This is a genomic window from Martelella mediterranea DSM 17316, assembly GCF_002043005.1.
GTDB classification, from domain to species: domain Bacteria; phylum Pseudomonadota; class Alphaproteobacteria; order Rhizobiales; family Rhizobiaceae; genus Martelella; species Martelella mediterranea.
In genome coordinates, this window is record NZ_CP020330.1 from 1,557,099 (window position 1) to 1,610,130 (window position 53,032).

Here is a 53,032-nt window from a genome sequence, read left to right on the forward strand (position 1 = left end):
CGTGTTTTCGTTGCTCATCAGTGCTCGCCTCCCGCTGCCTGAATGGCGCCCTGAAGCGAACGCGAGACCTTTTCGCAGGCGAGCCTGTATTCCTCCGATGTGCGATAGCTCTCATCGCGCTCCTGGCTGGTGTCGAGCGGGAAATCGTCGAACACCTGTCCGGGGCGCGCGCGCATCACCACGATGCGGTTGGAAAGATAGGCGGATTCGAATACGGAATGGGTCACGAAGATCACGGTGATGCCGGTCGCGTGCCAGAGCCGCAGCACATCGTCGTTGAGCTTCTGCCGGGTGATCTCGTCCAGCGCCGCGAACGGTTCGTCCATCAAAAGCAGTTTCGGCTTGGTCACCAGCGCACGGGCAATCGAGACCCGCATCTTCATGCCGCCGGAAAGTTCGCGCGGATAGGCGTTCGGGAAATCCTGAAGCCCGACGGTGGCGAGCGCCGCCATGATCTCGTCGCGCACGCCCGCCTTCGATTTGCCGCGCAGCTTCAGCGGCAGGAAGACGTTGTCGAACACGGTCGCCCACGGCATCAGCGTCGGTTCCTGAAACACGAAGCTGATATCGCCTTCCGGCTTGCCCTTGGCGGAGATGCGCGAGGTCGGCCAGTCGATCGTCCCTCGCGTGACGTCGCCGAGCGAGGCCATGATCCTCAGCGCCGTCGACTTGCCGCAGCCCGAAGGTCCGAGCAGGCTCACGAACTGGCCCTGACAGACGGTGAGACTCATATCCTTGAGCGCGATCGTGCCGTTGGAGAAGATCTTGGTGACATGCTCAAGCTTCACCAGCGGCTTTTGTGTGAGTGCCTCGGCGGGCGCCATGCGGTTTTCCTGTATGCGTAAACGGGCCGCGCCCCGCGCGGAGGCGGGGCGAGAGATGCGATCGGATTACTTCATCAGGTCCTTGCCGACGCCCTTGCAGACGAACTGGGTCGTATAGGCCTTGGTGTAGTCGAGGTCGGCTTCATAGAGCCCGATATCGACCATGTCGTCGAAGAAGGTCTTGAAGTGTTCATCGGTCATGCAGCCGATGCCGCCTTCCTCGGCCTCGCCGGAGACGACGATGCCGTATTCCTTCATTTTGTCGATGGAGAAAGCGATCTGCTCATCCGTCATTTCCGGATTGTCTTTCTTGATCAGATCGTTGGCGGCCGTGTTGTCGCCGTAGAGGTAATTGTACCAGCCTTCGATCGAGGCATCGACGAAGCGCTGCACGAGGTCGGGGTTCTCGTCGACCATCTTCTGCTGGGCGGTGATCATCGTCGAATAGGGCGAGTAGCCGCTGTCGGCGAGCAGGAAGACCTTCGGCGTCCAACCGGCTTCCTTTTCCACCGAATAGGGCTCCGATGTCAGATATCCCTGCTGGGCGGATTGCGGATCGGCGATGAACGGGGCCGGGTTGAAGGTGTAGGGCTTGTACTGCTCGTCGCTGAAGCCGTCGAAATTGGCCTTCATCCACTGGAAATAGGACAGGAACCCGTCCTTGCCCATGAAAATCGTCGGCAGTTTTGCGAGATCGGCGAATTCCTCGATGCCCTGATCGGGATGCGCCATCAGGATCTGCGGGTCCTTCTGGAAGATCGCCGCGACATCGATCAGCGGAATGTCCTCGACCACGGCGTCGAATTCGCCCTGCGGCGAGCCCATGTAGAAATCGACCTTGCCGGCGATCAGCAGTGCGCGGTTGGCCGCCTGCGGGCCGCCCTGCACGATGGTGACGTCGAGCCCGTATTTCTCGTAGGTGCCGTCGGCAACGGCCTGGTAGAAGCCGCCATGCTCGGCCTGGGCCAGCCAGTTGGTGCCGTAGGAAACCTCGTCGAGCGCAAGCGCCGGCGCTGCGGCGGCAAGCGTCAGCCCGGTGAGAGCCGCAAGCCCGGTCATGCTGGATTGAAGTGACATTTCTCGTTCCCCTTCGCGTTTTGCTGAAGCCTTATGATTGGCATTTGAGCGGCTTAACCGCTGTTTGAGAAGTATCAATTTTCGTGCGCATCGATGCCTTTTTTGCACAAGGCTCGCGAATGATATAATTGTAGCCGCACTGCGTAAAAATTGGTCACTCCAGTCGAGTTTACCCCGATGCTGCACTCCCGCAAACTGCAATATATCGATGAAATCGCCCGTTGCGGATCGATCAGAAAGGCCGCCCAGAGGTTGAATGTGGCATCGTCGGCGGTCAACCGGCAGATCCTGGCGCTGGAGGAGGAGCTTGGCGCGCCGCTGTTCGAGCGGCTGCCGCGCGGCCTGCGGCTGACGGCGGCCGGCGAGATGTGCGTCGAGCATATCCGCGAGGTGCTGAAAAGCTATGACCGGCTGGAGGCGCGCATAAGGGCGCTGAAAATGCCGCAGGCCGGCAAGGTTACGCTGGTCACCACCGTCGGGCTTGCGGCCGGGCCGCTGCCGGAGATCATCGCCCGCTTCGTGGCGGAAAACCCGCGCATCCGCATTCACCTGCGCTCCGATATCGGCGATACCACCATTGCCTCGGTGGTCACCGGCGATGTCGATCTCGGGCTCGGCTTCAACATTCCGCCGACGCCCGGCATCCGCACCGTCGCCACCTTCGATGTGCCGATCGGCGCGGTGCTGCCGCCCGGCCATCCGCTTGGCGAACAGGAGCGCGTCAATGTCGCCGATGTCGTGCAGGAGCCGCTGGTGCTGGCGCAGACGGGCACCAGCCTGCGCAATGTCATCAATCTCATGCTGTCGCCGCTGCCGCTGCCGATCGAGCCGGTGGTGGAGACCAATGCGTCGGAAATGCTGAAACAACTGGTCAAGCGCGGCACGGGCTTGACCTTCCTCAACCCGCTCGATGTTTATGACGATTGCAGCCGGGGCGAGCTGGTGTTCCGCCCGGTCGCCGACCCGCATGTGCGTCACCAGCCGATGAAGCTCTTCGCCCGCGCCCGCGCGCCCCTCGACGCCGCCACCAGTCTTTTTGTGGACTATCTGCTGCGCGAACTGGCGGCGATGATCGCGACGCTGCAGGAGCGCCGGCATTTGCCGGAGACGGTGTAGTTTTCTGGCTGCCGGCCAGTATCATCCGTGCGGTATTGTGGGTTCGAGGCATCACAGCCCACAATCTCCCTCCTTGAGGGGGAGATGCCCCGACAGGGGCAGAGAGGGGTGAACCCTCTCCAAAAATGCGGAGTCTGCTGCTTTTAGGGCTTACGCCCTTTACCCCTCTCTGTCGCTTTCGCGACATCTCCCCCTCAAGGGGGGAGATCATGGTTGAGAGGCTTTTCGTAGATGGAAAGCCGCGTTTGTGGCGACCGGTTCGGCTTCCAAAATTCAATTCAGAAACTCAAAGCATCGGCACTTTCATCTTCACCCGGGCGTATACAGCTTCTCCAGCGGATAACCCTTCAAATCCTCGATCAGCTCGATAAAGCCCGCGATCTGATGCCGGGCGATCGCCTCGCCCTTTTCGGCGGTGCCGGCGGCGGCGTTGCCGACCGCGCCCTTGGGGTTGAGGTCGTGGGCGATCCAGGCGAGCGAGTTGGGCGGGATCGGCTGCAGGTGGCGGGTGTTTTCCTTCTGCCATTTGGCGAGCGAGACGAAGTTTTCCGCGTGCTCCATCTTCACGAGTTCCGGGCGGAAATGCAGCATCAGCGAGGTTTCGACCTCGCCGGCATGGATGCCATAGGTGCGCTCCTCGTCGCTGATCATGCCCTCGGGATGGCCGAACCGGCCCCACTGGGTGGAAACCACCGCCATCGCAAACCGCACCCGCATTTCGCGCGCCACGATGTGCATGATGTCGAGATTGCCGCCATGGCTGTTGACGATGATCATCTTCCTGAGACCGGCCTCGGCCACCTTCTCGCCGATCGCGGTCCAGGCCGGGATCAGGATATCGGCGCCGAAGGACAGCGTGCCGGGGCCGTAGACATGTTCGTTGGCCTTGCCGATTTCCTGAACCGGCAGCACCAGAACGTCGAGATCGTCGGAGATCATGTCCTGAAGCGTGTCCAGCATGCCGCGCGCGATCGCCACATCGGTCGCGACCGGCAGATGAGGGCCGTGCTGCTCGGTGGAGGCGATCGGCAGGATCGCGATCGTCTTTTCGGCATCAAGTGCTGAAAATTCCGGGCTCGTCAGTTCATTCCAGTAAAAGCGCTTGGCCATGTCTCACCTGTCTGATGTTCCCCGCCGCTTTTCGTTGCGGCGTCTCAGACAGGTTTAGGCAAAGGGCGTGATCGGCAAAAGCATCGTTTTGCGTTCCGGCCGCTCTCTTTTTGCGCGCGGTCTCAGGCCGGCTTCGGTTTGCCCCACTGGGCGAGCGCGATCCCGCCGACGACGAGCACAAGGGCGATCGCGTGGAATCCCGAAAGCTGCTCGTCGAGCACCAGCACGGCGATGATCGTGCCGAACACCGGGATCAGGTTGATGAAGATGCCGGCGCGATTGGGGCCGATCACGTCGACGCCGCGGATGAAAAAGGCCTGGGAGACAAGCGAGGGAAACAGGCCTGCATAAAGCACCACGCCGAAGCCGATGGCATCATGCGGCCAGATCGCGGAGCCCAAGGCGATTTCGGCTGCCACCAAAGGTATCGAGGCGATCACCGCTCCGCAGCAGAACGAGATCACCATCACCCGCCAGTCGAGCGGCGGCTTCCAGCGCAGCGCCACGGTGTAGCCGGAATAGCTGAGCGCCGCGGCGAGCGCCAGCAGATCACCGAGATTGAGATCGAGATGCAACAGCTTGCGCATCTCGCCCTGGGAAACGACGGTGGCAACGCCCGCCAGCGTGACCAGAAAACCGGTCATCTGCAGCACGGTCGAACGGGTGCGAAACAGCGCGAAATTGATGGCGAGGATGCAAAACGGCAGGCTCGCCTGGATCATCGACACGTTGATCGCCGAGGTGAGCTGGAGCCCGGAATAGAGAAAGGCGTTATAGGCCGTATAGCCGACCGCGCCGAAGGCGAGGATTGCCGGCCAGTTACGCCTGACCACCGGCCAGTCCCGGCGGATCTGCGGCAGCGAAAACAGGCCGAGAACGATCGCCGCCATGGTCCAGCGCAGGGAATTGAGAACCATGGGTGAGACGTGACCGACCGCCAGCTTGCCCGCGGTCATGTTTCCGCCCCAAAGAAATGCCGTGATGGTGAGAAGCAGATAGGCCTGCCATTCGCTGGCGTGCGCGCCTGATTTCATGTCATTCGCCGATCCATTCGAGGGTAAGACCGGAATAGTCCGTCAGCCATGGCGCTGTCACGAGAAAATTTTGCGCTTGCGGGCGTGGGGGATCGCAATATGACAGCGAGATGGTTATAGATGCTGCGGCTTAACCGTGACTTAGGACTTCCAGGTAGGTGATATGACAAATGTTGTAGTGGTCGGCTCGCAATGGGGCGACGAGGGCAAGGGCAAGATCGTTGACTGGCTTTCCGAGCGCGCCGATATCGTGGTGCGCTATCAGGGCGGTCACAATGCCGGCCACACGCTGGTGATCGACGGCGTGAGCTACAAACTGTCGCTGCTGCCGTCGGGCGTGGTGCGCGAGGGCAAGCTTGCCGTCATCGGCAACGGCGTCGTCGTCGACCCGCATGCGCTGATCGCCGAGATCGGCCGGCTGGAAGCGCAAGGGGTGAAGATCTCGCCTGAAAATCTCCGCATCGCCGACAATGCGACGCTGATCCTCTCGCTCCACCGCGAGCTTGACGGTATGCGCGAGGACGCGGCCACCAATTCCGGCACCAAGATCGGCACCACGCGGCGCGGCATTGGTCCGGCCTATGAGGACAAGGTCGGCCGCCGCGCGATCCGGCTGATGGACCTTGCCAATCTGGAGAGCCTGCCGGCCAAGGTCGACCGGCTGCTGACCCATCACAATGCGCTGCGCCGCGGCTTCGGCGCGCCCGAGATTTCCCATGATGCGATCATGGAGGAGCTCACCTCGGTCGCCGATCAGGTCCTGCCTTACCGCGAAACCGTGTGGCTGCTGCTCGACAAGAAGCGCCGCGCCGGCCAGCGCATCCTGTTCGAGGGCGCGCAGGGCACGCTGCTCGATATCGACCACGGCACCTACCCCTTCGTGACCTCGTCGAACACGGTCGCGGGGCAGGCTGCGGCCGGCTCCGGCATGGGGCCGGGCTCGCTCGGCTATATTCTCGGCATCACCAAGGCCTATACCACGCGCGTCGGCGAAGGGCCGTTCCCGACGGAACTCAATGACGAGATCGGCAATTTCCTCGGCGAGCGCGGCCATGAATTCGGCACGGTGACCGGGCGCAAGCGCCGCTGCGGCTGGTTTGATGCCGTGCTGGTGCGCCAGGCCGTCGCCACCAACGGCATCACCGGCATCGCGCTGACCAAGCTAGACGTGCTGGACGGGTTGGACGAGTTGAAGATCTGCGTCGCCTATGAACTCGATGGCGAGCGGATCGAGGCGCTGCCGGCGAGCCAGGGCGCGCAGGCGCGGGTCAAGCCGGTCTATGTCACGCTGGAAGGCTGGAAGGAATCAACCGTCGGCGCGCGCAAATGGGCGGACCTGCCGGCGCAGGCGATCAAATATGTACGCCAGGTTGAGGAGCTGATCGGGGCTCCCGTTGCGCTTTTATCCACAAGTCCTGAGCGCGATGATACCATTCTCGTGACCGATCCATTTGAAGATTAAGAAAAAATCGTAGTATTGTCGCGGCACTGTCCCGCACAATAGGGGTGATTCATGGCGGATTTCACAGCAGTCATTCGGCGCGCGGTCGAAGGCCTTCCGGAACAATCTCCGGAATTGCGCGCCCGCGTCTATGAAAAGGCGCGCTCTGCTGTCATCCGGCAGATGGAAAACATGAACCCCCCGCCGCCGGAAGCGATGATCAAGCGGCAGATCGACAAGATCGATGCCGCGATCGCCGAGGTCGAGAGCGATTTCGCCGTCGCCCTGCCTCCCGATGAGGAGATTGTCGAGGACAGGTTCACCGATGAGGCTCCGGCCGAGGACGATGTTGCGCCGGAACCGCCGGTGGAGGAGCCTTATCGGGACGAGGAACCTTACCGCGACGAAGAGCTGTATGAAGAGCCGCCGGTAGACGAAGTCACGTCGGAACCTGAGCATCATTTCGAGCCCGAGCCCGAGCCCGAGCCCGAGCCCGAGCCTGAACCTGTGCAACCGCGCCAGCCCGCGGGCTTCCTGCAAGGCGCCACGTTCGAGGCGGTCAACAGGCCCGACAGGGTCGTCTACGAGCGCGAACCCGATCCCGAGGAGTCCTATTCCTTCGACACGCCGGAGGATGATGAGGAAAGCGATGCCGGATCGGTCGTGGTCGAGCCGGATGAAGACGAGCGCCGCGCCGCTGACGATTGGCGCTACGAGGCAGCGCCGGCCGCCGTGCCAACCGAGCCGGCCGTTCCCGCGGGCGGACGGCCTGTTTCCGAGAAGGACTGGGCCCATGTGGACAGTCTGCTGGGGCTTGAACCCGATGAACCGGGTTACGATGATGATGAGCGGTCCTCCGGTTACGGTCGCGATGGCGACGAGACAGGACGCGGCGGGGCGAAGCGTATTGTCATTGCGGTTGCCGCCATTGTCATTCTGGCGGTAGTCGCGGTCGGCGGCTATTTCGCTTGGCAGGGCCGCGACACGGTGACGGCGCTGGTTGACCCGGGACAGGAGCAGGCTGCCGAAACGCCGGCAGAGCCCGAGACGCCGCCGGCGACAGAACCGGAGACGGAAACAGCGCAAGCGCCGGCTGATGACGCTACGGACGAGGGCGAAGCGGCGGGCGAAAAGCAATTCACCCAGCGGCTGCTGCCGGATGGAACAGAAGTCGAGGAAGGCCTGCCCGCCGCCGGCGCCAGCGCCGGACCGGCCCGCACCGTCGCCAACCAGACTTCCGGCGCGCCGGCGACCTCGGGGACAACACAGGAAGCGGCCGCGCCCGCGCCGCCGGTCGGCTCCGCGCAGAAGATGTTCCTTTACGAGGAGCAGCTTGGCCAGTCGGTGCCGTCGGCCTATCAGGGCACGGTGACTTGGGAACTGAAGCAGGAGAACACCGGCACGGCAGTGTCCGAACCGGTGATCGAGGGCGTCATGAACGTGCCCGAGGCCGGGCTGTCCGGCGTGATCACCTTCCGCCGCAATGACGATTCCTCGCTGCCGGCAAGCCATCTCATCGATATTGCCTTCACGCTCGGCGATAATTTCCAGGGCGGCGCGGTCGACAATGTCCAGCGGATATCGCTCAAGAACACCGAAGCCGCCCGGGGCGATCCGCTGATCGCGGTCTCGGCCAAGATCACAGACGATCTCTATATGCTTGCGCTCAATGATTTCGATCAGGCGCGCGGCCAGAACCTGGCGCTGCTAGCCGAGCGCAACTGGATCGATATACCGATCACCTATCGCAATGGCCGCCGCGCGCTGCTGACGCTGGAAAAGGGCACGACCGGCATGGCAATCTTCGACCGCGCCGTCCAGGAATGGCAGGCGCTGGGCGATATCGGCGACAATTGAGGGCTTTCCAATAAAGTCTGCACGTTTGCCGAGGTGAAGCGAGGCTGGACAGATGGATATAACTCTTGCTCACGCGCTCACCCGGCGTCGCTCTGTCCGCGCGTTCGCGAAGCATGCGATACCGCTTCGCTCGCTGGAAAAAATCCTGTGGGCGGGCCAGGGCAAGTCGGGAGAGGATGACGGAAGGACCGTTCCATCCGCCCACGCGCTCTACCCGCTCCGCCTGTTTGTCATGGCAGGCAGGGTCGTCGGCCTTGAGAGCGGATTGTATACCGCTGTACCGGGCGGGCTGGACCTGAGGAACATCAATCATGCCGATTTGCGCCCGGCTCTCTGCAAGGCGGCCATTGGTAACCCGGAATGGATTGCGAACGCGGCGTGCATTATTGCCATATGCGCTGACATGCTGACGCCGGTGCGGGCATTCGTTGAACAGCAGCCCTATGGCGCGCGCGGCGAGCGCTACATCGTTCTGGAGGCGGGCGCGGCGGCGCAAAATATCCAGCTCATGGCGGTGGCGGAGGGGCTGGGAAGCGTTCTGGTTGGTGGTTTCAGTGATGAAGCCACAGCCAGTGTTCTCGGGCTGGAGCCACCCCTCGCGCCGCTCGCGTTGATGTGCCTCGGTGCCCCGGTCCCGGAGCGCTGAGGAAGCGCGTCGACATCGTCTTCACACAACGCATAACGCCCTCATGCGATGATGCATGAGGGCGTTATGATTTCCAAACGTCCTGTTCCCAGGCGGCTTGGCCGCTCAGGAACGCGGCGGTGCCGCTATTCCGAATCGTCTGCGCCCTCGCGCACGGCTCGGACCGCCTTGGCGTTGGCGGTGACCTGCTTCTGCACGGCGTCCTGCACCTTTTCGAAGGCGCGGACCTCGATCTGGCGCACGCGTTCGCGCGAGATGTTGAATTCGCCGGAGAGCGATTCCAGCGTTTCCGGGTCTTCAGACAGGCGACGGGCCACGAAGATGCGCTTTTCGCGGTCGTTCAGCACGTCCATCGCGGACGACAGCATGTCGCGGCGGTTTTCGAGTTCGTCCTGATTGACGAGCATCTCTTCCTGGCTGTCATGGTCATCGACGAGCCAGTCCTGCCACTGCCCGGATTCACCCTCGGTGGCGCGGATCGGCGCGTTCAGAGAGGCATCGCCGGAAAGCCTGCGGTTCATCGAGATCACTTCTTCCTCGCTGACATTCAGCTTGGTCGCGATTTCGGTGACCTGTTCGGGCTTGAGGTCGCCATCCTCGATCGCCTGGATCTTACCCTTGAGGCGGCGCAGGTTGAAGAACAGCCGCTTCTGGTTGGCGGTGGTGCCCATTTTTACGAGCGACCATGAACGCAGGATATATTCCTGGATCGAGGCCTTGATCCACCACATGGCGTAGGTGGCCAGACGGAAACCCCGTTCGGGGTCGAATTTCTTGACGGCCTGCATCAGGCCGACATTGCCTTCGGAAACCACCTCGCCGATGGGAAGGCCATAACCGCGATAGCCCATCGCGATCTTGGCGACGAGACGCAGATGGCTGGTGACAAGCTGATGGGCCGCATTGCGGTCGTCATGCTCCTGATACCGCTTGGCAAGCATGTATTCCTGCTGCGGCTCGAGCATGGGGAATTTGCGGATTTCTTCGAGATAACGGTTGAGACCGTTTTCTCCGGCACGGATGCTGGGAAGCGTATTGGCCATGCTTTCACCCCCTTGGTGTTGCAATCCTCATCAAATCAGCGGCGATCAACGGGACAAAACCCGCAATCCGACCATCGATTTTCTGGAGGGAAAACCCGATTTAAGTATGGCAGGGAGGGCTTTCAAGGGATCTGGATCAAAAACTTTCCATTGACTGGAATGTTTTTGATCGGATTGACCGCTCAGCCCTCGAATGCAGCGCAAAGCGCTGCCATATCGGCGGGCAGGGGCGCTTCGAAGCGCATCTCTTCGCCGGTCGACGGGTGTTCGATCACGAGCAGGGCGGCATGGAGCGCCTGACGGGGGAAGCCGCGCACCAGCGAGGCGGCGGGCTCCTCCAGCAAATTGACCTTGGTCTTGAAGCCACCGCCATACATGTTGTCGCCGATCAGCGGGTGGCCGATATGCGCCATGTGGACGCGGATCTGGTGGGTGCGGCCCGTCTCCAGCCGGCATTCGACAAGGCTTGCCAGCGCGCTACCGTCCGGCTTTTCGCCGAAACGGCGCTCGACCGTGTAATGGGTGATGGCGAAATCGGCATCGGCGCTGTCTGCCCGTTTAACGGCGCGGCGAATGCGGTCTGGCGCGCGCCCGAGCGGCGCGTCGATCGTACCGTGCAGCATTTTCGGCCGGCCCCAGATCAGCGCCTTGTAGGCGCGCTGAAGCGGCCCCGTGCGGCCGTGATCGGCGAACTGTGCGGCAAGCGACTGATGAGCGGCGTCGTTCTTGGCGACCACCATCACGCCGGTGGTGTCCTTGTCGAGGCGGTGGACGATGCCGGGGCGCTTCACCCCGCCAATGCCCGAAAGCGTGTCGCCGCAATGATGGATCAGCGCGTTGACCAGCGTTCCGGTCCAGTTGCCGGCGCCCGGATGCACCACGAGGCCCGCCTGCTTGTTGATGACGATGATGTCGCCGTCCTCATGCAGGATTTCGAGCGGAATGTCCTCGCCCTCCGGCTCGGCATCTTCCGCCTCGGGCATGATCAGGCTGATGGCCTCGCCACCTTTGACCTTGCGGCTCGGCTCGGTCGCCGGCTTGCCGTCGATCGATACCGCGCCGGCATTGATCAGCGCCTTCACGCGGGTGCGCGACACGCCGTCGCCCATCTCGCGCGCTATGAAAGCGTCCAGACGCTCTTTCGTGCCCTCGGGGACGAGAAAGTCTTTTCTATCGGCCTGGGTTTGTTTAAACGGGTCGTCTGTCATCTGAACTTTGCAAGTGCGGTTCGCGCTTGTTAAGCGAAACCGGCCCCCGGAGCAATGGACAATGTCGCAACACCGCATTGAAGACGAAGAAGAAGACAAGCCGCTCGACCCCGCGGTCGAGCTGGTGCGGCGGCGGATGCTGCGCTTGCAGGTCGTCTCCGCGTTGATCATGATCGTCTCGCTGATGGCGGTGTTCGGCGCGATCCTGTACAAGGTCATGAGCCGTCCGGATGAGGCGTCGGTCGCCGAGCGCGGCGGCGCGATCGTGCCCGCGGATGCGCCAAGGGCGCTGACGGCCAACCTGCCGCGCGGCTTCGAGATTGCCGATATCAGCTATGGCGACGGCCAGGCGCTGATCTACGGCATCAAGGAAAACGGCGAGCAGACGCTCTATCTCTTCGACCTCCACACCGGCCGCATGGCCGCCGATGTCGAAATCCGCTTCGACTGAGATGGCCGCACCGGCAATCGCAATCACCGATCCGGACGACAAGCGGGTCGCGCCGTTCCGCGCGATCCGGGAAAAGGATCTGGTCGGGCGGCAGGGCCTGTTCATCGCCGAAGGCACGGTGGTGCTGCGGGTGCTGGCCGAGGCGGATGCCGCGAGGTTCGAAGCCGATCGCATCCTCGTGCTGGAAAACCGGCTGGCGGGAATTGCAGGCATTCTGGAAAGCTATCCGGAGGATGTGCCGGTTTTCACCTGCAATGCTGCGGTGATGAACGCAATCGCCGGTTTCGACATGCATCGCGGAGTTCTGGCGCTGGGCCGCATTGCCGGTCGTCCCATGGCGGAAGAGCTGATCGCCGCACTTCCCGAAGACGCGCTGGTGGTCGTCTGCATTGGTCTTTCCAATCACGACAATGCCGGCGCGATCTTCCGCAACGCGACCGCGCTCGGCGCCGATGCGGTGTTGCTCGACGAGACCAGTTGTGACCCGCTTTATCGCAAGGCGCTGCGCGTTTCGGTCGGCTCCGTGCTGAAGATGCCGTGGACCCGAAACGGCAAGGGGCCGGAAATCCTGTCCGCGCTGGCCCGCGCCGGCTTCGATGTCGTCGCCCTCTCGCCCGCCGGCGGCGAGGCCGTGCATCATCTTGTGCCGGGACGGCGGGTGGCGCTCGTGCTGGGAACGGAAGGCGAGGGGCTGCCGGTCGATATCATGGAGGCGTTTCGAACCGTGCGCATCCCGCAGGCACCGGGGCTCGACAGCCTCAATGTCGGCAATGCGGCCGCGATCGCGCTTTATCAGCTTGCGCTTGCGAAAGGCCGCATCGGCTAAAGCGTCGATCTACCGCGTTTCGGCAAGCAGGGCGCGGGCGCGTTCGGCAAGGCTGATCCGGTGCGCGCTGCGGCCTTGATCGCGCGAAAGCGCCGCCGCCAGCGCATCGCGCGCGCCCTCGCCGCCCTCGCGATAGCGATAGGCGATCATCAACGCGGCAAGCTCGGCAAAGGCCGCGCGCAGGGCCTCGTCCTCGCGATCCGAGCCGGTGGCTTCATCCACCTGGCTGCAGATCGCCGTATAGCGGGCTTCGATGTCTGTTTTCAGGTCGCCCAATCCCGCGCTCCACTCAGAAGGGGTTCCAGGTCGGCCGCTCGGTCAGCTTCAGATAACCGACATTGACGCCGAGACGCGCGCCGATGCCCGAGCGCACCGGAACCAGGATGACATCACGGTATTTGTAGACCTGCATCGAAAAGCCGGCGACGATATAGGCCGAGCCCGAAACGCCGCCATAGCGGTGGTAGAGGTCGGGCACCGATGGCAGGTTGTAGACCAGCATCATCACCCGCGAGCCGTCGCCGCCATAATCGATGCCGAGCGACGGGCCCTGCCAGAACACCTTGTGGGAGCCGACATTCTTGGTGTTGAGCGTGCCCTCGCCATAGGTCAGGCCGGCGATGAAGGCGCCGGAACCTTCCGCCCCGAGAATATAGCCATTGGGCAGGCCGTATTTGGAAAACGCGTTCTGCAGCGTCTGGGCGAGGCCCGAGCTGGCTTCGCCGAAGAAGGTATTGCCGGCGTCGACAATCTCATCGGGCGAGAATGTGCCGGATTGCTGCGCTTGCTGCTGGGTCTGCTGTTGCGCGCCGGCCGGAACGATGGCGAAGGCCACCATCCAGAGGGCGAAGACAAGTGCCTTGATGAACCTTACGGCGTTTCTGGCAAACATGGCGGTTCCATTCCTGTTGCTTTTTGGTCTGGCCCGCAAATGCCGCCAAATCTTGCGGCAGCGATCTGGCGGACAGCGGACTTTTGGCAGGCATTGTGGGCCATACCCCTTAACAATGGATTTACCAAATGCGAGGATTTTGCCCGAAAGCGATTATCGCTTGCCACGGCGCGGCGATACCAGCAAAAGACAGTGGCGGCCGATGGCGGCCTGATCCGAAGGATGGTGGACGCGATGAAGAACCCGAACCTGACCCTGAGCGGCGCAGATCTTGCGGCCCTGCTTGCGAGCCGCATCTGCCACGATGTCGTCAATCCGATCGGGGCCGCCGGAAACGGGCTGGAACTGCTGGACGAGGGCGGTATGGACGAGGACGCGCTCCAGCTCATCCGCCAGAGCACGCTTTCGGCCACCATCCATCTGAAGTTCGCCCGCATCGCCTTCGGCGCCTCCGGCACGCTGGATACGCCGCTCGATACCGGCGAGGCGGAGACGGCGGCGCGTGATCTGATCGGGCTCGGCAAGCGGGTGACGCTCAACTGGAGCGGGCCGCGGATCAATGCGCCGAAGAACCGGGTCAAGCTGCTTTTGAACCTGTTCCTGGTCGCCCAGTCCACTATTCCGCGCGGCGGCACCATCGATGTCGGTCTCGATGCCGCGGGCGATATCTTCGCCTTCATCATCCGCACCCGCGGCAATTATGTGCAGATGCCGGCCGATTTCGCCCGCATTTATGGCGGGGTCATGGACGATCCGATCACCTCGCATAATGTGCAGCCCTATTACACCGCGCTGCTGGCGGAGGAGTCCGGCATGGCCATCGAATTCGTGGTCAATGATGGCGAGGTCGTGTTCGAGGCCAAGCCCGCGGCCTGAGCGCTGATTCCCGCTTTCTTTTGCAGCGCAGCAGGCGCTATCCCATTTTTGCCAAGCTTTACGGCTATTCTTTCGGCATTGAATCGCTCGCAGGTCGGCTCCCGGGAAACAATTTCCCGCCCGAGCCGTTTCTGCGAAGTCTGAACTGCAAATTTCCCGTCAGTTTCTGAGGGAGAGCCCAGCCGTGAGATATCCGCAATTTCCCCCGGCCTTGCCGGCGGTCTCGAGCGTCTTTGTGCGCAAATCCAGCCGATCCCCGGTCGCCATCCCGTCGCCGAGCGGAACAATTGTTCGCAGCCGCACAACGGGTAAGGCCCGCGCCGATGGCATGCCCTCCCGTCTCCAGCCGTGTGATGCCAACCGTGCCTGATCGAAACTTCCGAAACAGAGGGGCCGCCAGGCTCAGCATGGGCGCGCTTGCGGGCGTCGGGCTGGCGCTTGCCGGGTGCGCCTCCCAGCAATTGCAGCAAACCGCCCAGCAGATCGACCTGATGGAGCAGGAACTCAGCGCGCAGCCGCCCGAACCGCCGGCCGACGGATCGGTGCTGGGGCCCACTGAACTTCTGGTGAGCGCGGAAAGCGCCGGCAAGGATTTCATGCGCGCCCGCATCAGTCGCGCGCGGGCGATGCTCGAACTCGACAAGGTCAAATCCGCGCGACTGCCGCGCATCAGCGCCGAGGCGCGCCAGATTGCCACCTATACCGGCGATGATCTCGGGGATGTGGCCGGGACTTCGAATATCGTGCTCGGCGTCAACTGGGACATCTCGAAGGCCTTGCTCCGCCTCGATCAGCCCTCGGTCGAGGTCGCCGGCCGGCTGATCCCGGTTCAATACCAGATCGCCCAGCGCACCGCGACGTCCAACCTGCTCAACACCTACAATGAATATACGACCCTCGATTTCAGGCATAAAAATGCCGTGTTGAAGGAAAAGGGGCTTGCCTGCCGGGCCGGCGATGTCGAGGCGGAGGTCGCGAACGAAGAGGCCACGCAACGAGAGTTGAAAGCGCTCAAGGCGCAGGTCGTCGCCGCCCGGCGCGAGGCTGACGCGGTGTCGCGATTGCTCGCCTCGAAACGGGATGAATTGCTGGGCCTTGCGGGTCTTGCCGAGGGCGGCTATCGCGTGGCCCCGGAGCGTTCCGTGCTGTCTTCGCTTTCGGGCTTTGGGTCGATGAAGAGCGACGATGCGGAGGCCTGTTTCGCAAGCTCCGGCAAGAAGCGCCTGGAGGATCTGCTCGTTGAAGCCTCGGCCGCGCAGCTCGATCTCGCCCGGCAATCGCGTTTCACCAAGCTGAAAACTTCGATCCCCAGTTTCATGACCCAGACCGGCGGCCTGAACCTCCAGTTCCTGGTATCCTATGTCCTGCCGCTGATCGATGAAGGCGATGCGCTGCGCATGACGCAGAATGCCCGGCTGACGCTTATGGAGACGATCCTGAGCGCGCGCGACAACCGACGCGACTTCATGAACGACTTCAACGCCCTGAAGCTCGGCATCGCCGCCGCCGAAAGCGACCTCGCCGCGGCGAACGCAGCGCTGGTGCGGGCGGAGAACCAGTTGCAGAACGCCGATGAGGCGGCGCATTGCGGCGAGAGTGTCGATGTCGAGAAGGCGAAAACCGCCGTCGCGGCCGCGAAATTCAAGATCGACATGCTAAAGAGCCGCCTCCTGCTGCTCTGTGCCCCGCTGGGCGAGAAGACAGCCGGGGAGACGGGTGCGGCTCAGCTTGCCGGGATGCGAAGCGGGAAGTGAGGTTCTGCGGGCGCGCTCGGCCCGGCCGGGCCGGGAAGGGCGCAGGCTCAAACGAAAAGCGGCGCCGGAGCGCCGCGTTCTTCAGCCTTGTGAACCGCGTCAGGCGCGTTTCATCTCCTGCTGGTCCTGTTCGCGCAGCACATAGCCGCGGCCCCAGACGGTTTCGATGAAGTTGGTGCCGCCGGCGGCGTTGGCGAGCTTCTTGCGGAGCTTGCAGATGAAGACGTCGATGATCTTCAGTTCCGGCTCGTCCATGCCGCCATAAAGGTGGTTGAGGAACATTTCCTTGGTGAGCGTGGTGCCCTTGCGCAGCGAAAGCAGCTCAAGCATCTGATATTCCTTGCCAGTCAGGTGAACGCGCTGGCCGCCGACTTCAACGGTCTTGGCATCCACATTGACGGCGAGATCGCCGGTGGAGATGATCGATTGCGCGTGGCCTTTTGAGCGGCGCACGATGGCGTGGATGCGGGCGACCAGCTCTTCCTTGTGGAACGGCTTCGTCAGGTAGTCGTCGGCGCCGGAGCCGAAGCCGCGCACCTTGTCGTCCGTGCCGGACATGCCCGAGAGAATAAGGATTGGCGTTGCGATCTTCGAAACCCGAAGCGCCTTGAGCACTTCGTAGCCGGACATATCCGGCAGGTTGAGATCGAGAAGGATGATGTCGTAATCGTAGATCTTGCCGAGGTCGACGCCTTCCTCGCCCAGATCCGTGGTGTACACGTTGAAGTTTTCGCTCTTCAGCATCAGCTCGATGCTTTGTGCTGTGGCGCCGTCGTCTTCGATTAAAAGAACCCGCATGTCTTTCCCCTTGAACCGCCGCTATGAAAGGTCTGTTGTCGCCCCCGACGCGATACGGACTCAGTGATGACCTGATTTGGAAGCTGCCATCTAATGGTTAACAAATTCTGATTCTTTTTGGCAAGACAGCCAGAAGATATTAATGAACATTAGAATGGCGTTGATTTCATTGAACTTTTTTAATCTCAAAAGCCGATAAAAAAGATTAACCAAAACTGCTAAGTGACTCATCTGACTCGCTAGTTTTTGTTTGAATCCGATAACGCGGTTTACCGACCCTTAAGCCCTGACGGCTATGATCGGACATGACTGTAAACGAAAGGTTACCGCGATTTCGATTTCGTTAATCATTTTTGGCGCGAATCAGAAACCGAGGGGGACCGATCCGCTATGCGTTCGTCAGCCGGGGAGTTTTGCGTATGAAGGCACGAAACAGTCTGTTGCGTCTGAAGGCGTTTCAGGTAAAGGAAAAGAAGCGGCAGTTGCAGCAATTGCAACTCATGATGGATGAATTCGCCCGTATGTCCGGCGAGCTCATGCAGCAGATCGCCGCCGAGGAAAAGAAATCCGGGATCACCGACCCCGGCCATTTCGCATATTCGACATTCGCGAAATCGGCGCGCCAGCGGGCCGACAATCTGGCGGTCTCGGTCGCCGACCTGCGCGAGCAGCGCGACAAGGCCGAAGCCGAGCTCGCCGAGATGGAACTGGACTATGAGCGCGCCGCCGCCCTCGAGGAGCGCGATGCCGCGGGCCGCAAGCGCGCCTAAGGGCTAAGCCGAGGGGAACCGCTAACACCAAAGGCCGCATCGCGATGATGCGGCCTTTGGCTTTTTGTGGGACGGACGATTGGTATCGTGGGGTCTCGGAGGGCTTTCGCAAGTAGCCGCGGGGGCTGAAATCGGGCGGCGCCGTCATCGCTCTTTGCAGGATCGGCTTCGCGGATGGCCGGTCTCCGCTCTTTCGATCGCGGCCTGGCTGATCTCGGCTAAAAGCCGGCATTGATGCGGCGACACTCCTGCCCTGCCGCGTCAAAAACGCCTTCGATGAGATGGGCCGAAAAGAAACGCGCGGGTCGTCCGGCGCCAGCCGTCACCCGCGGGACGGCGCGGTGCCGCGCCGGTCAGTTGCGATATTGCTGGATCCGCGTCGTGCGCAGGCCGGCAAGGCCGTGATCGTCGATCGATGCCTGCCAGGAGAGGAATTCCTCCACCGTCAGGCAGTATCGCTCGCACGCTTCTTCCAGGCTCAGCAGGCCGCCGCGCACGGCCGCCACGACTTCCGCCTTGCGCCGGATCACCCAGCGCCGCGTATTGGAAGGAGGCAGGTCGGCAACGGTCAGCGGACTGCCGTCGGGACCTATGACATATTTTGCGCGAACGCGGGCTAGCTCGGTCATCGTACTCTCTACAAAACTCACAACCTACGCTCACAACCTAGCGCCACACTTTTAAAATTTGCCTAAGGCAAGTGTAACGCTCTGGTAACCAGCTTTTCCGGCTTTCATGCGGGCGATGTCGGAAAGGAGAATTTGCATGGGCGAAGGCGCGCGAATGCATCCATCGCGAGAACCGGCGGCCCGGCGGCAGGGATGGTATCCAGAGGGACATGCCAGTCACGAGCTGGGCAGATCGGGCAGGAGATGGGATCGCGGCGCTGATCTTCAGCGTCAAGGATCCATAAAAATTTGATTTTCCTGGGAAAACTGGAGCGGGCGAAGGGATTCGAACCCTCGACCCCAACCTTGGCAAGGTTGTGCTCTACCCCTGAGCTACACCCGCTCATAAAACCCGGCCGGGGGTAGTTCTCAGGCCGGATATGTCGTCTCGGCGACGACGAGGGCGTATATGGCCCAAGCGGATTTCAAATGCAACAGAGAAATTACGGGAATGGCGCATTTTTTTGCTTGGTCGGCAAAAGCTCTGTATTTCAGTATTTTAGCCGAATTGCGATACGCCCGCGAACATTGGCAAAGAGCATCGGCGCCTGCTGAATGAAGCGGGGAAGGCGGGCAAGTCGGGCTGCCGGGCCATTGGTGCGGCGACCATTGCCGCGTCAACCGGCGCGACGGAGTTGCATTGACCGCCGTTTGGTGTTGAAACAGGCGTCAATTCGAAACCGGAACGGCCCTGATGACCAAGACCTCCGACGACGTGTTCGCCTTTCTCGACGGACTCGGCATCTCCTATCAGAATCACGAGCATCGGCCAGTGTTCACCGTGGCCGAAGGCGATGACCTGCGCGAAAAGATCCCCGGCGGCCACACCAAGAACCTGTTCGTGAAGGACAAGAAGAGCCGGTATTTCCTGCTGACGGTGGAAGAGTACGCAACCGTCGACCTGAAGACGGTGCATACGCTGATCGGGGCGTCGGGACGGGTCTCCTTCGGCAGGCCGGACGCGTTGATGGATTATCTCGGGGTCGAGCCCGGCTCGGTGACGGCGCTTGGCGCCATCAATGACGAGGAGCGCCAGGTCACGTTCATTCTCGATGAGAGCCTGATGGAGAACGAGATCATCAACTGCCATCCCTTGCGCAACACCGCCACGACCTCGATCGGGCGCGATGATCTGTTAAGCTTCATCCGGGCTACAGGGCATGAGCCGGTTGTCTTGAAAGTAACGGTGTGACACACGATCTTAAATCCAACAGAGACGGGGCCTCGAAGGCCATACGGAGAGAGTGATGAGCGGATTTGACAACCCCTATGGCGGTTCCTTCGGCGGCCAGATGAATGTTTCGGCCGATGGCGCCGTCAATGGCGCCACGCCGCCCGGCGGGCTGATCAAGGACACGACCACCGCCGCATTCGGCAAGGATGTGATCGAGGAATCGAAGGCCCAACCGGTGCTGGTGGATTTCTGGGCACCTTGGTGCGGCCCATGCAAGCAGCTCGGTCCGGTGCTGGAAAAGGCGGTCACGGCCGCCGGCGGCAAGGTCAAGCTGGTGAAGATGAATATCGACGAGCACCCGTCGATCGCCGGCCAGCTCGGCATTCAGTCGATCCCGGCCGTCATCGCGTTTTCCGCGGGCCAGCCGGTGGATGGCTTCATGGGTGCGGTTCCGGAAAGCCAGGTCAATGAGTTCATCGCCAAGCTTTCCCAGAACAGCCCGTCCGAGCAGGACCGCAAGGCCGAGATCGCCGAGGCGCTGGACCAGGCCGAGCAAATGCTCGCGGATGGCAAGCTGCAGGAGGCCGGCCAGCTTTTTGCCGCGGTGATGCAGGCCGACCCGGAAAACCCGAAGGCGCTTGCCGGGATCGGGCGCTGCATGGTTGCCGCCGGCCAGCTCGACCGCGCCCGCCAGGTGCTGGAACAGGTGCCGGAGGAGTTGCGCGAGGATGACGCCATCAAAGCGCTCGTCACCAAGATCGAGCAGATCGAGGAGGCGCGCAAGTTCGGCGATCCCGCGGCCCTGGAACATGCTTTGGCCCAGAACCCGGACGATCACGAGGCGCGCATGAAGCTCGCCAAGGTGCTGAATGCCGAGGGCAAGCGCGAGGCGGCTGCCGAGCAGCTTCTGATTATCATGCGCCGGGACCGCGAATTCGACGATGATGGCGCGCGCCGCCAGTTGATCGCGTTTTTCGAGGCCTGGGGGCCGAAGGATCCGGCCACGATTGCAGCCCGTCGCAGGCTTTCGACCATCCTTTTCTCGTAAGGGACCAGACCACCATGCAGGTTGGCAATGCCCGTTATCTGACCGCCAAGGATCTGCCGGAGAGCGCTCCGGTGTTTCCGCTGACGGGCGGGCTGTTGCTGCCGCACGGGCAATTGCCGCTCAACATTTTCGAGCCGCGCTATATCGCCATGGTCGATCATGCGATCGCGGGCAACCGGCTGATCGTCATGGCCCAGCCCGCCCGCCACGACGAGACGCTTTCGGTTACCGACGATACGCCGGTTTCCAATATCGGATGCCTCGGCCGGATCACCTCGTTCGCCGAAACCGGCGACGGGCGGTACCTGGTGGCGCTGGCCGGCATTTGCCGGGTGCGGCTGATCGATGAGGTGAAAACGACGCGGCCGTTCCGCAGCTTCACCATCGCGCCGTTCCTGGGCGATCTCAAAATCGAAGGGCAGGATGACGGCGTCGACCGGGCGGGCCTGATCCGGGCGTTCCGAGCCTATCTCGATTCCGAGGGGCTGGAAACCGAGTGGGATCATATCGAGCAGGCCAGCAATCTCACCCTCGTCAATTCGCTGTCGATGATGGCGCCCTTCGGCCCCGCGGAAAAACAGGCCTTGCTGGAAGCGCCCGATCTCAGGGCGCGGGCGGCGCTGTTCATCGCGATTATCGAATTCGCGCTTGCCGGCGACCCCGGCGATCGTCTGCAATAGGGGCGAACCATGATCGCCAGGGAAGCCGGGATCGATCCCAAAATGCTCGAACTTCTGGTCTGCCCGCTGACCAAGGGACGGCTTTCCTATGATGACGAACGGCAGGAGCTCGTTTCGGAGAAGGCGAAGCTCGCCTATCCCATCCGCGATGGCGTGCCGATCATGCTGGCCTCCGAGGCGCGTCCGCTTGAGGACTGACACCGCCCGATCTCGCCCACTTGCTGGCGGCAATCCGCTGATCTAGTCTTCGCTTTATTAGGGGAATGTGCACGGCAAACCGGAAATGGTTTCATTCCGTAAAGATTTGCGGATTAACGTGCATCAAAGGCGGGCCGGCGCAGGCCTTGCGCGGGAACAGACAAGGAGCATGGCGCGGGGTGCCGGACTATGCTCCGGAAGCATTGGATTGCCCCCGTGGCGCGGCCGGGCGGGCGGTTCAGGACGGAGAACGGATGTCGCGTGTCATCATGCAATCGCCTGCGGGGGACGAGTTTTATCCGGTCCGGGTGGAGCGGTCCTATTTCAAGCGCGGCGACGCAATCGTGGAGGGCGATCCGCTCTACGATCTGGCGACCGCCAATGGGCGGCAGTTGCAGATCCGCGCAACCCATGGCGGCCGCGCGGTGTCGCCGCCCTTCGAGGCCGGCGACTTCCTGAACGCGCCGGAAAGCCTTCTCGAGATCGAAACCGGATTTCACCAGCGCGCGCGGCCAGACCCGCAGCCGGTCAAGGCGCCTGCGGTTCCCGCGTGGGATGATGATGTTGACGACGAAGTGTGGGATGCCTCGGCGGTCCACCAGAGGCCGAAGCGGGATCCGCGCAAGGTTCTGCTATGGCTCGGCGGGGGCGTCATCGCCGCTCTGCTTGTCTGCGTGGCGGGCTGGTTCGCGCTGTCCTACATGCCGCTTGCGACAGACAGCGCGGAGACCGGCGGCTATTACGGCGCGCGCGCCGGGCTTCAGCCGCTCGGGGGCAAGCGCCGGTTTTTCGTGTCCGATGAACAGCAGGAAAGGTTCGAGCTATGGCTCGGTTCTTGACGTCTCTTTTCCTGGGATGGCTTGCGCTGCTGCTGCCGGCTGCGGCGGGGGCTGACGGCAATCGTCTGGTGGAGGCACGGGGGCAGAGCTACAGCGCCAGCTTCACCGCGCCCACGGCGGATGAGCCTTCGACAAGCGTTCTCATCTGGGACGCGGATCTGCACATGGCGCTGGAGAATGACGCGCCGGTGCTGACCGCGCGCTTTCGCTATGAAATCGAAGACTGGCGCTATCTGTTGCCGACATTTGGGCCGGGTGATGTGCAGGTCTGGTCGCCATCAGGCGAAACCGGCGCGCGATTGCCCGAGGAGGCGCCGCGCATCCGGCCTTCGGAGGTCGAGATGATGTTCCGGTTTTATGCGCCCGCGCAGAATTCCTATGTCGGCGTATCGCAGCGGATCGCGACCCCCGGCGCGCCGGGCGAATGGGTCGAGAGCCCACCGTCGCGGCCCGGCTGGGACCGGACGTTTATCTGGCTGAGCGGCATCAACAAGGATGCGTGGCTGTCGCCGGAAACGGCGCGCTCGGTCTGGCAAAGCGAGCTTCGCCCCGAAGGGGTAGAGATCGTGCAAGCGGCGTGGTCGGCTAACGAGTTGATGACGTTTCTGGCGGAAAACAACATGCGCAACCGCGCCGTGGCCGCCGCCGAGGCGGTCAACCGGCTGCTCGATGGCGTCGCGCGCAGTTTCGGCTATGAGGTGGCGGCGATGCGCGAGGATCCGCAACGCTATCTGGAGCCGGCCTTTCGCCGGGGCGTGCCGATCGCGCTTCTGCGCAAGCTCGAGCGGCTGCAAAACCTGCCGAACGGATTGAAGCAGGGCGATGCTGCCGCCTATGAACAGGCCCGCCGGGAGGCCGCCGCGATCATGGCTGCCATGGAAAGGGCGACCGATGCCGGCGAGAGGCGGGGCGCGGAACCGGGTGGGAACGGACAGCCGGCCGGGGAGGGCGCCGATGAGTAGGCGGACATTGCGGCAACGCGGATTTCTGTTCCTGAACGCGCTTCTCGCGGGCTGTTTTCTGGCGTCTGCTGCAGTCGCCGCAACCCATGTCGAAGCGGTGGATGGCAGCGAAGGGCGGGACCGCAGCCTGGCGGCCATCGTCAGCGGCATCGATCAGGTGGTCTGTTCGGGCACGGTCATCGGTCCCCGCCATGTTTTGACGGCGGCGACCTGTGTGATCGATCCCGAAACCGGCGCGCCGTTCGAAGACCGCCAGATCATGCCGCGCATCGATCTCGATGACGGCTATATTCCCGCCGGGCGGCGCTTCGTTCAACGCGTCTATCTGCCCGCCGCCGACGCGCCCTTCGGTCCGGGCGCTTCGCTGAACGACCAGCCTGCTATCGTCGAAGTGAGGGAGGCGGACGGGCAGCCGGCCTTTTCCGAGGTCACCGCGGAGGCGGGCTTTCACTACGGCCATGCCGGCAATGACGAGGGGCTGAGCGTGGACTTCTATGACGCCGCGACCGGCGGGCAGATGGCGAGCGACGGCTGCGCGGCGCTTGCGATTGAGGCCGGGGATCTTATGCCGTTGAACTGCGCGCTGCCGGAGGGTGCCGCCGGCGCGGCCATCCGTTCGAGCTCCGGCATTGTCGGGATCTATCTCGGCCCCGGGCGCGGCCGCTATATCGGCAAGGCGGAGCAGGAGGGGATCGGCCGAATCATGACGGGGCTTCAGCCCGGCCAGTTCCGCGTGATGGAAGCCGGTTACGCGCCGTTCATTTCGTTCGTGCTGATGAATGGTTGCAATCAGCCGGTCAGCTATATCGCCCGCTATCGCGCGATCGAAGCGCGCAAGGACCTGCCATTCTCCACGGTGTCCGGAGAGATCGAAGGTGGGCGAAGCGCGATCCTGCCGCTCAAGACCGAAAACGGCGTGATTTATCTGCGCGGAACGGCCGATGGCGGCCGGCTGGTCTGGGGCGGTGACCATCGCTTCGAAGGAGAAGGGTATTTCAAGGTGGCGATCGCCGCATGGGGCGACCATTTCCACACGCTGAGCTGCGGCGAGTAAAGCGCCTCACGCGTCGTCTTTGCCGCTGAAATAGTGCCGATCGGGCGAGAAGAAGAAGACATAGGCCATATAGGCGGCGGCAGCGCCGAACGGGATCGCCCAGAAGGGCGAGCCGATAAACAGCTCGGCCACAGCCCAGCCGGCGGAGAGCGCCACGGCCAGGATGCGCACCCAGAGCGGTTTCAGCGAAGGGTGTTTGAGATCGAAACTCTTCCGCCAGTCCATGCCCGCCATGATCGCCCTTTCTCCTGCGGATGCCCTCCCCGCAAAAGGGGGTCTCCGCTCTTATTGCCTGTCTCGCGCATGTCGCGGCGATTTCACCCGGCCGCGACATGCGGGTTTACAATGGATAGCCCTGATCACGGCATGCATTCAAGCCGTTCGGGACAATCAGGTCAGAACCGCGATCACCTCGGTGGCGCCATATCCCAGATTGTAGGTCGCTGCCCCGGTGAAAGATAGCTGCGCGTCGTCGCCGGTCGCAAAATAGGCGATGGCGGTGGACGAGAGCGTGACCTCGTCTCCCCCTGTCGCGCCGCCGCGCACGATCACCACGTTTTCCGAGGCGTTTTTTTGCAGAGTGACGGTGAAGGGGCCGCTTGCGGTTGCCGAGATATTGAGGGTAACCGCGTAATAGCCGCTGACCGGAAAGGACAGCTTTTCGCCGCCGCCGGCAACCGCCGCGCCGAGAAAGAACCCGCCCTCGCCCGTGTAAAGCGTGTCGAAGCCGAGCGCGGTTGGCGTGTCGATCAGCGTGGCGCCAACGGCGCGCGCGGCGCGCGCGAGCGGGCGTTCCGGCGTGACGACCGCACCGGAGGGGGAAACGCGCAGCGCCTCGAACCAGCTTGCGCCGTCCGGGCTGACCTTGATGGCAAAGCCGTCGGTGCCGGCGAGACCCATTTCCGCGCGGCCGGACCAGCCGGTCTGGAACAGCAGCGAGGCGGTGTCGCCGGGCGTCGCCTTGTTGATCTTGAGCTGGTGGCCGGCACCTGCATTGTTTAGCAGCGTTGCGGGAGAGGACACCGACAGACGATTGGTGGCATCCGCCGCGGCATTGATGCCGACGGACGCGAAAGTTGCCTCGTCGGGAACCGGTGGCGTGACCCAGGCGGCACCGTCGAAGACGCGCCATTTAGCATCAGTACCGAACCAGGCGGTCCAGCCGGCGGCTGGCCCTGCGAACTGCCAGAGACCATCCTGATAGATCGCGATCTCCCCGGCATGGCCGGAGAACAGGCCGGTCGGGCTTTCACCGACCAGATGGCAGTCGCCGTCCTCGGGCGTTTCCGGCGGGCTGTCGTCTTCTCCTGCAAGCGCGAGATGAACGACGGCGTCGAGACGCTGCAACGCCTCGTTATGGGTGACGTGTTTTTGCGCCTGGGCGGGCAGGATAAAGGGAAGGCCCAGCTTCGATGTTGCATCCGACATGAGAATCTCCTTCGCGGGCTGCGTTGTCACAAGCCTAGTCCCGCGCGGGAGGCCGGGGAAAATGGTTGGCGCAGGGACGGTTAGGGAGAATGCTTCTTGAGCCGGGAGCCGGGAGCCGGGAGCCGGGAGCCGGGAGCCGGGAGCCGGGAGCCGGGAGCCGGGAGCCGGGAGCCGGGAGCCGGGAGCCGGGACCACGTTCGCGCGGGTGTTTGGTAAGCCCGCATGTCTCGGGGACGCGGTCGAGCGCTGCGCCGGCGCGTCAGGCGATGGCGCCGGTCCTTTCGGCCGTTGCGACGCGATAGGCTATGGCCTCGCCGATATGCATGCGGCCAACCTGGGCCTTGCCGTCGAGATCGGCGATCGTGCGGGCGACCTTGAGGACGCGGTGATAGCCGCGGGCGGAAAACCGCATCTTCTCCGCCGCCTCGCGCAGCAGGGCAAGGCCGGCGGCATCGGGTTCTGCGAGTTTCTCGATCAGGTTTGCCGCGCAGCGGGCATTGACCGTGGTCGCCTTCTCATCAAGCCCGGCAAAGCGCTCGCGCTGGGCATTGCGGGCGCGTTCCACCCTGCGCGCCACCGCGCCGCTCGCTTCGCCCGTCGATTTCGCGCCGATGAGATCAATGGCGCTGACGGCGGGTACATCGATGCGGATATCGATCCGGTCCATCAGCGGGCCGGAAATGCGGGCCTGATAATCGGCGGCGCAGCGCGGGCCGCGCGCGCAGGAATGGCCGGGCTCTCCGGCCATGCCGCAGCGGCACGGGTTCATCGCCGCGACAAGCTGGAAGGCGGCGGGGTAGGAGACGCGGTGATTGGCGCGCGCGATCACGCATTCGCCGGTCTCCAGTGGCTGGCGCAAGGCGTCGAGCACCTGCGGCGAGAATTCCGGGAGCTCGTCGAGAAAAAGCACGCCGTGATGGGCAAGCGAGGCCTCGCCCGGCCGCGCCTTGATGCCGCCGCCCACCAGCGAGGCCATGCTGGCGGAATGATGCGGCGCGCGGAACGGCCGCCGATCCGACAACTTGCCGCCGGCAAGCTTGCCGGCGATCGAGTGGACCATCGACATGTCGAGCAGTTCCTGCGGCAGAAGCGGCGGCAGGATCGAGGGCAGGCGGGCGGCGAGCATGGACTTTCCGGCACCCGGAGGGCCGACCATCAGTAGGTTGTGCCCGCCGGCGGCCGCCACTTCGAGCGCGCGCTTGGCGCTCTCCTGCCCCTTGATATCGGCAAGGTCCGGCAGGTCGTGCGGTGCGGCGCGCACGGCCGGGTGCGGGCGGGAGAGCACCTGCGTGCCCTTGAAGTGATTGGCGATGCCGATCAGGCTCTTGGGGGCGAGAATATCGATATCAGCGCTCGCCCAGGCCGCCTCCGGCCCGCAATCGACCGGGCAGATCAGGCCCTTGTCGAGCGCGTTGGCGGCGATGGCCGCGGGCAGCGCGCCGGCCACGGAGGCGATCGTCCCGTCAAGGTTCAGTTCGCCGATCACCATGTAGCCGGACAGCGCATCCGCTGGCACCGCCCCGAGCGCCGCCATCAGACCGAGCGCGATCGCAAGGTCGAAATGCGAGCCCTCCTTCGGCAGGTCGGCCGGCGCGAGATTCACGGTGACCCGCTTCGGCGGAAGCGCCAGGCCCGTGGCATGGAGCGCCGCCTGCACCCGCTCGCGGCTTTCAGCGACCGCCTTGTCCGGCAGGCCGACGATCTGCATGCCGATCTTGCCCGGCGCGACCATGACCTGGACATCGACCGGAACGCCCTCGATCCCCTGAAACGCAACCGTATGAACGCGTGAAACCATGACCATCCCGCCCGCTTGCCTGTATCCTCAGGTTGCAAGGATTCCATAACTCGCGCTTACTTGCAAGAACAAAAAGAGAACTTTCATTTCTCCTTCGTGTTCAACGGGATAGACAGATCGCCAGCGCCGCAGTAAACCGCGGGTCGAAAGCAAAGAGGGTGCCATGGGACTGACGACCGAAGAGCGGATACTGATCGAGCAGCACGTGACCAACAGCGCCAAATCGCCGGCGGCTGCCTATCTGCTGTGGTTTTTCCTTGGCTGGGCCGGCATTCACCGGTTTTATCTCGGCCGCATGGGGTCGGGCCTTGCCATGCTTCTGCTCAACGTCATCGGCGGACTGACCGTCGTCTTCATCGTCGGCTTTTTCCTGCTTGGCATTTGGGCGCTATGGTGGATCGTCGATCTGTTCCTGATCTCGGGCATGATCGACGCCCAGAAGAACGAGATCCGCGCGCGCCTCACGCAGCAGGCGCTGGCGGGCGAGAACAGATCATAGACCGCCGCGCTTCTTCTCGATCGCGTCCCACATCAGGCTCGCGATATCCGCCCCGCCGAATTTCTTGACCTCGCGGATACCGGTCGGCGAGGTGACGTTGATTTCCGTCATATAGTCGCCGATCACGTCGATGCCGACGAGGATGAAGCCGCGCTCTTTCAGTGCAGGGCCGATGCGGGCGCAGATCTCCTTTTCGCGTTCGGTCAGGCCGGCGGCTTCCGCGCGGCCGCCGACATGCATGTTGGAGCGGCTGTCGGTCTCGGCCGGCACGCGGTTGATCGCGCCGGCGAATTCGCCGTCGACCAGGATGATGCGCTTGTCGCCCTTGCGCACGGCCGGCAGATAGGCCTGGGCGATATAGGGTTCGCGGAACATCTGCGCGAACATTTCCAGAAGCGAGGTGAAATTGCGATCGTCTCGGGTGGAGTGGAATACGCCCGCGCCGCCATTGCCATAGAGCGGCTTCAGGATGATATCGCCCATTTCCTCGCGGAAACGGCGGATTTCGCCGACATCCTTCGTGATCAACGTCGGCGGCATCAGGTCCGTGAACTCGGTGACGAAGATCTTTTCCGGCGAGTTGCGCACCCAGGCCGGGTCATTGACCACCAGCGTCTTCGGATGGATGCGCTCCAGCAGGTGGGTGGAGGTGATATAGGCCATGTCGAAGGGCGGGTCCTGCCTGAGCAGCACCACATCCATGGTCGAAAGGTCGATCCGCTCCGGCGTGCCGAGCGTGTAATGGTCGCCCTCGACATCGCGCAGCGTCATCGGCTCGACGGTCGCAAACACCTTGCCGTCGCGCAGGCTCAGCCGGTCGGGCGTGTAGTGGAACAGCTTGTAGCCCCGGTTCTGCGCCTCGAGGCTCATGGCAAAGGTCGAATCGCCGCCGATCTTGACGGTGGAGATATGGTCCATCTGGACGGCGACGTTCTTGATTGCGGCCATGAAAAGCGTGTCCCGGTTCGGTTAAAGCGACACGATATTTAGTCATCGCGCCGCCCCTTGGCAATCGCAGGCGTCGCTCAGGCGGTCGAAAGCCGCTTCCCGGTAGCGTGGTCGTAGAAATGCACCTTTTCCGGCAACACCGCGAAGGTGAGTTCGTCGGCAAGCGGTATCTCGGGGGAGAGCGCCGCAGTCAGCCGCTCGCCGCCGGTCAGGCAATGGGCAAGCCGCGTGGCGCCGAGTTCCTCGACATAATCGAGCCGGGCCTTGAGGCCGGCACCCGCCGTCGGCTGCAGGTCTTCCGGGCGGATGCCGACGGTGACTGGGCCATCGGCGGGCGGAGCGCTGGAAAATTGCATCCTGTTGTCGCCGATCGTGAGCTGGCCTTGCGTCAGCTTTCCCTCAACCAGATTCATCGCCGGCGAGCCGATGAAGTTGGCGACGAAGGTCGAGGCCGGCTTGTGGTAGACGTCGAGCGGCGTGCCGATCTGTTCGATCCTGCCGCCATTCAGCACCACCAGCCGGTCGGCCAGCGTCATGGCTTCCAACTGGTCGTGGGTGACGTAGATCGAGGTGGTGCCGAGCCGCTTCTGCAGATGCTTGATCTCGCCGCGCATGGAAACGCGCAGCTTGGCGTCGAGGTTCGACAAGGGCTCGTCGAACAGGAAGGCGGCCGGCTTGCGCACGATCGCGCGGCCCATCGCCACGCGCTGGCGCTGGCCGCCGGAAAGCGCGCGCGGCTTGCGCTCCAGATAGGGTTCAAGCTCCAGCATGCGGGCGGCTTCCGCGACCCGCTCCGCGATTTCGGCCTTCGGCGTGCCGCAGTTCTTCAGGCCGTAGGCCAGGTTGTTATAGACCGTCATATGCGGGTAGAGCGCGTAATTCTGGAACACCATGGCGATATCGCGCTCGGCCGGGTCCATCCTGTTGACCACATTGCCGGCGATTTTCACCTCGCCTTCGGTGATGGTCTCAAGGCCAGCCACCATGCGCAGAAGGGTGGACTTGCCGCAGCCTGACGGGCCGACCAGCACGATGAACTCGCCATCGGCGATCGCGATGTCGACGCTGTCGACCGCGCGCTGATCGCCGGAATAGATCTTGGAAACCTTCGAGATTTCGATTGCGGACATCGTTGTTGTTCCTATTTGTCGCTTTCGGTCAGGCCCTTGATGAACCAGCTCTGGAAGATCACCACCATCAGCACGGGCGGCAGCATGGCGAGCACGGCAAGGGCGAAGGCCTGATTGTATTCGGGGATCTGGGAGCCGACCCAGACGAGCAGGATCTGCTTGATGCCGCGCACCAGCGTGTAGAAGCTCTCGTCATTGGTCATGATCATCGGCCAGAGATACTGGTTCCAGCCATAGACGAACATGATGATGAAGATCGCGGCGATCATTGTCTTCGACAGCGGCACCAGAATGTCGATGAAGAACTTGAACGGCCCGGCGCCGTCAATGCGGGCCGCCTCCAGCAGTTCGTCCGGCACCGATTTGAAGAACTGACGGAAGAAGAACGTGCCGGTGGCCGATGCCAGAAGCGGCACGATCAGACCCGTATAGGTGTTGATCAGCCCAAGCTTGGTCATCACGTCGTAGGAGGGCAGGATGCGCACTTCCAGCGGCAAAAGCAGCGTGGTGAAGATCATCCAGAAGAACAGCGTCGAAAACCTGGAGCGGAAATAGACCAGCCCATAGGCGGCCAGCATCGACAGCACGATCTTGCCGACGGCGAAGCCGACGCCGAGGATGAAGGAGTTCATCACCATGCGCGCGCCGGTCACCTCGCCGGTAAAGCCGCCCTTGCGGGTGAGCAATTCCTTGTATGTCGCGACGAAATCGCCGCCCCAGCTCACCTGCAGGCCGTTGATATGGACATCGATCGCCGTGTGGGTGGAGGTCATGAAGGCCACGAACACCGGGCCGATCATGAAGAATACGCCGAACAGCAGGATGATGTGATCGATCAGTTTGGTTCTGTGCATGGCGCTTTCCTCAATTGTAGTGGACGCGCCGCTCGATGAAGCGGAACTGGAAGAAGGTGAGCGCGAGGACGATGATCATCAGGATGACCGATTGCGCCGCCGAGCCGCCGATGTCATTGCCGCGGAAGCCATCCATATAGACCTTGTAGACCAGCGTGATCGGGTTGTTGGCGGCCTTGTCCTTGACGATCACGTCGATGATCCCGAACGTGTCGAACAGCGAATAGGTCATGTTGATGATCAGCAGGAAGAAGGCCGTCGGCGCCAGAAGCGGCAGCGTCACGGTCCAGAACCGGCCGAGGCGCGAGCGGTTGTCGATCGCCGCCGCCTCACGCACCGAGACCGGGATCGATTGCAGCCCGGACAGGAAGAAGATGAAATTATACGGGATCTGCTTCCACACGGCGACGGTGATCATCGCGAAGGTGGTGTCGAAATAGTTGATCCCGACCTTCATGTCCCAGCCGAACCAGGACGCCATTTTGACGAACGGGCCGATATGCTGGTCGAAGAACATCATGCCCAAGAGGCCCGCAACCGGCGGGGCGATCGCATAGACCGAGATCAGCAGCGTCTTGTAGCTGCTCGACCCGCGGATCACGTCGTCGGCCTTGGAGGCGAGCAGCAGCCCTAGGGTCAGCGACAGGAAGGTGACGATGATGGTGAAGATCACCGTGAACCGCGCGACCTGGAGATAGTAGGAGGAGGTGAGCGCATCGACGTAGTTGTCGAAGCCGACGAAGGTCTCGCCGAAACCGAACGGGTCCTCCAGAAAGAAGGACGAACGGATCGCCTGTGCCGAGGGCCAGTAGAAGAAGATCACGATGATCGCCATCTGCGGCAGCACGAAAAGATAGGGCAGCAGGGCCGAATTGAACTGGACGCGCTTCATTTTCTGTTTCCTGTTGCGGTCGGGGCGACGAACCCGCCTATGCCGCATGGCCCCCAAGTCTTCTCGCCCCGGAGGGGAGAGCGACAGTGAGGGGGGAGACCCACCCCGCGAACGCCCTCACGATTGGAAAGGCTGCATCACCCTCACTGCCCTTTTCGGGGCATCTCTCCCGCAAGCGGGAGAGAGTATTGGGAGCAAGTTCCATCATGCAGAGCAAACGCGACCGCCGTTTGCGACGGGGATTGCATTTGGCAAATACGCCAAAATCCGGGGGCGTTAACCCCCGGACCGGCAATTTTCGTATGCGGCGCCTTAGTTGCCGGCGGTCTTGGCGAAGCGGGCGAGAAGGGCGTTGCCTTCCTGCTCGATCGTTGCCATCGCGTCCTGAACCGAGGTCTCGCCCGCGAAGATCTTGTTGTATTCGCGTTCCATCACTTCGCGGATCTGCGGGTAGAAGCCCATGCGGTAGCCCTTGGACCATTCGCCGCCCGGCAGCGAAAGCTGCTGGATGCCGACTTCGGCAACCGGCTGCTCTTCATACCAGCCGTCTTCCTTGGCCAGTTCATAGGCCGCGGTGGTGACCGGAACGTAGCCGGTGGACTTGTGATAGAAGTACTGGATTTCCGGCGAGGTCAGGAACTGGAAGAAGTCGGCCGTGCACTTGTTCTCGTCGTCGGACTTGCCGGAAAGCGCGAAGAGCGCCGCGCCGCCGATGAAGGAATTGGTGCCAGCGCCGTCGATCGAACCCCAATAGGGCAGGAAGGTCGCCGAGAAGGGCATCTGGGCCGTGCTCTGCAGACCGCCGAACGAACCGGAGGAACCGATCCACAGCGCAACCTTGTTTTCCTCGAAAGGCTTCTGGTTATCGGACCAGCCGGCGCCGTAATAGCCGAAATAGCCGTTGTCGTACCAATCCTTGAGCTTCTCATACATCATGACGTGCTCGGGCGTGTTCACCAGGATCTCGGTGCCCTCGACGCTGTCATAGCCGTTGTTGTTGGTCGCGAACTGGAGATTGTTGCGCGAGAAGAAGTTCTCGGTCATTTCCCAGGTGAGCTGCGACTGGACGAGCGGAACGTAACCGGCATCCTTCAGGGCAGGCGCGATTTCCTCGAACTCTTCCCAGGTCTTCGGCGGCTCGACGCCGGCCTTTTCGAAGGCTTCGGTGTTGATGTACATGATCGGCGCCGACGAGTTGAACGGCATGCCGACGAACTTGCCGTCGCTGTCGGCGTAGAAGTAGCGCACGCCTTCGATGAAGTCTTCGCGGTTGAAGGTGTAGCCAGCGTCGTTGATCAGGTCTTCGGCCGGAACGGCAGCGCCCTTGGCGTTGATGATGGTGGCGGCACCTGCGTCGAACACCTGGAGAATGTTCGGCTGCTCGCCCGAACGGAAGGCGGCGATGCCGGCGGCGAGCGCTTCTTCATAAGTGCCCTTGGAAACCGGCGTCAGCGTGCAGGCGTCCTGCGATGCGTTGAACTTCTCGGCGATCTGGTTGATGACTTCCTGGTTCTTGCCGCCCATGCCGTGCCACCAGGTGATGTCGGTGGCGGCGAAAGCGGTCGACGTGGAAAGGCCGGCGGCGAGCGCGGCCAGAACAAATTTCTTCATGATCAAATTCCCCGGTTCTCAAAATCATCGATAGCGATGATTACCGGGGAGGTAGCCTTGCTGCGTGACGGGCAGACGACGGTTTTGTTGCAGAATTGTAAAAGCGCGCGGCTCGGGGTCAGAACGCGTCGGGAAAATGGCGCGGAAGGCGGCCCGGCAGGCAGGCGACGATATCGTAGCGCTGCGAAAGGCGGTGAAAATCGGGCTGGCGCGCCAGCCAGACATCGGACGTCGCGCGGATGCGGCGCATGGCGGATGGGGTGACTGCGTCGATCGCCACCTGCGCCTCGCGCCGCGCCTTGACCTCGATGAACACGGCGAGATCGCCCTTGCGGGCAATGATGTCGATCTCGCCGGCATGGGTCTTGTAGCGGGTGGCGACGACGCGGTAGCCCTTGAGGCGCAGATAGAGCACGGCCAGCCATTCGGCGCGATGTCCGCGCCGTTCGGCCTTGCGCCGGGCTTTCGGCGCGTCAGCCATCCTTCAGCGCCAGAAGCTGCTGGTAGAGTTCCTTGCGGGGCAGGCCGGTTTCCTTCGCGGCCTGTGCCGCCGCTTTCGCCGCCGGCATTTCGGCCGCGAGCTTTTTCAGGAGCGCTGTCACATCGCCTGCATCCGGGGCGGCCCCGGCCAGCGGCGGCCCGATCAGCAGCACGATTTCGCCCTTGACCGTCTCGTCGCGATAAAGGTCCGCCAGTTCGGCAAGCGAGCCGCGGCGGAAGGTCTCGTGGGTCTTGGTCAGTTCGCGGCAGACGGCGGCCGGCCGCTCGCCGCCGAGCACCTCGCTGGCGGCGTCCAGCGTGGCGGCGATGCGATGCGGGGATTCGAAGAAGGCGAGCGTTGCCGGCACGTCGGAGAGTTCCGTCAGCCGGTCGCGGCGCGCCTTGTCCTTGCCCGGCAGGAAGCCCGCGAACAGGAAGGCATCGCTCGGCAGGCCGGCGCCGACGAGGGCGGCGAGCGGCGCGGACGCGCCGGGGATCGGCACCACCTTGACATCGGCGGCAATCGCCTGCTGCGCCAGCCGGTAGCCGGGATCGGAGACCAGCGGCGTGCCGGCATCGGAGACCAGCGCCACCGTCTTGCCTTCGGAAAGCGCTTCCATCAGCTTCTCGCCTGCCTTTTCGGCATTGTGCTCGTGATAGGCATAGGGGCGCTTGCGGATCGCGAAGCGATCGAGCAGCTTGCGGGTCACGCGGGTGTCTTCGCAGGCGAGAATGTCGCAGCCGGCAATCGTCTCCAGCGCGCGGATGGTGATGTCGCCGAGATTGCCGATCGGCGTCGCCACCAGATAAAGGCCCGGCGAAAGAGGCCGCGCCTCTATCGGATGGCCCGCGATTTCGAACCGATTGCTGTTGTCTTCCATCACCATTGTCCCGGCATTTTCATTGTTCGTTTGACCACGGCATGGGAGCGCTCGCAAGGGGCGTGGGGTCTCAGCCTGCGATCAATGGGGAGTAAGGGGTCTCACCCCTTGCAATCCGGACGGATTTGCTGTCATTTTGTCACCCCGCCTGCGCCCCTGCGGCGCATGCCAGTCGCCGTCCGCGCAATAAGAGTGAAAGCGAAAGTCATGCGTATCACGCTTGAGAGATCAAACCTGCTGAAGTCCCTGAACCATGTGCATCGCGTGGTCGAGCGGCGCAACACCATACCGATTCTCTCCAATGTGCTGTTGAAGGCCGAAGGGAACGATCTCGAGATGAAGGCGACCGACCTCGATCTCGAAATCACCGAAAAGACGGCGTCGATGGTCGAACAGGCGGGTGCGACCACCGTGCCGGCGCATCTGCTTTACGAAATCGTGCGCAAGCTCGCCGATGGCGCGGAAGTGTCGCTGGCCACGGCCACCGACGGCCAGACCATCTCGGTTGCCTCCGGCAAATCCAAATTCTCGCTGCAATGCCTGCCGCAGGAGGATTTTCCCGATCTGACGGCCGGTTCCTTCAGCCACGCCTTCAAGCTGAAGGCGAGCGACCTGAAGATGCTGATCGACCGCACCCAGTTCGCGATCTCGACCGAGGAAACCCGCTATTACCTGAACGGCATCTATTTCCACGCCATGGCCGAGGGCAAGGCGCTGAAGCTGCGCGCCGTCGCCACCGACGGCCACCGTCTGGCGCGCGCCGAAATCGACGCGCCGTCGGGCTGCGAGAACATGCCGGGCGTCATCATACCGCGCAAGACGGTCGGCGAGCTGCAGAAGCTGCTCGATGATCCGGAGGTTATTGTCGCGGTCGAGGTGTCGGATGCCAAGATCCGCTTCACCATCGGTTCGGTGGTGATCACCTCCAAGCTGATCGACGGCACTTTCCCGGATTACCAGCGCGTGATTCCCGCCAACAATGACCGTGAGATGCGCATCGATTGCGCCGATTTCACCAAGGCCGTCGACCGCGTGTCCACCGTGTCGTCGGAGCGCGGGCGTGCGGTCAAGCTGTCGCTTGCCGAAGGCCAGCTTACGCTCACCGTCAACAACCCCGATTCGGGCAGCGCCACGGATGAACTCGCCGTCGGCTATGACAGCGAGCCGATGGATATCGGCTTCAACGCCAAGTATCTGCTCGATATCACCGGTCAGTTGACCGGCGACGAAGCGGTGTTCCTGTTCGCCGATGCCGGCTCGCCGACGCTGGTGCGCGACACCGACAGCGAGAACGCGCTCTATGTGCTGATGCCGATGCGGGTCTAGCGCAGCCGGCAGGGCCGGGGCTTTTTCGCTTTTCGCGCGGGCGGTTTTGTGTCAATTGCATCGCAGTGAAACGAGACGAAGGAGCCGATGACATGCCTGCACGCGACCGCCTTATCGTGGGTCTGGACGTTTCGACCGTGGCCGAAGCGGAAGCCATGGTCGAAACGCTTGGCGACACCGTTTCCTTCTACAAGATCGGCTATCAGCTCGCCTTCGCCGGCGGGCTTTCCTTTGCGCGCGAACTGGCCGAGGACGGCAAGCAGGTCTTTCTCGACATGAAGCTGCTCGACATCGACAACACAGTGGCAAAGGGCGTCGAGAACATCGCGAAGATGGGCGTGACCATGCTGACGCTGCATGCCTATCCGAAGGCGATGCGCGCGGCTGTCGCGGCGGCGGCCGGTTCGCCGCTCTGCCTGCTCGGCGTCAGCGTGTTGACCTCGATGGACGACGAAGACCTGATCGAAGCGGGCTATGCAGTAACTGCCGCGGACCTGGTTGAGAAACGCGCCCGCCAGGCGGCCGAGGCCGGCATGGGCGGGGTGGTCTGTTCGGCAGCCGAAGCGCGAACGGTGCGCAGCGTGATCGGACCCGAGATGGCGGTGGTGACGCCGGGCATCCGTCCGGCGGGCTCCGTTGCCGACGACCAGAAGCGGGTGATGACGCCGCGCGATGCCATCGCCGCCGGCGCGAGCCATCTCGTCGTCGGCCGTCCGATCGTCAAGGCCGACGACCCGAAAGCCGCCGCCCGGCGGATTGTCGATGACATCGAGGCGGAGATACTTGGGGCCGCGAACGGCTGAGACACCCCGCGCGCCGCGGCCTGTGTCGCAGCGGCCACGGCGGCCCGCCGAGGCTGTGCGTTATTAACCGCCGCGACCTCTTGTCCCTTCACCTTCGCGGTCAATTGGGCTAAGGGGGAGCTATCATCCAAACGAGAGGCTTGTCATGACGCTATCGAACATTCCCCCGCTGGTTACGGTCTTCGGCGGTTCCGGTTTTGTCGGTCGCTATGTCGTCCGGGCGCTGGCCAAACGGGGCTATCGCATTCGCGTTGCCGTTCGCCGTCCCGACCTCGCCCTGTTTCTCCAGCCGCTCGGCAATGTCGGCCAGATCACCTTCATGCAGGCCAATCTGCGTTATGAGGAATCGGTGCGCCGCGCCATCCACGGCGCCGACCATGTCGTCAATTGCGTCGGCATCCTGTTCGAGAGCGGCAAGAACGGCTTCGATGCGGTGCAGACCGAAGGCGCGCGTCTGGTGGCCGAAGTCACCTGCTCCGAAGGGGCGAAGCTCACGCACGTGTCCGCCATCGGGGCCGATGCCGACAGCCCGTCACACTATGCCCGCTCCAAGGGCGTGGCCGAAGCCTCGATCCGCGAAATCTGTCCCGACGCGGTGATCGTGCGGCCCTCGATCATCTTCGGCCCTGAGGACGACTTCTTCAACAAGTTCGGAAAGATGTCGCTGATCTCGCCGATCCTGCCGCTGATCGGCGGCGGCGAGACGAAGTTCCAGCCGGTCTATGTCGGCGACGTCGCCGAGGTGATCGCGCGTTCCGTCGAAGGCAAGCTAGAGGGCGGCAAGGTTTACGAACTCGGCGGTCGCGACGTGCTGACCTTCCGCGAATGTCTCGAACTGCTGCTCTCGGTGACCGGCCGCAAGCGCGCGCTCCTCTCCATGCCGTTCGGCCTCGCTTCATTGTTCGGCAGCATTGCCAGCCTCATTCCGTTCATCGCGCCGCCGTTGACGTCCGACCAGGTCAAGCTTCTGAAAGCGGACAATGTTGTCTCCGAAGAAGCGCAGGCGGAGGGGCGCACGCTCGATGGCCTCGGCATTCGCCCGGCACAGCTTGAGGTGGTGTTGCGCACTTACCTCGTTCAGTACCGACAGCACGGTCAGTTCGGGAAAATCGCTTGACGGTAAAATGGGGCGGGTGCATATCCTGCCCACAATTTCGCAAAAATTTCGCCACATTCGGGAACCTGTCACAGTAGTTGCGCCTTTACTGTTTATTGGAAAGTCATCGCTAAGATGATCAAGCGGGTTCGTATCAAAAGGGTTTCTGAAACGATGGGTAAGTCTATCGCTGTTTTGTTCGCAGGCGCGGCATTGATGATCATGGCGGCCTCGCTCGCCGCTCCCGGCAGCATTGCCGCGGGCAAGCCCGGCTGTGCGCCCGCCTACGGGGTCGACCCCTGCGCGCTGGCGGCCGTCAACTGATTCCATTCGTTGATCATTTTCCGTCCGGCCCGGCTCAAGCTTTCGTGAGGGCCTTGGTGACGGGCTGACGATAATTTAATCTTGACAATCAGCCTCGCCTTTTGCAAAACAGCTCTCATCAGAGACTTATGTCAATGGTGGAAGCATGCTGGTTTGCAGTTGCAATTTCATTACCGAAAAGGAAATTGAACAGACCATCGTCGAGCTGCTCGACGAGGACTGTTGGCAGCTTATTGTTCCCGCCAAGGTTTATCACCGCATGGCCAAGCGCGGCCGCTGCTGTGGATGCTTCCCGAATGTCGCCGATATCATTGTCCGCACGACCGAGGCCTATCATAAAAATAGTGACTCGACCGAAGCTGAGATATGTGATTTTTTGAGCCGCCTCAAAGAGTTCCACCAAAAGAACAGGAGAGCGGACATTGAAAGGCGACAAAAAAGTTATCGAACGGCTGAACGAAGCTCTGTTTCTTGAGCTCGGCGCCGTCAATCAGTACTGGCTGCATTACCGTCTCACGAAAGACTGGGGTCTGACGAAGCTCGCCGAGAAAGAGCGCGCCGAATCGATCGAGGAAATGCATCACGCCGACAAGCTGATCGACCGCATCATCTTCCTCGAAGGCCATCCCAACCTTCAGACCGTGGCGCCGCTGCGTATCGGCCAGACCGTCAAGGAAGTGCTTGAATCCGATCTGGCCGGCGAATACGAAGCGCGCAATTCCTACAAGGAATCCCGTGACATCTGTCACGAGGCTGGCGATTACGTCAGCATGAAGCTCTTCGAAGAACTGATGATCGACGAGGAAGGCCATATCGACTTTCTCGAAACCCAGCTCGATCTGCTGGATTCGATCGGCGAGCAGAAATATGCCCAGCTCAACGCCGCATCGAGCGAGAGTGCCGAATAACCGCTCCCTGGCACTTTCGTGATTCTCTAAGGCCCGGATTTGTCCGGGCCTTTTTTATGGTGCGCGGCCCGCTCGTCAGTCCGTCAGGTGCCGGAACTCGTCGACGACCCTTTCATAGACCGCGCGCTTGAAGGTGACGATCAGCCCGGGGAGGGTTTCGATATCGGCCCATTGCCAGGCGTCGAACTCGCGTTCATGGCCGTCCGGCGGCGGATCGATCGCGATTTCGCTGTCGTCGCCGAGAAATCGGAAGGCGAACCATTTCTGGGTCTGGCCGCGGAACCTGCCGCGCAGGCCGATGCCGATCAGGTGGTCGGGCAGGTCGTAATTGATCCAGCCGGGCGCCTCTCCGATGAGTTCCACCGATTTCATGCCGGTCTCCTCGTAAAGCTCGCGGGTTGCGGCCTCGAGGGGCGTTTCACCCGGATCGATGCCGCCCTGCGGCATCTGCCAGAGCTGCGGGGAGCCGTCGGATTCCGAATTGTTTTCCGACAGGCGTCGTCCGAGCCAGATCTTGCCTTCAGGGTTCAGGATCATCACGCCGACATTCGGCCGGTAGGGCAGTTCATGGGCTTTGCGCATGGGAGAAAGTCTCGTCCGATGGGGTTTCTTTCCGCCATGCCTAAAGCAAAGCGCGGCGAATGGGAATTCCTTCGTTCCCGCCAGATGCTGCCGCTTGGCGTGGCGTATAAAATGTCTGGTGCCCCCGGCGTATTGCTTGCAGGCGCCTGAAAAGCCTGCCATGTCTTGCGTCGTATTGCAGAGGGGGATTTTCGGATGATGGCACTTCCGTTTTTTATCGGCGCGGGCACGGTTTACCTGGCGCTGAAGGATCGAAAGGGGGCGGCGGTGGCGCTCACGATTGCCGGCTTGCTGCTGCTTGTCGTGCTCTACCGGCTCCATGCCACCGATACGCTCGATCTGTCGCTTTAGGAGGGGAACGCCATGAGTGAAAAACTGGCCGCGACACTGAACGCGCTTGCCCTGTTGGCGATTTCCATCGTGCTGCTGTTTGCCTTCTATGCACAATTTGCCTATGGCGAACTGCCGTGTCCGCTCTGCCTGCTGCAGCGCGCTGGCTTTGTCATGGTGGGCGTGGGACTGGCTTTGAACGTCATTTTCGGGGTTGCGCCGCGCCATTACGGGCTGATGATCCTGGGCGCGCTTTCCGGCGCGGTGCCGGCGCTCCGGCAGGTGGCGCTGCATGTGGTGCCGGGCACCGGGGCCTATGGCGATCCCTTCCTCGGCCTACATTTCTATACCTGGGCTTTTCTGGTGTTCGCGCTGGTCATTCTCGGTTCGGCGGTCATGCTGGTGCTTGGCGGCTTTGCCACCGCCCCGGCCCGCCGGCTTTCGGGGCTGGGGCTTGTGGCGGTCGTGTTCTTCGCGCTGATGACGCTCGGCAACGGCGTCTCGACGCTGGCCGAATGCGGGCTCGGCCTTTGCCCGGACAACCCGACGAGCTACGAGGCGCTGGACTCGCTCTCCGGGCGGTGAGGGTTGCGGGCAACCGCGGCTCCGCTTTCATACCAGCCCTTGCTGCGGTTGACGATGTAGACCACCGACAGCATCACCGGCACCTCGATCAGCACGCCGACAACGGTGGCGAGCGCCGCCCCGGACTGAAAGCCGAACAGGCTGATGGCGGCGGCGACGGCCAGCTCGAAGAAGTTCGACGCGCCGATCAGGGCCGACGGTCCGGCAACGCAATGCTGCTCGCCCGCCGCCCGGTTGAGCAGATAGGCGAGGCCGGAGTTGAAATAGACCTGGATCAGGATCGGCACGGCCAGCAGCGCGATGATCATCGGCTGGGCGATGATCTGTTCGCCCTGAAAGCCGAACAGCAGCACCAGCGTGGCCAGCAGCGCGGCCAGCGAGGCCGGTTGAAGGCGCGCAAGGAGGGCATCCAGCCGCACCGTTGAACCGCCCGCAAGCAGCGAGCGGCGGATAATCTGGGAAATGATCACCGGGATCACGATGTAGAGCCCGACCGACAGCACCAGCGTGTCCCACGGCACGGTAATCGCCGACAGGCCGAGGAGCAGCGCCACGATCGGCGCGAAGGCGACGATCATGATCGCGTCGTTGAGGGCGACCTGCGACAGTGTGAAATGCGGCTCGCCCTTCGTCAGGTTCGACCAGACGAACACCATGGCGGTGCAGGGCGCGGCTGCCAGAATGATCAGCCCGGCGATATAGGAATCGATCTGGTCGGCGGGCAGATAGGGCCGGAACAGCCAACCGATGAACAGCCAGCCGAGCAGTGCCATGGAGAACGGCTTCACCGCCCAGTTGACGAACAGGGTGACGGAGATGCCGCGCCAGTGGCGGCCGACGCCTGCAAGGGCGGCGAAGTCGATCCGCAGCAGCATCGGTATGATCATCAGCCAGATCAGCACGGCGACGGGAAGGTTGACCCTGGCGACCTCGATGGCGGCAATGGCATGGAAGGCCGTGGGGAAGAAATGGCCAAGCGCAACGCCTGCGACGATGCACAGAGCCACCCAGACGGTCAGGTAGCGTTCAAAGGTGGACATGTCAGATGGCCTTCGTGCTTTTCTCGGTTGCGCCGTCCATGGCGCCGATCTGCTTCATATGCGTGTCGATCCCTGCGGAATCGATGGTTTCCTGGGCCAGATTGAGGAAGGCCATGATCCGGCTTTTCAGGAATGTCGCGGTCTGGGCGAAGGCGCGCAGCTTTTGTTCTTCCGTGCCGGAAACGCCTGCCGGGTCTTCCACGCCCCAATGGGCGCGCCTGCCGCTGCCGCGCATGATCGGGCAGCTCTCGCCGGCTGCATTGTCGCAGACAGTGATGATGAAATCGATCTCGGGGGCATCGGGTCCGGAAAACTCGTCCCAGCTCTTGGAGCGGAAGCCCTCCGTGGGGTAGCCCATGGTCTCAAGCGTCTTGAGAGCCAGCGGATGAACCTCGCCCTTCGGCCGGCTGCCGGCGGAAAAGGCATGGAAACGGCCGGCGCCTTCCTTGTTCAGGATCGCCTCCGCCATGATGGAACGGGCGGAATTTCCGGTGCAGAGAAACAGAACATTATAGATCCGGTCGGTCATTTCGGTTGTCCTCGTGGGTGGGGCCGGCATTGGCGCAACAGGGTGCAAGTCCTTCGATCAGCGGCGCGCAGAGGTCCGCATTGCCGCCGCAGCAATCCTGCAGGAGATAGAGCATGACGGCGCGGAAGCGCTCCAGATCGGCCCGGTAGATGATCGAACGTCCCTGCCGCTCATTGACGACGATGCCGGCACGGGAAAGCGTCGAAAGATGCGCCGACATGGTGTTTTGCGGAACGTCGAGCCTGCGGGCGAGTTCGCCCGCGGCGATGCCGTCCGGTTCGCTTTCCACAAGCAGCCGGAAGGTCTGAAGCCGGGTCGACTGCGCCAGTGCGGCCAGCGCCGCGATTGTCTGATTCTCATCCATATATCCAGAATAATGGATATATGATCTTTGTCAAGCATCGACCTTGGCCTTCGCGATCGGGAAGGGTATGAGGGGCCGGAAGCTTGCGGAGTGAGCGACATGACCAAGTGCCTGATGCTGGATGTCGACGGCGTCGTCATCAGCGGCCCGGACGGCCAGTCCTGGGCCCGCGATATCGAGCGTGATCTCGGCATCGATCCGGACATGCTCGAAACCCATTTCTTCATACCGCACTGGCCGGAGATCGTCGCCGGCAGGAAGGCGCTGCGCGAGGTGCTGGAGGAATGCCTGCCGGTGCTGGCAGCGCCGGTCTCGCCGGATGATTTCATGGCCTACTGGTTCGAGCGCGATTCGACGATCGACCATGATGTGCTTGCGGCCTGCGACCGGCTGCGCGCGCACGGAACCCGCATCTTTCTAGCCACCAACCAGGAACATCTGCGCGCGGAATACCTGATGGCGCAACTGAACCTTTCCGATCGCGTCGACGGGATCGTCTATTCGGCGGCTGTGGGCGCGAAGAAGCCGGATCCGGCGTTCTTCGAGGCAGCCGAGGCAAAGAGCGGCTTTACCGGAGCGGACCATGTTCTGGTGGATGACCAGTTCAAGAATATCGAGGCGGCTCGGGCCTTCGGCTGGCGCGCGTTTCACTGGACCGGCGGCGAAGACCTTGAGGCGCTGCTGGACGCTGTCGGGCGAGACGGCGGGTAAGGAGACGGGGTTGTCACGGATAGACGCCGAGGAGGAGACGGTGTGCCTGATCGCTGATGTCGCCTTCCGATGATGCGCAATGTCGGCTAGAACGACGGCATGCAGCCCTATCAAAATGAACAGATACAGTCGGCCTTGGCTCTCCTGCGCCGCGTTCTGGGCGATGCGCTGCTCGGTGCTTGTCTGCATGGGTCTGCGGTGTCGGGCGGGCTCCGGCCGCAGAGCGACATTGATCTGCTGGCGGTTGTTGACGCCGCGCTGACCGCGAGCCAGCGCAAAGCTCTGCTGATGGACCTTTTGCGCCTCTCCGGTCGTCACCCTGCCGCAGCCGGCGCGCCCCGTTGCCTTGAGGTCATGGTATTTTGCAAGGCTGACCTTGCGGGCGGTGACTACCCGGCGCAGGCTGAATTCCTCTACGGAGAGTGGTTGCGGAGCGCCTTCGAGGCCGGTGAGATCCCGATACCCGAACGTGATCCCGAATATTCCCTGATTATCGCACAGGCTCGTCAGCAGGCCATTTCCCTGCTCGGGCCAGATGTGGGGGAACTGCTGCCGGATGTCTCGATAGAGCATGTCCGGCAGGCGATGCGCGATGTCCTTCCCGGTCTGCTGAGCGGGCTGCGCGGCGACGAGCGGAATGTCCTGCTGACGTTTGCGCGAATGTGGTACACGGCCAGCACGGGGAAATTCCTCGCGAAGGACGCCGCCGCCAGTTGGGCGATCCCACGCCTCCCGAACCCGGATGTCATGATGCTCGACCATGCGCGCCGGGCCTATCTTGGCGAGGTCGCAGACGACTGGACGAACCAGGGCGACGCCGCCCGGCAGTTGGCGGAGCGTCTCGGCGAATGCGTCAGCAATGCGCTGAAATCAGGATAGGTTTCCGGCTGGACGAACCTTGGTCCAGTGGTTGCCAGTTCACGAATATCGAAGCGGGAGAGCCGCGTAAGCTACAGGCTCGTCCGCGCCCTGAGCGCTGCCACCAGCGTGCCCTCGTCGAGATAGTCGAGTTCGCCGCCGACCGGCACGCCATGGGCAAGCCGGGTCACCTTGATGTCGAGGCCTTCGAGCTGATCGGTGATGTAGTGGGCGGTCGCCTGGCCCTCGACGGTGGCGTTGACGGCGATGATCAGTTCGCGCACCTCGCCGGCCTTCACCCGGTCGACAAGGGCGGCGATGGTGAGATCGTCCGGCCCGATGCCGTCAAGCGGCGACAGCGTGCCGCCGAGCACGTGATAGGCGGCGTTGAGCGCCGCCGCGCGCTCCAGCGCCCACAGATCGCCGACATCCTCCACCACGATGACGAGGCCCTGGTCGCGGGTCGGATCGGTGCAGATCGTGCAGGGATCGGATGTGTCGACATTGCCGCAGGTGGAGCAGATCTGCACCTTGTCATAGGCATCCTGCATCGCGCCGGAGAGCGGGCCCATCAACTGGTCGCGCTTCTTGATCAGATGCAGCGCCGCGCGCCTGGCCGACCGCGGCCCAAGCCCCGGCACCTTCGCCAGAAGCTGGATCAGTTTTTCGATTTCGGGACCGGTGACTCGTTTTGCCATGAGTGCGCTTTATCCGATTGCGGCGGGCAATGGAAACATTATCCGGCGTGGGATCAAGACCTGCCCTCAATTCCACACCTGCTTTGATGGTTTTGTCCGGTGCTTAGGGTCACGCCCGCGGACAAGGCGAAGATTGTGGAATGACGGCAGGCGCTGCTCCCTCACCCGGCGCATCCGCGCCACCCTCTCCCCACGGGGAGAGGGGGAGCGTGGGGCATGCTCGGTGTCTCCGACCGACGCCATCGTCGAACGCGGAGCGCCGCCCCTTCTCCCCTGAGGGGAGAAGGTGGCCGCAGGCCGGATGAGGGGGGCTCACGCAAACCGCGAGGACCCAGTCATTTCCCACCCTACCGCGTCGCTATCGCCACGGCTGCGCCGCCGATCATGCCAGCGCTGAGGCGGTTGGCGATCTTCATGGCGCGGGGGCTTTTCAGCAGCCGGCGGGCCCTGGTGGCCAGGAACACCCATGCGAGATCGACCACGGCGAGCACCAGCAGCAGCGTGACGGTGAGTTCCAGCCAGCCGACAAGGGTGACGCTTGCGAGATCGAGGATCGTCGGCAGCAGCGCCACATAGAACATCATGATCTTCGGGTTGCCGATGGTGATGCTGATGCCGGTCAAAAACATCTTCCAGCCGGAGCTTGCCTGCGGCAGTTCCGCGCCGGCGGTCTCTGTCCTTGCGAACCACATCTTCCAGGCGAGCCAGAAAAGATAGGCGACGCCCGCCCATTTGATCGCCACAAACACGCCATGAAAGCTGGTGGCGACGGCCGCCAGCCCGAACACCGCCAGCGTCAGCCACAGCGCCTCGCCCAGCCACATCGCCGCCAGAAACGGCAGCACGTCGCGGTGCCCGCGCGACAAGACGCGGGCGACGAGGGCTGCCACGCTCGGCCCTGGAGAGCCGGCGGCGACGAACAGCGTGATGGCGAACAGGGCGAGCGCGCCGAGCGTCATGGCGCTGTCCTCAGAAGGGCAGCTTCATGCCGGGCGGGATCGGCAGACCGGCGGTCAGTTCCTTGGTCATTTCCTCCGCCTTCTCGCCGGCGCGGTCCTTGGCGTCGCGGTGGGCGGCGACGATCAGGTCTTCCAGCATCTCGGCCTCGTCGCCGTTAAGCAGGCTCGGATCGATCTTGATCGACAGCATGTCGCCCTTGCCGGTCATTTCGATCTGCACCATGCCGCCGCCGGAAACGCCTTCCACCCGGGCGGCCGCGATCTCTTCCTGCAGCTGCTCCATCTTGGCCTGCATTTCCTTGACCTTGCCCATCATGCCCATCAGATCGCGCATGTCATCTCCTTGAATGTTGTTTCTATTCGTCGATATCGTCTTCCGGCAGCACGTCGCCATCCTCGTTGACGGCGGCGTCGGGCGCATCGCCGTCTGCCGTATCGGGTGTTTCCGTCTCGGCGCGCACGCGGACGTCGCGGATTTCCGCGCCGGGGAAGAATTTCAGGATCGCGGCGATATCCGGGTCCTCGCGGGCATCGCGGAAGCGCTGCTCGCGCTCGGCTTCCTCGGCTTCCAGCAGCGTCGGCGCGCCGGCCTCCTTGCTGAGGCTGACGAACCAGCTCTCGCCGGTCCATTCGCGAAGCTTCGCGCCGAGATCGTTGAGGAAGGTCGCGGATGTGCCGGGCAGAAGGTTGACCTCCAGCCGGCCGGGCTCAAGCCGCACCAGCCGCACGAAATTGCGGATTTCCGAGCGCATCTTGATCGCGCGGTTCTTCGAGCAAAGGTCTGTAATGTCCTGCAGCGATTTGATCGCCGAGGTCTTCTGCGGTTCGGGGGCGGGCTCCGGCTCGGCCTCCACGGTTTCCGGCTGCGGCGCGATCTCCGGTTGGCGGGCTTCTGCGCTTTGCGGATGCAGCATGGTGACGGTCGCGGATTGGCGGGGCGCTTCGCCGGTCTGGCGGGCGGAAACGGCATTGGCGCTGCCGGAACCGCCACCCTGCGGGCGACCGGCCGGCGGCGCGGATGGGGCCGCCGCTGCGCCGCCCTCCTCCAGCGCCAGCAGCCTGCGGGCGGCATCTTCCGGCGAGGGCAGGCTTGCGGCGTGGGCGAGGCGGATCAGCACCATTTCGGCGGCGCCCAGCGGGCGGGCGGCGTTTTCGGTCTCGGGAATGCCCTTCAGCAGCATCTGCCAGATGCGCGACAGCGCGGAGACCGCGACCTTTTCGGCAAAGCCGGCGCCCGCAGTGCGTTCGATCTCGCTCAGCGACACGTCTTCCGCGCCCTCGGGCACATATTTCAACCGCGTCACCAGATGGGTGAAATCCGCAAGATCATTGAGCACGACCACGGGATTGGCCCCGGCCTCATACTGCGACTGGAATTCGGCCAGCGCCGCAGCAACATCGCCGGTCACGATATGGCCGAACAGATCGACAATCCGGGCGCGGTCGGCAAGGCCCAGCATCGCCCGCACGGCGGATGCTTCCACATGGCCGCTGCCATGCGAAATCGCCTGGTCGAGCAGCGACAGCCCGTCGCGCGCCGAGCCCTCGGCGGCGCGGGCGATCATCTGCACCGCCTCGTCCTCGATCTCGACGCCTTCCTTGGCGGCAATCGTGGAAAACAGCCGCACCAGATCGGCGGCCGGAATCCGGCGCAGGTCGAAGCGCTGGCAGCGCGACAGCACCGTGATCGGAACTTTCCGGATTTCAGTGGTGGCGAAGATGAATTTCACATGCTCGGGCGGCTCTTCCAGCGTCTTCAGCAGGCCGTTGAAGGCCTGGTTGGAGAGCATGTGCACCTCGTCGATGATGTAGACCTTGTAGCGCGCGGTCGAGGGCCGGTAGCGCACCTGATCGATGATCTCGCGGATATCGTCGATGCCGGTATGGGAGGCGGCGTCCATCTCGATCACGTCGACATGGCGACCTTCCATGATCGCCTGGCAGTGCTCGCCGATTTCCTTCAGCTCGATCGTCGGCTTGTCGATGGCGTCGGACTTGTAGTTGAGGCCGCGGGCGAGAATCCGGGCGGTGGTGGTCTTGCCGACGCCGCGCACCCCGGTCAGCATATAGGCCTGGGCGATGCGGCCGGTCTCGAAGGCGTTGGTCAGCGTGCGCACCATCGCCTCCTGGCCGACCATCAGGTCGGAGAAATCCTTCGGACGGTACTTGCGCGCAAGCACGCGGTATCCGGCGTCTTTTTCGCGCTGCTGTTCGTTCTCGGCCATTGCCACCTTTCCTGTCCGGTTTGCGACCGGGTTTTCAACAATAGCCCATGCCGTGCGGCTCTGTCACAGAGTGCGGCTCAGTCTGGCAGAGCTTTCGGCGAAATGCACAGAATTTCTGAGGCCGATGTCAGGCAGCGGGCTCGGCACAGACATCGACCCAGTCGGCGCCGGTGATTTCGGCAAGCCTTTCGGGCGCAATCCGGATCGCGGCATTGCGGGAGCCTGCGGCCGGCACCACCTCGTCGAACGCCTTCAGGCTTTCATCGCAGTAAACCCGGATCGGGCTTGCGAGGCCGAAGGGGCAGACGCCGCCGACCGGATGGCCGGTGATCGCCTCGACGTCTTCGAGCGGCAGCATTTTCACCTTGCCGCCAAAGGCCGCCTTGGCCTTCTTGTTGTCGATCCGCGCATCGCCGCGCGCGACCAGCAGAAACACGTCATCCTTCACGCTGAAGGAGAGCGTCTTGGCGATCTGAGCGGGGGCGACATTATGGGCGCTTGCTGCCTCTTCCACCGTCGCGCTTGAGGCTTCGGTCTCGATGATGTCGATGTCGGGGGCGGCCGTGTCGAGATGGGCGCGCACGCTTTCGAGGCTCATGGCGTCTCCGGAACGATCCGTCGATAAGGTGGGAGGCCGGCACGATGACCCGTACACAACTCGTTGGGGCTGCTTCCTTCCGGACCTGACCCGGTTGGCGAGTGGCACGTCCACCACCAGCCTCCCGTCCGGACATATCGTCAATTCGGCCGGTGAATGCAAGCTTGGCGGCGAAAAAATCTGGCTTAAGGATCGCCGTGCGCCTCGGCGCTGCGGATTGGCATTTGCCGTCGTCGTCCCATTTGATACAGATGGAGCGAGTCATTGCGAAGGAACGACATGCAGGAATTTCAGATCGATCCGCGTCTCGAGCGCGACAGCATGGCGATCGCCGATCTGGGGCTCTGCCAGTTGCGGCTGATGCGCGATGCGCGCTGGCCCTGGCTGCTGGCCGTGCCGCAGCGTGCCGGGATCGAGGAGATGTTCGATCTGGCGCCGCTCGACCAGACCATGCTGACCTTCGAGGTCAATGAGGCGGCCAAGGCGCTGAAAGCCGTCACCGGCGCGACCAAGATCAATATCGCGGCGATCGGCAACATGGTGCGCCAGCTCCATGTCCATGTCGTCGCCCGGTTCGAGGGCGATGCCAACTGGCCGGGTCCGATCTGGGGCTACGGCACGCGGGAGTCGCGCTCCGATGACGACTGCGCGGCCCTGGCGCGCAAGATTGCAGAGGCAATGGCATGACATCACTGTTCTTCAAGGCCGGCCCGCACGAGGATCCGAGCGCGCTGACCGCCTTTGCCGGCTGCCGGATCATCCGCGACAGCGAACACCGCGACGAGGAAACGCTGGAAAAGGCCGCCGCCGAGCCCAATGCCCGTTTTTTCGGCTTTGCCGGCGGCAAGGGCATCGTCAAGCATGAGCGCCAGGTGCTCGATCCCTATTTCGCCCGTTATGAGCTGGCGGCGTATTCTCCCGATCCCGAAAGCGCGATCCTGCTCGGCCGCGAGCCCTCCGGCGCGCCGCTGATCTCGATCAAGCTCGGCCTCGATCCCGAGGCCCTGCCGGGGCATCTGAAGGCGCTCACCACCCGCGCCGCCTACAGCGAAAGCATGCTCGATCGCGCCACGCTCGGCGCCTTCGCGCTCGCCGTCAGCCTCAACGCCTGGATTGACAATCACCGCTTCTGCGGCCGCTGCGGTTCGCCGTCGAAGTCGGCCGCCGGCGGGTTTCGGCGCGAATGCACGGCCTGCGGCAACATGATGTTTCCGCGCACCGATCCGGTGGTGATCATGCTGATCGTGGATGAGGCCGGCGACCGTGTTCTGCTGGGGCGCAGCCCGCATTTCCCGGCCGGCCGCTATTCCTGCCTCGCCGGCTTTCTGGAGCCCGGCGAGACCGTCGAGGACGCGGTGCGGCGCGAGACGCTGGAGGAATCCGGCATCCGCGTCGGCGCGGTGCGCTATCATGCCTCCCAGCCCTGGCCGATGCCGCATTCGCTGATGCTCGGCTGCTACGGCAAGGCGGAAAACTTCGATATCAGCCCGGATGACGCCGAGCTTGAAGACTGTCGCTGGTTTTCCCGCGACGAGCTTGCCGCAATCGTTGACGGCACGCATCCAGACGGCATCAACGCGCCGCCGGATGGCGCGATCGCCTTCCGGCTGGTGCGCGATTTCCTCGACTGGAAATAGCGGTGGCCGGCTCGCGCTCGGAACGGCTGCTGGCGCTCTTGCAGGTGCTGCGCGGCCATCGCTATCCGGTTTCAGGCAGCAGCCTTGCCGATGAGCTCGGCATCAGTCTCAGAACACTCTACCGCGATATCGCGAGCCTGAGGGCGCAGGGCGCGGCGATCGAAGGCGAGGCGGGCGTCGGCTATGTGCTGCGTCCGGGCTTCCTGTTGCCGCCGATGATGTTCTCGCAGGAGGAGATCGAGGCGCTGGTGCTCGGCAGCCGCTGGGTGGCGAGATCCACCGATGCCAAGCTTTCCGAAGCCGCCGCGGCCGCCCTTGCCAAGATCACGGCCGTGCTACCGCCTGCGCTCTGCGATGCGGTGGATGAAACGGCGCTGATCATCGGTCCGCGTGCGCTTGTCGAGGAGAAGGCCGATATCCCGGCGCTTCGAAGCGCGATCCGCCATGAGCGAAAGCTCGAGATCGGCTACAGCGATGAGGCCGGCGCGATCACCCGCAGGATCATCTGGCCGTTCGGCCTCGCCTATTTCGAGAGCGTGCGTGTGGTTCTCGGCTGGTGCGAGTTGCGTCAGGATTTCCGCCATTTCCGCACCGACCGGATCGCAAGCATGACGGAGCCCGGCGAGCGCTACCCGAAACGCCGCGCGGCGCTGCTGGCCGAATGGCGGCGAACGATGAATTATACGTGAAGGCTGCTGACAGAACCTGTCACCGGCAGGCCTTAAGGCTCTCCTCGTTCCCGCAAACGAAGGAGAAACCCAATGACCGCACTTCCTTTCAACCTTGTCGTTCTCTATGTCGAAGACCCGAAGGCGAGCGCTGAGTTCTACGCCGACTTTCTCGGATTGAAGCCGATGGCGCTTTCCGACGGCTTTTCATCGCTCACCACCGATGCCGGCATGACGCTCGGCCTGTGGCGCAAGTCGACGGCCCATCCGCCGGCGGAAGGCGGTCCGGGATCGGTCGAAATCGGCATCATGGCGGCTGATGAGGGCGGCGTGGAGGCGTTGTATGACCGCGTGAAAGCGGACGGGATGACCGTCATTCAGCCGCTGGTCACGGCGGCGTTCGGCCCGACATTCGTGATCACCGATCCAGACGGTCACCGCATTCGCGTGTGCCAGCCGGATAACTGAGGCCAAAAGCCCCGGGCGGCAGCCGTCCGGGGCCTGGCGGCTACGAAATGTCGTCCAGCGACTGCAGGTGACGGCGCATTGGGTGGCCTTCATAGACGCCCAGGATGCGCACCTTCTCGGTGAAGAATTCGAGTTCCTCCAGCGCTCGCGCCACGGCCGAATCGTCCGGATGCCCCTCGATATCGGCATAGAACTGGGTGGCGATGAACTTGCCGCCGATCTGGTAGCTTTCCAGCTTGGTCATGTTGATGCCGTTGGTGGCAAAACCGCCAAGCGCCTTGTAGAGCGCGGCCGGAATATTGCGGACGTTGAAGATGAAGGTGGTGACGATCGTGCGGTCTTCGCCGCCCGGCTCCGCTCGCTTCGTCTTGTCGGACAGAATCACGAACCGCGTGATGTTGCTCTCGCTGTCCTCGACGTTCTCGGCCAGGATATCGAGCCCGTAAAGCGAGGCGGCAAGGCGCGGGGCCAGCGCCGCCATGGAACGGTCGCCCTTTTCCTTCACCAGCATGGCAGCGCCCGCCGTATCGCCGGCGATTACCGCGTTCCACTTGTTGCGGCGGATGATCTTTCGGCACTGGCCGAGCGCGTGGATGTGGCTGTGAACGGTCTTGATATCATCGAGCTTCACGCCCGGCAGCGCCATCAACTGGAAGCGGATCGGCATGAAATATTCGCCGATGATCGACAGGTGCGAATCGGGGAGCTGGTAATGGATATCGGCGACGCGGCCAGCGAGCGTGTTCTCGATCGGGATCATCGCCAGATCGGCATCGCCGTTCTCGACCGCCAGGAACGCATCCTCGAAGGTCTTGCAGGGCAGCGGCTCCATGTCGGGATACATGTCCCGGCAGGCCATGTCGGAATTGGCGCCGTATTCGCCCTGGAACGAGATGCGGTTGGTTTTCATGATCATGAGGTGACACCTTCCAGAATGCGGCGCGCCTTTTCGAGGTCCTCGGCGGTATCGACGCCGAGCGGCACGGTCGTGACGATCTCGGCATCGATGCGCATGCCGGCTTCCAGCGCACGCAACTGCTCCAGCTTCTCGCGCCCTTCCAGCGGCGAGACCGGCAGCGAGACGAAGCGCTCGAGGGCGGCGCGCCGATAGGTATAAAGTCCTATGTGGTGGTAGAGCGGGCCCTCGCCCCAAGGGGCGGTCGCGCGGGTAAAGTAAAGCGCGCGCAGCCTTGTGGGCCCGACCGGTGAGCCGACGAGCTTGACCACCTGCGAGGCGGTCTTTTCGGCCTCGTCGGTGATCTCGACCGTTAGCGTCGCGATATCGACCGCGGGTTCGGAAAGCGGGGCCAGCGAAGCCTTGATCAGCGCCGGGTCGAGGGTCGGCAGGTCGCCCTGGACGTTGACGACCAGTTGGGCGCGGCCGTCGGGATCGACCTTGCCGAGCGCCTCGTGGATACGGTCGGAACCGGACTGGTGCGCCATGCCGGTCATCACC

General features: G+C 63.1%; 64 protein-coding genes, 1 tRNA gene and 1 other RNA gene (2 of these 66 only partly in view). 32 read left to right on the forward strand and 34 right to left on the reverse strand.

All coding sequences use genetic code 11. The features are described 5' to 3' along the window. From Mame_RS07170 to Mame_RS07180, 3 genes are all read right to left on the reverse strand, one after another. A protein-coding gene (locus Mame_RS07170) for an ABC transporter permease (RefSeq protein WP_018065041.1) crosses the window boundary here: on the reverse strand, window positions 1–18 show its start. Its footprint begins 822 nt before the window's first position; only the first 18 of its 840 coding nucleotides appear in the window; the start codon lies at window positions 16–18; the stop codon falls past the left edge of the window. After that, window positions 18–824 (reverse strand): ABC transporter ATP-binding protein, encoded by an 807-nt coding sequence (locus Mame_RS07175; RefSeq protein WP_018065042.1) that lies wholly within the window; start codon window positions 822–824, stop codon window positions 18–20. Before Mame_RS07175 ends, Mame_RS07170 begins: the two co-directional genes overlap by 1 nt. Before the next feature lie 66 nt (window positions 825–890). Beyond that, window positions 891–1,901, reverse strand: a complete 1,011-nt coding sequence (locus tag Mame_RS07180) for an ABC transporter substrate-binding protein (protein ID WP_026173517.1) — start codon at window positions 1,899–1,901, stop codon at window positions 891–893. Between the two features lie 177 nt (window positions 1,902–2,078). Between Mame_RS07180 and Mame_RS07185 the strand changes: the two genes are divergently transcribed. Further along, window positions 2,079–3,017, forward strand: coding sequence for a LysR family transcriptional regulator (locus tag Mame_RS07185; RefSeq protein WP_018065044.1), 939 nt, complete (start codon window positions 2,079–2,081; stop codon window positions 3,015–3,017). A 309-nt stretch (window positions 3,018–3,326) separates the two neighbouring features. Here the strand turns inward: Mame_RS07185 and Mame_RS07190 are convergent, their stop codons facing one another. Beyond that, window positions 3,327–4,127 carry a creatininase family protein gene (locus Mame_RS07190; RefSeq protein ID WP_018065045.1) on the reverse strand — a complete coding sequence of 267 codons (801 nt, stop codon included), beginning with the start codon at window positions 4,125–4,127 and terminating at the stop codon, window positions 3,327–3,329. A 122-nt stretch (window positions 4,128–4,249) separates the two neighbouring features. Beyond that, window positions 4,250–5,161 (reverse strand): DMT family transporter, encoded by a 912-nt coding sequence (locus Mame_RS07195; RefSeq protein WP_018065046.1) that lies wholly within the window; start codon window positions 5,159–5,161, stop codon window positions 4,250–4,252. Between the two features lie 163 nt (window positions 5,162–5,324). Here Mame_RS07195 and Mame_RS07200 point away from each other — a divergent pair, with 163 nt between their 5' ends. The 3 genes from Mame_RS07200 to Mame_RS07210 are packed head-to-tail and all read left to right on the forward strand — an operon-like array spanning window position 5,325 to window position 9,105. Continuing rightward, the gene (locus tag Mame_RS07200; RefSeq protein WP_026173518.1) at window positions 5,325–6,623 is read left to right on the forward strand and encodes an adenylosuccinate synthase; all 1,299 of its coding nucleotides are present in this window, start codon (window positions 5,325–5,327) and stop codon (window positions 6,621–6,623) included. Window positions 6,624–6,674: 51 nt separating this feature from the next. Further along, window positions 6,675–8,459, forward strand: a complete 1,785-nt coding sequence (locus Mame_RS07205) for a hypothetical protein (protein ID WP_018065048.1) — start codon at window positions 6,675–6,677, stop codon at window positions 8,457–8,459. 52 nt (window positions 8,460–8,511) lie between these two features. Next, complete coding sequence (locus tag Mame_RS07210; protein ID WP_018065049.1) at window positions 8,512–9,105, forward strand: SagB/ThcOx family dehydrogenase; 594 nt, start codon at window positions 8,512–8,514, stop codon at window positions 9,103–9,105. A gap of 125 nt (window positions 9,106–9,230) precedes the next feature. Here the strand turns inward: Mame_RS07210 and rpoH are convergent, their stop codons facing one another. Together rpoH and Mame_RS07220 are read right to left on the reverse strand one after the other, a co-directional pair. Beyond that, on the reverse strand, window positions 9,231–10,148 hold the full coding sequence (rpoH, locus tag Mame_RS07215) for an RNA polymerase sigma factor RpoH (protein ID WP_018065050.1): 918 nt from the start codon (window positions 10,146–10,148) through the stop codon (window positions 9,231–9,233). A 182-nt stretch (window positions 10,149–10,330) separates the two neighbouring features. Further along, on the reverse strand, window positions 10,331–11,356 hold the full coding sequence (locus tag Mame_RS07220; protein WP_026173519.1) for an RluA family pseudouridine synthase: 1,026 nt from the start codon (window positions 11,354–11,356) through the stop codon (window positions 10,331–10,333). Window positions 11,357–11,417: 61 nt separating this feature from the next. Here Mame_RS07220 and Mame_RS07225 point away from each other — a divergent pair, with 61 nt between their 5' ends. Together Mame_RS07225 and Mame_RS07230 are read left to right on the forward strand one after the other, a co-directional pair. Continuing rightward, window positions 11,418–11,807, forward strand: a complete 390-nt coding sequence (locus Mame_RS07225; RefSeq protein WP_018065052.1) for a hypothetical protein — start codon at window positions 11,418–11,420, stop codon at window positions 11,805–11,807. Continuing rightward, window positions 11,785–12,633: a TrmH family RNA methyltransferase gene (locus tag Mame_RS07230; RefSeq protein ID WP_235726819.1), complete on the forward strand. Its 849-nt coding sequence runs from the start codon at window positions 11,785–11,787 to the stop codon at window positions 12,631–12,633. Before Mame_RS07225 ends, Mame_RS07230 begins: the two co-directional genes overlap by 23 nt. 9 nt (window positions 12,634–12,642) lie before the next feature. Here Mame_RS07230 and Mame_RS07235 read toward each other — a convergent pair whose 3' ends face one another. Continuing rightward, window positions 12,643–12,909 (reverse strand): hypothetical protein, encoded by a 267-nt coding sequence (locus Mame_RS07235; RefSeq protein ID WP_018065054.1) that lies wholly within the window; start codon window positions 12,907–12,909, stop codon window positions 12,643–12,645. A 13-nt stretch (window positions 12,910–12,922) separates the two neighbouring features. Then, window positions 12,923–13,525, reverse strand: coding sequence for a DUF1134 domain-containing protein (locus tag Mame_RS07240; protein ID WP_018065055.1), 603 nt, complete (start codon window positions 13,523–13,525; stop codon window positions 12,923–12,925). Between the two features lie 234 nt (window positions 13,526–13,759). On the opposite strand from Mame_RS07240, the gene chpT reads away from it, so the two are divergent. Continuing rightward, window positions 13,760–14,401: a histidine phosphotransferase ChpT gene (gene chpT / locus Mame_RS07245; RefSeq protein WP_033410243.1), complete on the forward strand. Its 642-nt coding sequence runs from the start codon at window positions 13,760–13,762 to the stop codon at window positions 14,399–14,401. 362 nt (window positions 14,402–14,763) lie between these two features. Continuing rightward, complete coding sequence (locus tag Mame_RS07250) at window positions 14,764–16,155, forward strand: hypothetical protein (RefSeq protein WP_155122045.1); 1,392 nt, start codon at window positions 14,764–14,766, stop codon at window positions 16,153–16,155. Window positions 16,156–16,254: 99 nt separating this feature from the next. On the opposite strand, the gene ctrA is transcribed toward Mame_RS07250, so the two are convergent. Next, window positions 16,255–16,953 carry a response regulator transcription factor CtrA gene (ctrA, locus tag Mame_RS07255; RefSeq protein WP_018065059.1) on the reverse strand — a complete coding sequence of 233 codons (699 nt, stop codon included), beginning with the start codon at window positions 16,951–16,953 and terminating at the stop codon, window positions 16,255–16,257. Window positions 16,954–17,372: 419 nt separating this feature from the next. Between ctrA and Mame_RS07260 the strand changes: the two genes are divergently transcribed. Next, window positions 17,373–17,723: a flagellar export protein FliJ gene (locus tag Mame_RS07260; protein WP_026173521.1), complete on the forward strand. Its 351-nt coding sequence runs from the start codon at window positions 17,373–17,375 to the stop codon at window positions 17,721–17,723. A gap of 353 nt (window positions 17,724–18,076) precedes the next feature. On the opposite strand, the gene sciP is transcribed toward Mame_RS07260, so the two are convergent. Together sciP and Mame_RS07270 are read right to left on the reverse strand one after the other, a co-directional pair. Then, the gene (gene sciP / locus Mame_RS07265; protein WP_018065061.1) at window positions 18,077–18,352 is read right to left on the reverse strand and encodes a CtrA inhibitor SciP; all 276 of its coding nucleotides are present in this window, start codon (window positions 18,350–18,352) and stop codon (window positions 18,077–18,079) included. 307 nt (window positions 18,353–18,659) lie between these two features. Beyond that, window positions 18,660–18,734: transfer RNA gene (locus Mame_RS07270), tRNA-Gly, on the reverse strand. Window positions 18,735–18,800: 66 nt separating this feature from the next. Here Mame_RS07270 and Mame_RS26590 point away from each other — a divergent pair. The 8 genes from Mame_RS26590 (at window position 18,801) to Mame_RS07305 (ending at window position 24,346) form a co-directional block, all read left to right on the forward strand. After that, window positions 18,801–18,950: a hypothetical protein gene (locus Mame_RS26590; RefSeq protein ID WP_155122046.1), complete on the forward strand. Its 150-nt coding sequence runs from the start codon at window positions 18,801–18,803 to the stop codon at window positions 18,948–18,950. 135 nt (window positions 18,951–19,085) lie between these two features. Continuing rightward, window positions 19,086–19,583, forward strand: a complete 498-nt coding sequence (locus Mame_RS07275; RefSeq protein ID WP_018065062.1) for a prolyl-tRNA synthetase associated domain-containing protein — start codon at window positions 19,086–19,088, stop codon at window positions 19,581–19,583. A 55-nt stretch (window positions 19,584–19,638) separates the two neighbouring features. Then, window positions 19,639–20,613 (forward strand): thioredoxin, encoded by a 975-nt coding sequence (gene trxA / locus Mame_RS07280; protein ID WP_018065063.1) that lies wholly within the window; start codon window positions 19,639–19,641, stop codon window positions 20,611–20,613. 14 nt (window positions 20,614–20,627) lie between these two features. Beyond that, window positions 20,628–21,293: an LON peptidase substrate-binding domain-containing protein gene (locus Mame_RS07285; protein WP_018065064.1), complete on the forward strand. Its 666-nt coding sequence runs from the start codon at window positions 20,628–20,630 to the stop codon at window positions 21,291–21,293. A gap of 9 nt (window positions 21,294–21,302) precedes the next feature. After that, window positions 21,303–21,491 carry a Trm112 family protein gene (locus tag Mame_RS07290; RefSeq protein WP_018065065.1) on the forward strand — a complete coding sequence of 63 codons (189 nt, stop codon included), beginning with the start codon at window positions 21,303–21,305 and terminating at the stop codon, window positions 21,489–21,491. A gap of 254 nt (window positions 21,492–21,745) precedes the next feature. Then, window positions 21,746–22,330, forward strand: a complete 585-nt coding sequence (locus tag Mame_RS07295) for a hypothetical protein (protein ID WP_018065066.1) — start codon at window positions 21,746–21,748, stop codon at window positions 22,328–22,330. Beyond that, window positions 22,315–23,292 (forward strand): hypothetical protein, encoded by a 978-nt coding sequence (locus Mame_RS07300; RefSeq protein WP_018065067.1) that lies wholly within the window; start codon window positions 22,315–22,317, stop codon window positions 23,290–23,292. The genes Mame_RS07295 and Mame_RS07300 overlap by 16 nt, the downstream gene beginning before the upstream one ends. Continuing rightward, entirely contained in the window at window positions 23,285–24,346 is a 1,062-nt protein-coding gene (locus tag Mame_RS07305; RefSeq protein WP_155122047.1) for a serine protease family protein, read from the forward strand. The genes Mame_RS07300 and Mame_RS07305 overlap by 8 nt, the downstream gene beginning before the upstream one ends. 6 nt (window positions 24,347–24,352) lie before the next feature. Here the strand turns inward: Mame_RS07305 and Mame_RS07310 are convergent, their stop codons facing one another. The 3 genes from Mame_RS07310 to Mame_RS07325 all read right to left on the reverse strand — a co-directional run bounded on the left by Mame_RS07310 (window position 24,353) and on the right by Mame_RS07325 (window position 27,572). Beyond that, complete coding sequence (locus Mame_RS07310; protein ID WP_018065069.1) at window positions 24,353–24,580, reverse strand: hypothetical protein; 228 nt, start codon at window positions 24,578–24,580, stop codon at window positions 24,353–24,355. Between the two features lie 156 nt (window positions 24,581–24,736). Continuing rightward, window positions 24,737–25,774, reverse strand: a complete 1,038-nt coding sequence (locus Mame_RS07315; protein ID WP_018065070.1) for a DUF2793 domain-containing protein — start codon at window positions 25,772–25,774, stop codon at window positions 24,737–24,739. Window positions 25,775–26,033: 259 nt separating this feature from the next. Continuing rightward, on the reverse strand, window positions 26,034–27,572 hold the full coding sequence (locus Mame_RS07325) for a YifB family Mg chelatase-like AAA ATPase (RefSeq protein WP_026173523.1): 1,539 nt from the start codon (window positions 27,570–27,572) through the stop codon (window positions 26,034–26,036). Window positions 27,573–27,735: 163 nt separating this feature from the next. On the opposite strand from Mame_RS07325, the gene Mame_RS07330 reads away from it, so the two are divergent. After that, window positions 27,736–28,071 (forward strand): TM2 domain-containing protein, encoded by a 336-nt coding sequence (locus tag Mame_RS07330; RefSeq protein ID WP_018065072.1) that lies wholly within the window; start codon window positions 27,736–27,738, stop codon window positions 28,069–28,071. On the opposite strand, the gene gshB is transcribed toward Mame_RS07330, so the two are convergent. The 7 genes from gshB to rsmI all read right to left on the reverse strand — a co-directional run bounded on the left by gshB (window position 28,066) and on the right by rsmI (window position 34,873). Then, window positions 28,066–29,019 (reverse strand): glutathione synthase, encoded by a 954-nt coding sequence (gshB, locus tag Mame_RS07335; protein ID WP_018065073.1) that lies wholly within the window; start codon window positions 29,017–29,019, stop codon window positions 28,066–28,068. The genes Mame_RS07330 and gshB overlap by 6 nt on opposite strands. Window positions 29,020–29,096: 77 nt before the next feature. Beyond that, window positions 29,097–30,149: a sn-glycerol-3-phosphate import ATP-binding protein UgpC gene (locus tag Mame_RS07340; RefSeq protein WP_018065074.1), complete on the reverse strand. Its 1,053-nt coding sequence runs from the start codon at window positions 30,147–30,149 to the stop codon at window positions 29,097–29,099. Window positions 30,150–30,160: 11 nt separating this feature from the next. Further along, window positions 30,161–31,003 carry an ABC transporter permease subunit gene (locus Mame_RS07345; protein ID WP_018065075.1) on the reverse strand — a complete coding sequence of 281 codons (843 nt, stop codon included), beginning with the start codon at window positions 31,001–31,003 and terminating at the stop codon, window positions 30,161–30,163. A gap of 10 nt (window positions 31,004–31,013) precedes the next feature. Then, window positions 31,014–31,895 (reverse strand): ABC transporter permease subunit, encoded by an 882-nt coding sequence (locus tag Mame_RS07350; RefSeq protein WP_018065076.1) that lies wholly within the window; start codon window positions 31,893–31,895, stop codon window positions 31,014–31,016. Window positions 31,896–32,207: 312 nt separating this feature from the next. Then, window positions 32,208–33,506 carry an extracellular solute-binding protein gene (locus Mame_RS07355; protein ID WP_412768647.1) on the reverse strand — a complete coding sequence of 433 codons (1,299 nt, stop codon included), beginning with the start codon at window positions 33,504–33,506 and terminating at the stop codon, window positions 32,208–32,210. A gap of 118 nt (window positions 33,507–33,624) precedes the next feature. Continuing rightward, window positions 33,625–33,987, reverse strand: coding sequence for a YraN family protein (locus Mame_RS07360; RefSeq protein ID WP_018065078.1), 363 nt, complete (start codon window positions 33,985–33,987; stop codon window positions 33,625–33,627). Then, window positions 33,980–34,873 (reverse strand): 16S rRNA (cytidine(1402)-2'-O)-methyltransferase, encoded by an 894-nt coding sequence (gene rsmI, locus Mame_RS07365; RefSeq protein WP_018065079.1) that lies wholly within the window; start codon window positions 34,871–34,873, stop codon window positions 33,980–33,982. Before rsmI ends, Mame_RS07360 begins: the two co-directional genes overlap by 8 nt. Window positions 34,874–35,074: 201 nt before the next feature. Here rsmI and dnaN point away from each other — a divergent pair, with 201 nt between their 5' ends. The 6 genes from dnaN (at window position 35,075) to bfr (ending at window position 39,324) form a co-directional block, all read left to right on the forward strand. Next, window positions 35,075–36,193 (forward strand): DNA polymerase III subunit beta, encoded by a 1,119-nt coding sequence (gene dnaN, locus Mame_RS07370; protein ID WP_018065080.1) that lies wholly within the window; start codon window positions 35,075–35,077, stop codon window positions 36,191–36,193. Between the two features lie 92 nt (window positions 36,194–36,285). After that, window positions 36,286–36,996, forward strand: a complete 711-nt coding sequence (gene pyrF / locus Mame_RS07375; RefSeq protein ID WP_018065081.1) for an orotidine-5'-phosphate decarboxylase — start codon at window positions 36,286–36,288, stop codon at window positions 36,994–36,996. 145 nt (window positions 36,997–37,141) lie between these two features. Then, window positions 37,142–38,113: a complex I NDUFA9 subunit family protein gene (locus Mame_RS07380; RefSeq protein WP_018065082.1), complete on the forward strand. Its 972-nt coding sequence runs from the start codon at window positions 37,142–37,144 to the stop codon at window positions 38,111–38,113. A 114-nt stretch (window positions 38,114–38,227) separates the two neighbouring features. After that, window positions 38,228–38,416: a hypothetical protein gene (locus tag Mame_RS07385; protein ID WP_018065083.1), complete on the forward strand. Its 189-nt coding sequence runs from the start codon at window positions 38,228–38,230 to the stop codon at window positions 38,414–38,416. Window positions 38,417–38,561: 145 nt separating this feature from the next. Continuing rightward, window positions 38,562–38,891 carry a (2Fe-2S)-binding protein gene (locus Mame_RS27250; protein ID WP_079920719.1) on the forward strand — a complete coding sequence of 110 codons (330 nt, stop codon included), beginning with the start codon at window positions 38,562–38,564 and terminating at the stop codon, window positions 38,889–38,891. Continuing rightward, complete coding sequence (gene bfr, locus Mame_RS07395; RefSeq protein WP_018065085.1) at window positions 38,839–39,324, forward strand: bacterioferritin; 486 nt, start codon at window positions 38,839–38,841, stop codon at window positions 39,322–39,324. Before Mame_RS27250 ends, bfr begins: the two co-directional genes overlap by 53 nt. 75 nt (window positions 39,325–39,399) lie before the next feature. Here bfr and Mame_RS07400 read toward each other — a convergent pair whose 3' ends face one another. Beyond that, window positions 39,400–39,906 (reverse strand): RNA pyrophosphohydrolase, encoded by a 507-nt coding sequence (locus Mame_RS07400; protein WP_018065086.1) that lies wholly within the window; start codon window positions 39,904–39,906, stop codon window positions 39,400–39,402. A 198-nt stretch (window positions 39,907–40,104) separates the two neighbouring features. On the opposite strand from Mame_RS07400, the gene Mame_RS26595 reads away from it, so the two are divergent. Both Mame_RS26595 and Mame_RS07405 read left to right on the forward strand, forming a co-directional pair. Beyond that, window positions 40,105–40,257, forward strand: coding sequence for a DUF5993 family protein (locus tag Mame_RS26595; protein ID WP_155122048.1), 153 nt, complete (start codon window positions 40,105–40,107; stop codon window positions 40,255–40,257). A gap of 12 nt (window positions 40,258–40,269) precedes the next feature. After that, window positions 40,270–40,821 (forward strand): disulfide bond formation protein B, encoded by a 552-nt coding sequence (locus tag Mame_RS07405; RefSeq protein ID WP_018065089.1) that lies wholly within the window; start codon window positions 40,270–40,272, stop codon window positions 40,819–40,821. Here the strand turns inward: Mame_RS07405 and arsB are convergent. From arsB to Mame_RS07420, 3 genes are read right to left on the reverse strand one after another with little or no spacing between them, the layout of a single operon-like run. Further along, window positions 40,788–41,861 carry an ACR3 family arsenite efflux transporter gene (gene arsB / locus Mame_RS07410; protein ID WP_018065090.1) on the reverse strand — a complete coding sequence of 358 codons (1,074 nt, stop codon included), beginning with the start codon at window positions 41,859–41,861 and terminating at the stop codon, window positions 40,788–40,790. The genes Mame_RS07405 and arsB overlap by 34 nt on opposite strands. A 1-nt stretch (window position 41,862) precedes the next feature. Then, on the reverse strand, window positions 41,863–42,390 hold the full coding sequence (locus Mame_RS07415) for an arsenate reductase ArsC (protein ID WP_018065091.1): 528 nt from the start codon (window positions 42,388–42,390) through the stop codon (window positions 41,863–41,865). After that, on the reverse strand, window positions 42,371–42,754 hold the full coding sequence (locus Mame_RS07420) for an ArsR/SmtB family transcription factor (protein WP_018065092.1): 384 nt from the start codon (window positions 42,752–42,754) through the stop codon (window positions 42,371–42,373). Before Mame_RS07420 ends, Mame_RS07415 begins: the two co-directional genes overlap by 20 nt. 99 nt (window positions 42,755–42,853) lie before the next feature. Here Mame_RS07420 and Mame_RS07425 point away from each other — a divergent pair, with 99 nt between their 5' ends. After that, window positions 42,854–43,465, forward strand: coding sequence for an HAD-IA family hydrolase (locus tag Mame_RS07425; RefSeq protein WP_018065093.1), 612 nt, complete (start codon window positions 42,854–42,856; stop codon window positions 43,463–43,465). A gap of 99 nt (window positions 43,466–43,564) precedes the next feature. After that, window positions 43,565–44,344, forward strand: coding sequence for an aminoglycoside nucleotidyltransferase ANT9 (locus tag Mame_RS07430; RefSeq protein ID WP_018065094.1), 780 nt, complete (start codon window positions 43,565–43,567; stop codon window positions 44,342–44,344). A gap of 71 nt (window positions 44,345–44,415) precedes the next feature. Here Mame_RS07430 and recR read toward each other — a convergent pair whose 3' ends face one another. The 6 genes from recR to ffs form a co-directional block, all read right to left on the reverse strand. After that, on the reverse strand, window positions 44,416–45,021 hold the full coding sequence (recR, locus tag Mame_RS07435; RefSeq protein WP_018065095.1) for a recombination mediator RecR: 606 nt from the start codon (window positions 45,019–45,021) through the stop codon (window positions 44,416–44,418). A 347-nt stretch (window positions 45,022–45,368) separates the two neighbouring features. Then, window positions 45,369–45,980: a LysE family translocator gene (locus Mame_RS07440; RefSeq protein WP_018065096.1), complete on the reverse strand. Its 612-nt coding sequence runs from the start codon at window positions 45,978–45,980 to the stop codon at window positions 45,369–45,371. 10 nt (window positions 45,981–45,990) lie between these two features. Continuing rightward, a complete protein-coding gene (locus tag Mame_RS07445; protein ID WP_018065097.1) occupies window positions 45,991–46,314 on the reverse strand; it encodes a YbaB/EbfC family nucleoid-associated protein in 324 nt (107 codons plus the stop codon). Between the two features lie 22 nt (window positions 46,315–46,336). Beyond that, a complete protein-coding gene (locus Mame_RS07450; RefSeq protein WP_018065098.1) occupies window positions 46,337–48,205 on the reverse strand; it encodes a DNA polymerase III subunit gamma/tau in 1,869 nt (622 codons plus the stop codon). A gap of 127 nt (window positions 48,206–48,332) precedes the next feature. Then, window positions 48,333–48,803 (reverse strand): YbaK/EbsC family protein, encoded by a 471-nt coding sequence (locus Mame_RS07455; protein WP_018065099.1) that lies wholly within the window; start codon window positions 48,801–48,803, stop codon window positions 48,333–48,335. Window positions 48,804–48,831: 28 nt separating this feature from the next. Beyond that, an RNA gene (ffs, locus tag Mame_RS07460) (signal recognition particle sRNA small type) lies at window positions 48,832–48,928 on the reverse strand. A gap of 154 nt (window positions 48,929–49,082) precedes the next feature. Between ffs and Mame_RS07465 the strand changes: the two genes are divergently transcribed. The 4 genes from Mame_RS07465 (at window position 49,083) to Mame_RS07480 (ending at window position 51,576) form a co-directional block, all read left to right on the forward strand. Further along, window positions 49,083–49,490 (forward strand): HIT family protein, encoded by a 408-nt coding sequence (locus Mame_RS07465; protein WP_018065100.1) that lies wholly within the window; start codon window positions 49,083–49,085, stop codon window positions 49,488–49,490. Continuing rightward, window positions 49,487–50,440 carry an NAD(+) diphosphatase gene (gene nudC / locus Mame_RS07470; protein WP_018065101.1) on the forward strand — a complete coding sequence of 318 codons (954 nt, stop codon included), beginning with the start codon at window positions 49,487–49,489 and terminating at the stop codon, window positions 50,438–50,440. Before Mame_RS07465 ends, nudC begins: the two co-directional genes overlap by 4 nt. A gap of 2 nt (window positions 50,441–50,442) precedes the next feature. Next, a complete protein-coding gene (locus Mame_RS07475; protein WP_018065102.1) occupies window positions 50,443–51,129 on the forward strand; it encodes a helix-turn-helix transcriptional regulator in 687 nt (228 codons plus the stop codon). Window positions 51,130–51,201: 72 nt separating this feature from the next. After that, the gene (locus tag Mame_RS07480) at window positions 51,202–51,576 is read left to right on the forward strand and encodes a VOC family protein (RefSeq protein ID WP_018065103.1); all 375 of its coding nucleotides are present in this window, start codon (window positions 51,202–51,204) and stop codon (window positions 51,574–51,576) included. Window positions 51,577–51,616: 40 nt separating this feature from the next. Here Mame_RS07480 and Mame_RS07485 read toward each other — a convergent pair whose 3' ends face one another. After that, entirely contained in the window at window positions 51,617–52,492 is an 876-nt protein-coding gene (locus tag Mame_RS07485; protein ID WP_018065104.1) for a prephenate dehydratase, read from the reverse strand. Then, window positions 52,489–53,032 carry the 3' portion of a 3-deoxy-manno-octulosonate cytidylyltransferase gene (locus Mame_RS07490; RefSeq protein ID WP_051085111.1) on the reverse strand. Its footprint extends 164 nt past the window's final position, so 544 of the gene's 708 nt are visible here — the last part of the coding sequence; its start codon lies off the right edge, out of view; it ends in the stop codon at window positions 52,489–52,491. The genes Mame_RS07485 and Mame_RS07490 overlap by 4 nt, the downstream gene beginning before the upstream one ends.

Coding starts and splice junctions, on each gene's coding strand:
- Mame_RS07175 (WP_018065042.1), bottom strand. CDS start 824: ATGGCGCCCGCCGAGGCACTCACACAAAAGCCGCTGGTGAAGCTTGAG.
- Mame_RS07180 (WP_026173517.1), bottom strand. CDS start 1,901: ATGTCACTTCAATCCAGCATGACCGGGCTTGCGGCTCTCACCGGGCTG.
- Mame_RS07185 (WP_018065044.1), top strand. CDS start 2,079: ATGCTGCACTCCCGCAAACTGCAATATATCGATGAAATCGCCCGTTGC.
- Mame_RS07190 (WP_018065045.1), bottom strand. CDS start 4,127: ATGGCCAAGCGCTTTTACTGGAATGAACTGACGAGCCCGGAATTTTCA.
- Mame_RS07195 (WP_018065046.1), bottom strand. CDS start 5,161: ATGAAATCAGGCGCGCACGCCAGCGAATGGCAGGCCTATCTGCTTCTC.
- Mame_RS07200 (WP_026173518.1), top strand. CDS start 5,325: ATGACAAATGTTGTAGTGGTCGGCTCGCAATGGGGCGACGAGGGCAAG.
- Mame_RS07205 (WP_018065048.1), top strand. CDS start 6,675: ATGGCGGATTTCACAGCAGTCATTCGGCGCGCGGTCGAAGGCCTTCCG.
- Mame_RS07210 (WP_018065049.1), top strand. CDS start 8,512: ATGGATATAACTCTTGCTCACGCGCTCACCCGGCGTCGCTCTGTCCGC.
- rpoH (WP_018065050.1), bottom strand. CDS start 10,148: ATGGCCAATACGCTTCCCAGCATCCGTGCCGGAGAAAACGGTCTCAAC.
- Mame_RS07220 (WP_026173519.1), bottom strand. CDS start 11,356: ATGACAGACGACCCGTTTAAACAAACCCAGGCCGATAGAAAAGACTTT.
- Mame_RS07225 (WP_018065052.1), top strand. CDS start 11,418: ATGTCGCAACACCGCATTGAAGACGAAGAAGAAGACAAGCCGCTCGAC.
- Mame_RS07230 (WP_235726819.1), top strand. CDS start 11,785: ATGTCGAAATCCGCTTCGACTGAGATGGCCGCACCGGCAATCGCAATC.
- Mame_RS07240 (WP_018065055.1), bottom strand. CDS start 13,525: ATGTTTGCCAGAAACGCCGTAAGGTTCATCAAGGCACTTGTCTTCGCC.
- chpT (WP_033410243.1), top strand. CDS start 13,760: ATGAAGAACCCGAACCTGACCCTGAGCGGCGCAGATCTTGCGGCCCTG.
- ctrA (WP_018065059.1), bottom strand. CDS start 16,953: ATGCGGGTTCTTTTAATCGAAGACGACGGCGCCACAGCACAAAGCATC.
- Mame_RS07260 (WP_026173521.1), top strand. CDS start 17,373: ATGAAGGCACGAAACAGTCTGTTGCGTCTGAAGGCGTTTCAGGTAAAG.
- sciP (WP_018065061.1), bottom strand. CDS start 18,352: ATGACCGAGCTAGCCCGCGTTCGCGCAAAATATGTCATAGGTCCCGAC.
- Mame_RS26590 (WP_155122046.1), top strand. CDS start 18,801: ATGGCCCAAGCGGATTTCAAATGCAACAGAGAAATTACGGGAATGGCG.
- Mame_RS07275 (WP_018065062.1), top strand. CDS start 19,086: ATGACCAAGACCTCCGACGACGTGTTCGCCTTTCTCGACGGACTCGGC.
- trxA (WP_018065063.1), top strand. CDS start 19,639: ATGAGCGGATTTGACAACCCCTATGGCGGTTCCTTCGGCGGCCAGATG.
- Mame_RS07285 (WP_018065064.1), top strand. CDS start 20,628: ATGCAGGTTGGCAATGCCCGTTATCTGACCGCCAAGGATCTGCCGGAG.
- Mame_RS07290 (WP_018065065.1), top strand. CDS start 21,303: ATGATCGCCAGGGAAGCCGGGATCGATCCCAAAATGCTCGAACTTCTG.
- Mame_RS07295 (WP_018065066.1), top strand. CDS start 21,746: ATGTCGCGTGTCATCATGCAATCGCCTGCGGGGGACGAGTTTTATCCG.
- Mame_RS07300 (WP_018065067.1), top strand. CDS start 22,315: ATGGCTCGGTTCTTGACGTCTCTTTTCCTGGGATGGCTTGCGCTGCTG.
- Mame_RS07305 (WP_155122047.1), top strand. CDS start 23,285: ATGAGTAGGCGGACATTGCGGCAACGCGGATTTCTGTTCCTGAACGCG.
- Mame_RS07310 (WP_018065069.1), bottom strand. CDS start 24,580: ATGGCGGGCATGGACTGGCGGAAGAGTTTCGATCTCAAACACCCTTCG.
- Mame_RS07315 (WP_018065070.1), bottom strand. CDS start 25,774: ATGTCGGATGCAACATCGAAGCTGGGCCTTCCCTTTATCCTGCCCGCC.
- Mame_RS07325 (WP_026173523.1), bottom strand. CDS start 27,572: ATGGTTTCACGCGTTCATACGGTTGCGTTTCAGGGGATCGAGGGCGTT.
- Mame_RS07330 (WP_018065072.1), top strand. CDS start 27,736: ATGGGACTGACGACCGAAGAGCGGATACTGATCGAGCAGCACGTGACC.
- gshB (WP_018065073.1), bottom strand. CDS start 29,019: ATGGCCGCAATCAAGAACGTCGCCGTCCAGATGGACCATATCTCCACC.
- Mame_RS07340 (WP_018065074.1), bottom strand. CDS start 30,149: ATGTCCGCAATCGAAATCTCGAAGGTTTCCAAGATCTATTCCGGCGAT.
- Mame_RS07345 (WP_018065075.1), bottom strand. CDS start 31,003: ATGCACAGAACCAAACTGATCGATCACATCATCCTGCTGTTCGGCGTA.
- Mame_RS07350 (WP_018065076.1), bottom strand. CDS start 31,895: ATGAAGCGCGTCCAGTTCAATTCGGCCCTGCTGCCCTATCTTTTCGTG.
- Mame_RS07355 (WP_412768647.1), bottom strand. CDS start 33,506: ATGAAGAAATTTGTTCTGGCCGCGCTCGCCGCCGGCCTTTCCACGTCG.
- Mame_RS07360 (WP_018065078.1), bottom strand. CDS start 33,987: ATGGCTGACGCGCCGAAAGCCCGGCGCAAGGCCGAACGGCGCGGACAT.
- rsmI (WP_018065079.1), bottom strand. CDS start 34,873: ATGGTGATGGAAGACAACAGCAATCGGTTCGAAATCGCGGGCCATCCG.
- dnaN (WP_018065080.1), top strand. CDS start 35,075: ATGCGTATCACGCTTGAGAGATCAAACCTGCTGAAGTCCCTGAACCAT.
- pyrF (WP_018065081.1), top strand. CDS start 36,286: ATGCCTGCACGCGACCGCCTTATCGTGGGTCTGGACGTTTCGACCGTG.
- Mame_RS07380 (WP_018065082.1), top strand. CDS start 37,142: ATGACGCTATCGAACATTCCCCCGCTGGTTACGGTCTTCGGCGGTTCC.
- Mame_RS07385 (WP_018065083.1), top strand. CDS start 38,228: ATGATCAAGCGGGTTCGTATCAAAAGGGTTTCTGAAACGATGGGTAAG.
- Mame_RS27250 (WP_079920719.1), top strand. CDS start 38,562: ATGCTGGTTTGCAGTTGCAATTTCATTACCGAAAAGGAAATTGAACAG.
- Mame_RS07400 (WP_018065086.1), bottom strand. CDS start 39,906: ATGCGCAAAGCCCATGAACTGCCCTACCGGCCGAATGTCGGCGTGATG.
- Mame_RS26595 (WP_155122048.1), top strand. CDS start 40,105: ATGGCACTTCCGTTTTTTATCGGCGCGGGCACGGTTTACCTGGCGCTG.
- Mame_RS07405 (WP_018065089.1), top strand. CDS start 40,270: ATGAGTGAAAAACTGGCCGCGACACTGAACGCGCTTGCCCTGTTGGCG.
- arsB (WP_018065090.1), bottom strand. CDS start 41,861: ATGTCCACCTTTGAACGCTACCTGACCGTCTGGGTGGCTCTGTGCATC.
- Mame_RS07415 (WP_018065091.1), bottom strand. CDS start 42,390: ATGACCGACCGGATCTATAATGTTCTGTTTCTCTGCACCGGAAATTCC.
- Mame_RS07420 (WP_018065092.1), bottom strand. CDS start 42,754: ATGGATGAGAATCAGACAATCGCGGCGCTGGCCGCACTGGCGCAGTCG.
- Mame_RS07425 (WP_018065093.1), top strand. CDS start 42,854: ATGACCAAGTGCCTGATGCTGGATGTCGACGGCGTCGTCATCAGCGGC.
- Mame_RS07430 (WP_018065094.1), top strand. CDS start 43,565: ATGCAGCCCTATCAAAATGAACAGATACAGTCGGCCTTGGCTCTCCTG.
- recR (WP_018065095.1), bottom strand. CDS start 45,021: ATGGCAAAACGAGTCACCGGTCCCGAAATCGAAAAACTGATCCAGCTT.
- Mame_RS07440 (WP_018065096.1), bottom strand. CDS start 45,980: ATGACGCTCGGCGCGCTCGCCCTGTTCGCCATCACGCTGTTCGTCGCC.
- Mame_RS07445 (WP_018065097.1), bottom strand. CDS start 46,314: ATGCGCGATCTGATGGGCATGATGGGCAAGGTCAAGGAAATGCAGGCC.
- Mame_RS07450 (WP_018065098.1), bottom strand. CDS start 48,205: ATGGCCGAGAACGAACAGCAGCGCGAAAAAGACGCCGGATACCGCGTG.
- Mame_RS07455 (WP_018065099.1), bottom strand. CDS start 48,803: ATGAGCCTCGAAAGCGTGCGCGCCCATCTCGACACGGCCGCCCCCGAC.
- Mame_RS07465 (WP_018065100.1), top strand. CDS start 49,083: ATGCAGGAATTTCAGATCGATCCGCGTCTCGAGCGCGACAGCATGGCG.
- nudC (WP_018065101.1), top strand. CDS start 49,487: ATGACATCACTGTTCTTCAAGGCCGGCCCGCACGAGGATCCGAGCGCG.
- Mame_RS07480 (WP_018065103.1), top strand. CDS start 51,202: ATGACCGCACTTCCTTTCAACCTTGTCGTTCTCTATGTCGAAGACCCG.
- Mame_RS07485 (WP_018065104.1), bottom strand. CDS start 52,492: ATGATCATGAAAACCAACCGCATCTCGTTCCAGGGCGAATACGGCGCC.